Consider the following 57,671-nt stretch of genomic DNA (forward strand, 5'->3'; position numbering starts at 1 on the left):
AGCATAATTCGACGTTTCACTTCCATTCCAAAACCTTCAGAACGACTCATTACATAAAGCTCTTCTAATGTTTTTGCTTCTGGTGAACGGTATCCATAACGAACACCATCAAAACGTTGTAGATTTGATGAAGCCTCACTTGAAGCAATGATGTAATAAACCGCAATTCCATATTTAGAGTGTGGCAAGCTCACTTCTTCAACTGTTGCACCTAACGATTTATACGTGTCGATTGCTGCCAAAACAGCTTTCTTGATTTCTTCATCAATACCTTCTTGTAGATATTCTTTTGGAACACCAATTTTCATACCTTTAATATCACCAGTCAGACCTTCAGTAAAGTCAGGAACTGATGCACCTGAACTCATTGAATCATTCGCATCATACCCGCTGATTGCATTTAATACATACGCATTATCTTTAACCGTACGAGTAAATGGTCCGATTTGATCTAAACTTGAAGCAAAGGCAATTAAACCAAAACGTGATACACGACCATATGTTGGTTTCATTCCTACAACCCCAGTAAAGGCTGCTGGTTGACGAATACTTCCACCAGTATCACTACCCAAACTCATCAATACTTGTCCCGCTGCAACTGCTGCTGCTGAACCACCTGAAGAACCACCAGGAACTTTAGTTAAATCCCATGGGTTTTTCGTTTGTTTGAAGTAAGAAGTTTCTGTACTTCCACCCATTGCAAATTCATCCATGTTTAATTTTCCAACAGGGATCATATCTGCTTCATAGACTTTATTCATAACTGTTGCATCATAAATTGGTATAAAATCTTCTAACATTTTACTAGCTGCTGTTGTACGAATATCTTTAGTGACAATATTGTCTTTTATTCCGATTGGCAAACCAGCTAAAACATTCGATTCCGTAATGCCTTTAGTATCCATATTCTTCGCCATTTGTAAGGCTTCGTCTTCGCTTAATGTAATAAATGAGCCAACTTTATCTTCAGTTTCATGAATACGAGCAAACGTTTCACGCATAATATCTTCTGCAGTAATTTCTTTTGAAACTAACAAATTGTGTAATTCAACTAATTCCTTATCTAACAAACTCATGCTCCAGCCTCCCCATTATCCATAATTGCTGGTACTCTAATTAGACCATCTTTTTCAGTTTTAACATTTTTAAATAATTCTGTCCGATCAAATCCAGGAACGGCAACATCTTCACGCATTACATTAATTGTTTCTAAGGCGTGTGTTGTTACTGGAACGCCTGTTGTATCGATTTGCTCTAATTGTTCAACCATTCCAATAATTTTATCCATTTGCTCTGTAAAATGAGCAATTTCATTGTCTTTAAAAGCTAATTTAGATAGCTTTGCAACGTGGTTTACTTCTGTTTCATTAATTGCCATTATTTTTCGACCCTCTTTCTTTTCATTACTTTTTCAATTATGAAAACTTAATTTCTATTTTAGCATAAACTAAGTAGACTAACTATCTAAATCTTTAGATTTAGTATGGCTTTTTTGCTAAATAAATCAAACAAGATTCTACTGATTAATCTTGTTTCTTGTCAAAAATAAGAAAATGCCAGGAATAATTCCCAGCATTTCTCTTTATTTAATCAAAAATATGATACTTAAACTCAGTAGTATTGGCATCTCTACTTAGGAAAGCCTCAATTCCTTCCATTGAATTGACTGTAATTTCAATTGGAATTGTTGCTGGTAACAAGCTAGTTTTATCTGCAATAAATTGTGTGAAAGAAATAATCTCAGACTCTCCATAAAACTGAGTCGTAATTTTGATTGCCATTTTTGATAATTGATTGTTTTGATAGTACGCTTCTGCCGTCACACCACTTAGATTCGGGAAGAAGGATTGAATCGAATTTTTAAAGTTATCAAAGTTAGTTTTTTCTTCACTTGATTTTCCATCATTATTAGGGAAGATTATTTTTTGATCATTAATTGCTGACCATTCACCAACTGTCGTTGAACCATTTTCACTCATAGCGGAAGCAAAATACACACCACCTGCTAAAGTATCTTTAGCAGATTGTTCAAACAGCGCAACCATGATTGGCACATTGCCCATTCCATCCTTCTTACGTAAACGTGCAACAACTTCATTAGCAATTTCTTTCCCTTTAGCTTCGAAATCAGCTCGAGAAATCGGTGTTTGAAATTCTGCTCCATATAAAACTTTTTGATAGTAATCGACACTATTCAACGCTAAACCAATGCTGACACCTGATAATTTATAATTATCACCATCTTTTACCATATAATTCTGTTCAAGAATCTGAGCTAAATAACGTGGAGCTCTTGTATCTGGCTCTATTTGACCATTATCTGGCGGATTCAAGCCATTCGGTCCAGCACTTGAATTAGGATCTTCCACTTCTGCTTTACGACCAATCCAAGATTTTGCTGTAGCTGAATCAATCAATTGCCCTTCACGGAAATAATTGTTATCTGTTGGAAACGGAGTTTGTGAAAGACCAATTAATCCCGATTCAAATGCTTTCATGTTGTATCCTGAGTTCAGACTTAAACTAACTCCCCGAGATGGACTTGTTTGATATTCTTTATCATTTTTCATTACGACACGGTAATAATCTTTTGATAGTTGTGTTTTTGTGACTTTTTCAGTGCCTTTTGAGCTATCTGAATTCGTTTCAGTATTCGTATTGGTTACATTGCCACACGCACTTAAAAGAATCAGACAGGCACCTAATAATGCAATTATTTTTTTATTCATTTAGGCTATTCCTCTCCTTCCAAATGTTCTAATAGCTGATCTTCACTCCAAACGGTAATTTCTAACTTTTCGGCTTTTGCTAGTTTACTTCCTGCTTCTTCACCAGCAACGACTAAATCTGTTTTTTTGGAAACACTCCCAGTTACTTTACCGCCTAGATTTTCAATTCGTGCCTTTGCTTCTTCACGAGTAAAATGAGTGAGCTTACCTGTTAACACAATCGTTTTCTGGTTAAAGAAAGAATCACTTTCAGCAATCTCAGTCCGTTTCTTCCCAAGATAAGTTAAATTCACTTCTCTTTGGGCTAACTCTTCCATTAATTCTGTTACTTCTGGTAATTGGAAATACGCCACAACACTATCTGCAATAATCTCACCAATACCTTCAACTTCGATAATTTCTTCCTTTGTAGCAGCCTTTAAGCCAGCCATACTTTCAAATCGTTCCGCTAATAATTTAGCTGCTTTTGCTCCAACATGGCGGATACCTAGTCCAAATAATAAGCGTTCCATGGAATTAGCACGACTAGCATCAATCGCTGTTAAAATATTATTGGCTGCCTTATCTTTGATTTTTTCTAACGTTAATAATTCATCAAAGGTTAGCTTATACAAGTCAGCAACATCTTCTACTAACTCTTTTTCATACATTTGCACAATCACTCGATTGCCTAACCCATCAATATTCATGGCATTACGAGAAACAAAATGCGACAAGCCTTCTGTAATTTGTGCAGGACACTTAGGATTGATACATCTTAACGCAACCTCTTCTTCCAAATGCACTAACTCGCTCTCACAAGCAGGGCAATGAGTTGGAATTGGGTAAGGCTCACTAGTAGCTTCACGTTTATCCGTCAACACTCGCGTTACTTCAGGGATAATATCCCCAGCTTTGTGAATAATCACTGTATCTAATAAACGAATATCCTTCTCTTTAATTAAATCAACATTGTGCAAACTTGCTCGTTGTACTGTTGTGCCAGCTAAACGAACTGGATCCATAATAGCCGTTGGGGTCACAACACCAGTTCTACCAATCGTCCATTCAATTTCTCGAATGACAGTTGTCGCTTCTTCTGCTGGGAATTTATAAGCAATTGCCCAACGCGGTGCCTTAACGGTAAAACCAAGCTCTTCTTGTGCAGCAAAATTATTCACCTTAATCACAATACCGTCAATTTCATAAGGCAAATCAACTCTTTTTTCATGATAGGTTTGAATATATTCCCACACTTCATCAATTGACTTACATAGCTTACGCTCATGATTCGTACGAATGCCAAGTTCGTCTAATTGGTGTAAAGCTTCTTCTTGACCATTTGCCGTTATCTCACCAAAATCAGCAACTGTATAGAGGAAAGTACTTAAATTCCGCTTAGCAGCTAACTTGGGATCTAACTGACGCAATCCTCCAGCAGCAGCATTTCGCGGATTAGCAAACACATCTTCACCATTTTCCTCACGCTCTTTATTCAAGGCAAGAAAAGAAGACTTTGGCATATAACATTCTCCACGAACTTCAATTGAGTAAGGCTTCTGCAAACGCAATGGAACGGATTTAACTGTGCGAATATTTTGCGTAATATCTTCGCCAACTGTACCATCTCCACGTGTTGCAGCTTGAACCAAAAGGCCATCTACATACTTTAAAGATACCGCTAAGCCATCTATTTTCAACTCACAAATGTACTCAATTTCTTCATTTGGTAGAATCTTTTTGATTCGTTCATCGAAGTTCATTAAGTCTTCTTGATTAAATGCATTTCCTAAACTAAGCATTGGGATTTCATGAACAACTTTAGTAAATCCTGGTAAAATCGTTCCGCCTACCCGCTGTGTTGGAGAATCATTTGTAATTAAATCTGGATATTCCGTTTCGATTGCCACAAGTTCATGATAAAGTACATCATAATCGTGATCAGAAATTTTGGGATTATCCTTTACATAATAGTGATAACTGTATTTGTCTAATTCTGCTCGCAACTCGACAACCTTCGTTTTAGCTTCTTCAAAGGACATATGTTCAGTCATCTTCAGACCCCTTTTCTTTAGTTACTTCTATATCAATCGACGTTATTTTATACTTTTTCAATTGGAGCAAATGCGGCTAATAAACGTTTAATCCCTTGTTCTTTAAATGCCACATCCAACTCTAGATTATCAGCATCCCCAGCCACCTTCACAACTGTTCCAACACCCCATTTTTTATGCATCGCTTTATCGCCAACAGACCACGCTAATTTTTCAGCGCCACTTTCGACTTTATTCTGTGATACTGGAGATTTATAGGTTTGAGCCGTTGCTCGTTGAGTTTGGTTTCGTTGCAACAAGCTGCTGCCATTGCCGTTACCACCAAAACTGTTGCCTCCGCTAGTGCTACGTCCAAATGGTAAACTACCTGATAATTGATTGCCTGATTCTAATGCCTCTTCACTAATTTCTGTAACAAAACGGGAAGCTGGATTTGATTGAGTTCGTCCATAGAGCATTCGTGAATAAGCGTTCGTAATATATAATTTTTGTTCTGCACGAGTAATTCCAACATAGGCTAAACGGCGTTCTTCTTCTAACTGATCTTCCTCCATTAAAGCACGAGACATTGGGAAAATCCCTTCCTCAACACCAATTAAGAAGACGATTGGAAACTCTAAACCTTTTGCCGCATGCAAAGTCATTAAGGTAACTTCACTGGTTTGTTCTTCTTCCAGATTATCTAAGTCAGAAACTAATGCTAAATCAGTTAAGAAGGTTAGTAAGCTAGTGTCTTCACTGTTATCTTTCTCAAATTGTTGAGTAACCGAAAGAAATTCTTGGATATTCTCAATACGAGTTTCAGCTTCTAATGTTTTTTCATTTTTCAAGGCTTGTAAATACCCACTGCGTTTTAGAACTTCTTCTACTAATTCAGTCACAGGTAGATACTCTTGCATTTTGATAAAATCTTTAATCATAAAAGCAAAGCCTTCTAATTCTCCAGCAGCTTTTCCAGTAATTGGTGTGATAGTTACATTCAAAGCTGTTTCTAATAACGACCAACCATATTGATTCGCTGCATCTCTTAATTTTTCAACTGTTCCAGGACCAATCCCACGTTTAGGTACATTTACAACGCGTTCAAAGCTCATATTATCTTCTGGGTTTGCAATCAAACGTAAATACGCCAATATATCACGAATTTCTTTACGATCGTAGAACTTATGCCCACCAACCATTTTGTAAGGAATATTGGATTTTAGTAAATTTTCTTCTATTACCCGTGATTGGGCATTGGTTCGATAAAGTACAGCAAAATCACCGTAATTTAATTTGCGCTCACGCATCTCTTCTTGCATTTTTGAAACAATATAACGGGCTTCATCATGTTCGGATTGACCGCGATAATACGTTATTTTTTCACCATCATCATTGTCTGTCCATAATTTTTTATCACGACGGTTTGCGTTATTTCCGATCACATCATTCGCCGCTTTTAAAATCATTTTTGTCGAACGATAATTCTGCTCTAACAAAACAACTTTGGCATCTGTATAGTCTTTTTCAAAGGTTAAAATATTCTCCATATTCGCACCACGCCAGCCATAGATACTTTGATCGGCATCTCCAACAACACAGATGTTTTTAAAACGTTTTGCCAAACGGTTCACCAATGTATACTGCGCATGGTTGGTATCTTGGTACTCATCTACATGAATATAGTGAAATTTATTTTGATAATAATCTAAAGTTTCAGGGCTATCTTTGAATAATCGAGCCGTCAACATAATTAAATCATCAAAATCCACTGATTGGTTACGGCGTAGTTCTTTTTGATAATCATCGTAACAATCTGCAACTGTTTTTTCAAACATACTTGATGCATACTCCCGATACTCTTCAGCAGTTTGTAGTTCATTTTTAGCATTACTAATTTGACCTAAAATCGCTTTTGGTTCAAACTTCTTAGGATCAATATTGCGTTCTTTTAAAATACGTTTCATCAATGTTTGTTGTTCACTAGGATCACTGATAGTAAAGGCTTTGTTGTAACCAATCTTATCAATATCACGACGTAAAATACGAACACACATTGAGTGAAAAGTAGAAACCCAGACATCATTTCCACCACGAACATTTAAACGATTTACCCGTTCTTTCATTTCCTTAGCTGCTTTATTCGTAAAGGTAATCGCTAAGATATTCCAAGGATTCACTTGTTTTTCTTCAATTAAATAGGCAATTCGATGGGTTAAAACGCGTGTCTTTCCACTTCCTGCTCCTGCCATAATTAACAGTGGACCTTCTGTGGCAACCACAGCCTCTTTCTGCCTTGGATTCATTCCTTGTATTAAATCATCTCTTGATACCAACTTTTAACATCCTCTCAGCTTTCATTTATCACTGGATCTTAGTTGTTTATTCGCAACTAAAATCGTTATTCGTAAATAAAAATCGCTCATTTCTAACCATTACACCATTATAGCAAAAAAACCGAAAAACTTCTTTAAAAAAAGAATAAGAGTCACAAAAATATTTGCAAATAATTAAGAAAATTTCCCGACTAGTTAGCAGTTTATTATAACAAGAGTGGGTTGGCAAAAAAAGAGAACATTTCGTTAATTTTAGAAAATGATTGCATTAAATTTATGTTAGATAGATGAAAAAGAACAGATAGAAAATAAATTTCCCTATCTGCTCAATTAATTCTATTTGCTACGATTCTTAAGTAAAAACTATCTAACTTCTCTTTTAATTTGTTTTTATAGTCCGGGCTAATTGAATAATTACTCCCTTATCTTCCGGTTGTTTTATAGAAGTTAAAGTCAAATTATCAGTAAGCACATATTCATTCCGCCCCTTACTACTGTACTTAATAATCATATTTAATGGCTTATCTGTAATGCCCGCATCTATTAGAAAATTACTCAAAAGATTAAAACCAAATTCTTCATGAGTGAGTCCCTCATCCATTTTATCTGATTTATTAGAAATCTCAACACTGTATCCAAAGGGATAGTTTCCATTTAATTCCGCTGTCATATCCTCTACTACTTGTTTTTTTCCGTATTCAATTCTGATGTTTTCACAACATTAACAGCTTCATTTTTTTAATGGAGTTATATAAGCATCTATATCAAATTTATACACTTTTGAGAAATCTAACCGCTCATCCTCTATATTAGCATCCACTTCTTTTCTACTCTCATTCTCGCTATTTTCTCGTTCAACAACTTTATTTGCCTCGTTTATCTCTTTTTTGATTCCATAGCTAATTAATATAATAAAATTAAAATTTTTAGAATGAAAAATAACTATCTATAAATAAAGGTTGCTTTTAATAAATAGTTATTTCCCCTACCATACAAGAGTTCTAAACGTATTAATATACGACCTATATTGGCTTTAATAACGTTTTTATTTTCAAAAAAAGTAAGTAAAGAAATAAATTTCTTTACTTACTAAATAATACTACCAAATTAAGTTTCAACTAATAGTTAATCCTTATTCACAGCACTTAACATCAACTGATTCACCAGAATCCGAATTTGTTTGCGGGCTAATCCATAATCTTCCACTTTGATAAAATCTAAAATTTTTGAATAATGTTGCAGTTTTTTAGGCATGTTTCGTCGAATAAGCTCCGTTAATTCTTGATTTTTTTGGAGATGTAAGTGACGCAAGGTTTCGCTAACTAAAGTTAGCTTAAATTGATTGTGATTCAACGCTAAGAAGTCTCTTAAAAATTGGCGTTCTTTTTCTTGATAAATTTCACTATCTCCTTGTTGAACGAACTGAATCAATTCATTTAAACACGTATCTAGTTGAGTAATATCTACTCTAATTTCCTTTAATTCTAAATAATGAACATATTGCACAAAAATCAATTCTAAAACTTCTAAACGCTCTATATAGCCTTTTAAATCAATTTTAGACTCGACTATTTTAGCACCTTTATTAGCTTCAATTATAATCAATCCTTCTGCTTCTAAACGTAAAAAAGCACGTCTAACTGGAGTCCGACTAATTCCTAAAAGCTTGGCTATTTTCAGCTCAGTGACATGGACTTGCGGAGGCCATTCCTTAGATAGAATTCTCTCCTTAATACTTAAATAGGCGACTTGTTCTAAATTCGTTCCCCGTTGTCTATGGATTTTTCCCACCTACTTTATTTTTGATGTAAACCTTGATGCCCAATATCCATTCGATAAAAAGTTTGATCTGTATCTGCTTTTTGCAAATTATGATAGATTTTTTCTCTTGCCTCAGCCAATGAAGCCCCACTTGCGCCAACTAAATAAATCCGACCACCAGTAGACACCAATTCCTCTTCCTGCTTTTGAACTCCGGCAGTATAAACTGTAACGTCCTTAAATTTTGAAAAATCTGGCAGTGAAATTCCCGTTGCATACTCAGCTGGATAGCCTTCTGCTGCCACAACAACACCAATCTCAAAACCTTCTGTTTCCCATTCAATTGATGGCTCTTGATCCGTTAATAGCGCCGTAATAATCTCTGCCAAATCTGTTTTTAATCGCTTTAGTACGACTTGGGTTTCTGGATCACCGAAGCGAGCATTGAATTCGATTACTTTTGGTCCTGCATTTGTTGCAATTAGCCCAGCATATAAAATCCCTGTAAAGGATCGTCCTTCTTGAATCATTCCAAGTGCTGCTGGTCTCAAGACTTTTTCAATTGCTTCTTGCACCATTGTTTCTGGAATTTGTGGAACTGGAGTATAAGCCCCCATGCCACCAGTATTAGGTCCCTTATCTCCTTCATAGGCTCTTTTATGATCTTGAGAAATCACCATTGGATATACCTTATCATTTTTTACAAAAGCTAACAATGAAAATTCCTCGCCAGCTAAAAATTCTTCAACCACTACTTTACTGGAACTTGCCCCGAATTTCTCATCTAATAGCATATCTTTTAATGCTAATGTAGCATCATTCATATCTTCTGCAACCACAACCCCTTTACCCGCTGCTAAACCATCTGCTTTAATAACAATCGGAACACCTTTTTCAGTCACATAGGCTAATGCCTCATCATAATCAGTAAACGTTTTGTGGGCTGCTGTTGGAATTTGATATTTTGTCATTAATTCTTTAGCAAAATCTTTTGAACCTTCGATTAAAGCAGCCTTTTTATGAGGTCCAAAAGCTTTTAAGCCAGCTGCTTCAAAATCATCAACAATTCCATTTAATAGTGGTACTTCAGGTCCAATAAAACTCCAATCAACCTGATTTTTTTTTGCAAAGGCAATTAGTTCTGGATGATTATCTTCAGAAATGTCTACTAATTGAATACCATCAACTGTCATTCCTGCATTTCCTTTTGCACAAAAAACGGTTTCTACTAAGGGACTTTCTAATAATTTTTTACAAATTGCGTGTTCACGTCCGCCACTACCGATTACTAAAAGTTTCATTTCTTCTCGCTCCTTTGTTTGTTATCAACCCAAAGTTGAAAAAAGCGATGGCAACTTTCTACCATCGCCTTGATTTTTAATGTCTAAAATGTCTAACTTTAGTGAAAATCATCGCCACACCATATTGATTGGCCATATCAATTGAATCTTGATCTTTCATACTTCCACCTGGTTGAATAATGGCTTTAATTCCATGTTTGGCTGCATATTCCACACTATCATTCATTGGAAAAAAAGCATCGCTGGCTAAAACAGCTCCATCTAATTTACCAGCTGCTTGCTCTAACGCAATCTTAACTGAACCAACACGATTCATTTGCCCTGCACCAACGCCTAAAGTATGTTCTGCATTTGCCACAACAATGGCATTGCTTTTCACATGTTTCATAACTTTCCAAGAAAATTCCATCGCTTTTAATTCTTCCGCTGTTGGTTGACGTTCTGTAACAACTTCCCATTCTGGTGTTTCTTCTGGGCTTAGCAAGTCTTGATCTTGAATCAATAATCCACCTAAAACACTGGTTGCTTCTATTCCTTTAACTAAAGCATGTTCAAAATCTAGCGTCATTAAACGTAAATTTTTCTTTTTCGTCAATACTTCTAAAGCAGATTTTCCAAAGCTTGGTGCAATAATAATTTCTAAGAAAATACCATGTAGTTTTTCAGCAGTTGCCAAATCAACTTCACGATTTAAGACAATAATCCCACCAAATATCGAAACCGGATCTGCATTGTAAGCACGCTCAAAAGCTTCATAAACAGTTTCGCCAATCCCTACACCACAAGGGTTCATATGTTTGACAGCCACCGCTACTGGTTCAGAGAATTCACGAGCAATCCGAATAGCTGCATCAGCATCTTTAATATTATTATATGAAAGTTCCTTACCATGAATTTGTGTAGCATTCACAATTGAATAATCAACCGCTAAAGGTTCTGCATAAAAACTTGCTTCTTGATGACTATTTTCACCATAACGCAAGCTTTGTTTACGATCAAAGGTCATTGTAATTGTTTCTGGTTCTGTTTCTCCGACTAGATCCGTTAAGAAACTAGCAATCAATGCATCGTAACTTGCTGTATGACGAAAAACTTTTGCAGCTAATTTTTCCCTAGTCGCTAAAGTTGTTTTCCCCTCATTTGCCACTAACTCATCAATTACTACTTGATAATCGCTTGGATCAACGACGACCGTTACTGAAGCATAATTTTTCGCTCCACTGCGTAACATACTGGGTCCACCAATATCAATATTTTCAATCGCCTCAGCAGTGGTTACATCTGGCTTCATAATCGTTTCTTTAAATGGATACAAATTCACACAAACGAAATCAATAGGTTGAATGTGATGCTCAGCCATTGCTGATAAATGCGACTCCAAATCACGACGACCAAGTAAACCGCCATGGATTAGGGGATGCAACGTTTTAACACGACCATCCATCATTTCTGGAAAATCGGTTACCTCTTCAATACCAATCGTCACTACTCCAGCATCTTCTAGTGCTTTCTTCGTTCCACCTGTAGAAATAATCTCAACACCATGCTCAATTAAAGCTTTGGTAAATTCGACAATCCCCGTTTTATCTGAAACACTAATCAATGCTCTTGTCATCCTTCAACACTCCATTTCCATTCGTTTGTTTTACTTAATTTTTCAATCGTTTCTTGAATAACCTTTGGATAAACTTGATGTTCTACTTGATGAATACGTTCTTCTAACATTTCTAGCGTATCCTTTTCATCAATAAAAACCGACTCCTGTGCAACGATGGGTCCTGTATCAACACCATCATCTACGAAATGGACTGTGACACCTGTTTCAATAACTCCAGCCTCAAAAGCATCACGAATTCCATGTAAACCAGGAAAATCAGGTAACAAAGCTGGATGAATATTTAGAATGCGATTGCTATATACTTTTAATAAGGTTGGACCAATCAATCGCATATAGCCAGCTAACACAACTAGATCAACTTGGTTTACTTTTAATATTTGTAAAAGTTCTTGTTCATAAGCAGCCTTATTTACAAAATCTTTTGGCTCAAAACAAATAGTCGAAATTCCTAATTCTTGACTACGCTGAATTACATAGGCTTGCCTTTTGTCACAAAATAACAATACTAACTCGGCGTTGATGGTGCCCTCTTTGACGGCCTCGGCAATCGCTGCAAAGTTACTTCCATTTCCCGAAGCAAAGATCGCTAACTTCATCCTCACACCTCTTTTTTAAGAATTAACTCTTGTTTTACTTTAGGAACAACTGTTCCAATGACTGATGCCACTTCTCCAGCTTCTTCCAATTGTTTAAGGATTTCAGCTACTTGATTTGTAGGAACCGCTAAAACCATTCCAATTCCCATATTAAAAATTTCATACATTTCTTGATTTGGAATATCTCCGTATTTTTCTAATGCTTTAAAAATAGGCAAGACTTCCCAACTGCCTAATTGAATCTCAGCGGCTAATCCTTCTGGCAACATCCGTGGAATATTCTCCACAAACCCACCTCCAGTAATATGGGCAATCCCATGAATAATTTTCTTTTTAATCAAAGGCAACAATGCTTGGACATAAATTTTTGTTGGCGTTAATAGTTCAGAACCTAGGCTACGACCTGGCAGCTCTGGCAATTCAGAGTCATAATTAAATTGATTTTGTTCAAAGAAAACTTTCCGAACTAATGAATAACCATTAGAATGGATGCCACTTGATGCAATTCCAATCAGTGTATCCCCAGCCTTAATATCTCCTGCTTGAATTAAATTTTGTTTCTCTGCAACACCAACTGTAAACCCTGCTAAATCATACTCATCAGCAGTATACATCCCAGGCATTTCAGCCGTTTCTCCACCAATTAATGCAGCTCCCGCTTGAACACAACCTTCTGCTACACCTGCAACAATTTGTTCTAAACGAGCAGGGATATTTTTTCCTGTTGCAATATAATCTAAGAAATATAATGGCTCTGCTCCTTGGGCAATCACATCATTGACACACATAGCGACACAATCAATTCCAATCGTTTCATGCTGGTCCATTGCAATAGCAATCATTAATTTCGTTCCAACGCCATCTGTTCCAGAAACTAAAACCGGCTCTTTCACCCCAGTAGTCGTTAAATCGAAGCATCCACCAAAGCCACCTAATGCTCCCATCACACCTAAGCGTTCAGTTCGTTTGACGTGTTTTTTGATTCGCTCTACTGTTTCATAACCTGCTTCAACATCTACTCCAGCCTTTGAATAGGCATTTGCCATTTTATTTGTCCTCCATCTCGTAAAATTCCCCAGAGATTTACGTCTTGAAACGCAAAACTCTGTAAATTTGTCTACTTCTGTTCTTGAGTTTCTTCTAAAGATTTCAAATAATCTGCTTCATAATCATACAAATCCGTTGGAAAATCGCCGTTAAAATAAGCCATACATAAACCGCTATACGGTGCATCATAATTCAGACCAATTGATTCAATTAAACCATCTTCACTTAGATACGCTAAGCTGTCAGCACCAATCAGACTTTCAATTTCTTTGACTGAATGATTCGCTGCAATTAATTCTTCTCGTGTTTGAATGTCAATTCCATAAAAACATGGATAACGTAGAGGAGGTGAACCGATGCGGACATGAACCTCACTAGCTCCAGCCTCTCTTAACAAATCAACAATTCTGCGACTCGTTGTGCCACGAACAATTGAATCATCTACCATAACCACTTTTTTCCCTTCCACTACACCACGAACTGCTGAAAGTTTCATACGAACGCCTTGCTCTCTTAGTTCTTGTGTTGGTTGAATAAAGGTTCGAGCGACATATTGATTTTTCACTAGACCCATTTCATACGGAATCCCACTCATTTCAGCATAACCACTAGCAGCTGATAAAGAAGAATTTGGCACTCCAATAACAATATCTGCATCAACAGGAGCTTCTACTGCCAAACGACGTCCCATATTTTTGCGAGCCGTATGGACATTGACACCTGCAATATCTGAATCCGGTCTAGCAAAGTAAATATATTCCATTGAACAAATAGACATCGTTGTCTCGTTTGTATATTTTTCAATACGGTAACCTGCATCGTCAATAATCACAATTTCTCCTGGCATTACTTGGCGCACAAATTTAGCACCAACAACATCTAATGCACAAGTTTCACTAGCTAAAATATAGGCTCCATTTTGCATTTGACCAATTGAAAGGGGACGAAAACCATTGGGATCTAATGCGCCAATCATGGCATCTTCCGTTAAAAGTAAATAAGCAAATCCACCTTTAACAATATTCAAGCTCTCTTTTAACTTTTCTAAAAAGGTTTCTTCTTTACTACGACGAATCAGATGCATTAAAACTTCCGTATCAGAATTTGAGTGAAAAATCGCACCTTCACGTTCCAATTCAAAACGTAAGCTTTTAGCATTAATTAAATTTCCATTATGAGCCAAAGCTACTTCGCTATCATAGAACTTAAATAAGAACGGTTGGATGTTATTAATTCCACCACTACCAGATGTTCCGTAACGCACATGACCAATTGCTGCATTGCCTTTTAAACGCTCTAGCTCAGCTTCATCTTTAAAAACTTCAGCAATCAAACCAACATTCCGATGACCTTTTAATTTCCCTTTGTTATTTGCAACAATTCCAGCACCTTCTTGACCACGATGTTGCAAACTATGCAAACCAAAATAGCTTAATCGAGCTGCATCATGATGTCCCCAGACACCAAAAACACCACATTCTTCATTTAAACTTTTTACTTCAGTAGGCATGGAATCGCATCCTCCCATAGTTGTTTCAACTCAGAAACCGTTGCTTCAATTTTGTCATTTTCAGCTTGAATCGTTAATTTCCCATCAGCTGTTACGGTCCCAACTTGACTAGCATCTTCACCAAATAACTCACTAAATGCAGCAACATTCTCTGGTTTCACAGAAATAACATAACGTGATTGTGTTTCACTAAATAACCAATTAACTGGTAAATCAACTGAAATAGTCAATCCTAGATTCGTAGCTGTCCCACCAAATGCTGATTCAGCTAAAGCTACTGCCAATCCACCTTCTGATGTATCATGGGCACTAGCGACTAACCCACCTTGAATCGCTGCCAAAACTTTGTCTTGTCGAGCTTTCTCAACGGCTAAATCAAAGTCCATTAGCTGACCTTCAATTTTACCTATTTCTAATTTTTGTAATTCTGAACCATTAAAATCTGCTGCTGTCGTTCCAACAATAAAAATAACATCTCCATCATTTTTAAAGTCTTGCGTAGTTACATCCTTTAAATTCTGAATTAAACCAACCATCCCAATCATTGGTGTTGGATAAATCGCTTGACTATTAAATTCATTGTACATCGAAACATTTCCAGAAATAACTGGAGTATCAAGTGTTGTACAAGCTGCTGCAATTCCATCTGCTGAAGTCCATAATTCCCAGAATATTTCTGGTTTATCAGGATTTCCATAATTTAAACAATCGGTAATTGCCAATGGTTTTCCACCACTACAAACAATGTTACGTGCCGCTTCTGCGACTGCAATTTGCCCACCAATTTCTGGGTTTAAATACAAGTAACGTGCATTACAATCCGTTGTTAAAGCCAAGGCTTTCTCCGTTCCACGAATACGAACAACCGCTGCATCACTTCCTGGTCCAACAACTGTACTTGTTCGTACCATTGAATCATATTTTTCAAAGATTGAACGTTTTGAAGCAATTGTAGGTTGTTGTACTAATTTTTCTAGTGTTTCAGTTGGATTGGTAGCAGTTGGAATATAATCGGCCATCTCTGCAAATTCTTTCACTCGAGCTGGTTCTTTGTAAGGTTTATAATAAGTTGGAGCATCCTCTGCTAGTGCATCTACAGGTAAATCTGCAACTAACTTTCCTTCGTGATATAAACGGTACATACCATCATCTGTCACATGTCCAATTGTAACGGCCTCTAATTCATAGCGGTCAAACAATTCTTTGACACGTTCCTCAGAGCCTTTCTCTACACAAATCAACATCCGCTCTTGCGATTCAGAAAGCATCATTTCATAGGGAGTCATTTCCGTTTCTCGCTGTGGCACATCATCTAAATTCAAGATTAAGCCACTGCCTGCTTTAGAAGCCATTTCTGAACTTGAAGAAACCAAACCAGCTGCTCCCATATCTTGAATTCCAATTAGAATATCTTGATAATCATAAATCAATTCTAAACAAGCTTCTAATAATAATTTTTCCATGAAAGGATCTCCAACTTGAACTGCAGAACGTTGTGTTTCCTCTTCATCGCTAAATTCTTCTGATGCAAATGTTGCTCCATGAATTCCGTCGCGTCCAGTTTTCGCACCCACATACATAATTGAATTACCGACACCTTTTGCTTGTCCTTTTTGAATATCTTTATGGTCAATTAATCCAACACACATCGCATTCACTAACGGATTTCCAGCATAGCAAGGATCAAAAGCAATCTCACCACCAACCGTTGGAATCCCAATACAGTTTCCATATCCAGCAATCCCTGCAACTACTTCTTCCAGCAAATATTTTGTTCGTTGATTATCTAATTCACCAAAACGCAATGAATCTAAGATTGCAATCGGTCTAGCACCCATACTAAAGATATCACGAATAATACCCCCAACTCCTGTAGCTGCCCCTTCATAAGGCTCCACAGCTGATGGATGATTATGGCTTTCAGCTTTAAAAACAACTGCTTGATTGTCGCCAATATCAACAATCCCCGCACCTTCACCAGGTCCTTGTAAAACCTGTGGTCCACTTGTTGGAAATTTTTTCAAGACAGGTTTCGAATTTTTATACGAACAATGTTCACTCCACATCACTGAAAAAAGCCCAGTTTCCGTATAATTAGGTAAACGTTTCAAAATACAATCGGTAATCATATAATATTCTTCATCCGTTAACCCCCATTGTTGATAAATTTTACGCTCTTTAATTTCTTCTGGAGTTGGTTCATGTACTAGTTTCGTCATTAGTTTGTCACCTTTCCATAATTCTCTACAATTGATTTAAAGAAACGTAGTCCATCACTAGAACCTAGAATATTTTCTACTGCACGTTCTGGATGTGGCATCATACCAAAAACATTTCCTTCCTTATTCACAATTCCCGCAATATCAGCTAGACTCCCATTTGGGTTCTCATTTGCATAAGTAAAAACAATTTGATTGTTCGTCTTTAGCTCTTCAAGAGTAGTTTCATCACAGTAATAATTTCCTTCTCCATGAGCAATCGGAATTTGGATAACTTCGTCTTTTTCATACTCTGAAGTAAATTTAGTCTGGTTATTTACTACTTTTAGTCCTACTGTCTTACAAATAAAATGTAAGGATTCATTTCGACGTAAAGCCCCTGGCAATAAGCCTGCTTCTAATAAAATTTGAAAACCATTACACGTTCCGAATACTGGTTTTCCTTCTTTAGCAAAACGGATAACCTCAGGCATAATTGCCGAAAATCGAGCAATCGCACCACAACGCAAATAATCACCATAAGAGAAACCACCTGGTAATAACACTCCGTCAAAACCAGCTAAACTCGTTTCTTGATGGCGCACATATTCTGCTTCTTCACCTAAAATATCCGTTATAGCAGAAAGCATATCCATATCACAATTTGATCCTGGAAAAACGATCACAGCAAATCTCATCTAGACTTCCTCCTGAATTTCATAACGGTAACTTTCCATTACTACGTTGGCTAATAATTTGTCACAAACAGCTTCAATCGTTTCTTCAATTGGACGATCTACTTTTGCAACTTTAATCTCAAAATATTTTCCGATGCGAATATCTTGAATTTCTTCATATCCTAAACGATGAACAGCTCCTTTAACAGCCTCACCTTGTGGATCTAAAACCGATTCCTTATACATAACATAAACTTTTACAAGATACATTTTTAGTTGCCCCTTTATTCTTAATTTAATTTTTTTAAACGTGTTAAAACTTCCTCATATACTGGAACTAAATCGCCTAAATCTAAACGATAAATATCTTTATCTAAATGCTCATTTGTTGCTAAATCCCATAAACGACATGTATCTGGTGAAATCTCATCTGCTAAAATAATTGTGCCGTCTTGGCGTTTGCCGAATTCAAGTTTGAAGTCCACTAAACGAATTCCAATGTCTTTAAATAACTGAATCAATGCTAAATTAATCCTGTGAGCCAGTTCTTTAATTTGCTGAACTTCTGATTTTGTTGCAATTTTTAAATAAGCAATATGGTCTTCATTAATCATAGGATCATCTAATTTATCTTCTTTAAAATAAAATTCTAAGATTGGAAAATCTAGTGCTGTACCTTCTGAAATTCCTAATCGTTTAGAAAAGCTTCCTGCTGCCACATTACGAATAACAACTTCTAATGGAAACATCTTAACAGCTTCAATCAATTGATCAGTTTCAGAAATTTGTTGAATAAAATGACTGTTGATTCCAGCTTGCTTTAAATAACTAAAAATCAAACTAGTAATCTGATTATTTAATTGCCCCTTACCAGCAATAGTATCTTTTTTGACACCATTTAATGCTGTTGCTTGATTCAGATAAGTTACCCATAACTTTTCTTCCTCATTTGTTTTAAATAATTTTTTTGCCTTTCCTTCATACAAAAGCTCTTTTTTCTCCACTTAATCAAGACCTCCTAATTTTATTCCCAAATACATGAACATTAAAATATAATAAAAGGAAATCATTCATGTTTTATACTTTTATTTTAACAAGACTAAAATGCTCTGTCAACTAAATTTACGAATATTTTAACGAACTTAAATATTTAATGTTCGTGTTTTTAAAAATACAAATTATTGTTGAAGTTATTTATTTTTGATATCTAGTGCATAGTTTAGTACAATTAATGTGTAACCTATTTATAAAGGAGCTTAAATCATGACAAACAAAATGTTACACACTTGTATTCGTGTTCAAAATCTAGATAAATCAATGGCTTTTTATACAAAAGCATTAAATTTAAAAGAAACTAGGCGCAAAGATTTTCCTGAGCACCAATTTACACTTGTTTACTTAGCCTTTGAAGACGGTGGCTATGAGCTTGAATTAACTTACAATTACGATAAAGCCGAACCCTATGAGATTGGTGATGGCTATGGGCATATCGCCATTGGAGTGGATGATTTAAAAGCTAGCCATGCCGCGCACGAAGCTGAGGGGTATAATGTGACTAAATTAATGGGGTTACCGGGAACAGATCCAACTTACTACTTCATTAAAGATCCTGATGGTTACAAGACTGAAGTTATCCAAAATTAAAGATAGATAAAAAAACTAGCTCTAGTTGATTGCAATTACACAATTCAACTAGAGCTAGTTTAATTTATTATTTTTCGATTTCAGTGACTACTCCAGCACCAACTGTTCTTCCACCTTCACGGATGGAGAATTTAGTCCCTACTTCAACAGCGATTGGAGCAATTAACTCAACATCAATAGTAACATTATCCCCTGGCATAACCATATCAATTCCTACTGGCAACTCAATTACACCAGTTACATCCGTAGTTCGGATATAGAATTGTGGGCGATAATTAGTGAAGAATGGAGTATGACGTCCACCTTCTTCTTTAGATAGAATATACACTTCACCTTTAAATTTTGTATGAGGCGTAATGCTACCTGGTTTAGCTAAAACTTGACCACGTTCAATTTCATCACGTCCGATTCCACGTAATAGAATCCCAACGTTATCTCCTGCTTCACCTAAATCTAGAATTTTTTTAAACATTTCAATCCCTGTAACAGTTGTCTTTTTCACTTCTGGGAACAAGCCAATTAATTCAACTTCTTCACCAACTTTAACTGTCCCACGATCAATTCTACCACTTGCTACTGTTCCACGACCTGTGATGGTAAAGACATCTTCAATCGGCATCAAAAATGGTTTATCCATATCTCTTTCTGGGGTAGGAATATAGCTATCCACCGTATCCATTAATTCCATAATTTTTGCTTCTGCATCGGCATCACCTTCTAAAGCTTTAAGTGCTGAACCACGAATCACAGGAATATCATCACCTGGATAATTGTATTCAGAAAGCAATTCACGAATTTCCATTTCCACTAAATCAAGTAATTCTTCATCATCAACTAGATCAACTTTATTCATAAAGACAATTAAATTAGCTACTCCAACTTGGTTTGCTAATAAAATATGCTCACGAGTTTGTGGCATTGGTCCATCTGTTGCAGATACTACTAAGATTGCTCCATCCATTTGTGCAGCACCAGTAATCATATTTTTTACATAATCCGCATGTCCTGGTGCATCGATATGTGCATAGTGACGTTTTTCAGTTTCATATTCAACATGGGCAGTGTTAATTGTAATTCCTCTTTCGCGCTCTTCAGGGGCAGCATCGATGCTTGCGTAATCTTGAGGATTTGCAAGACCTTTCTTAGCTAAGACCGAAGTAATTGCCGCTGTCAGTGTAGTCTTTCCGTGGTCAACGTGACCAATTGTTCCGATGTTAACGTGTTCTTTTGTTCTTTCATAATGTTGTTTTGCCATAACTTACAAACCTCCTTGAGTGATTCGTTTAGCCTTAAACTAAACCCCTTTTATGAGTTTGACCTTTATTGACCAACCTCATAACATAGTTATACACCCATTTAAGATAAATAGCAAGAACTTTTACTTATTTTTTGTAAGTTATAATTTGAAAACAATTTTAGTTAGAGAGAATCTTGGGCAAAACTAAAAAATAGCTTTACCTCAAACTTTTTATTTTCATAAATAATGGTTAAATAAACATTTTTTTACTAGCCTCTTTAATTAAATTTGAACTAGACTATTTGATTATTTTTCGTTCTTTTGTAAATTTCAATTGAGCAACAATCATGATACTGATAATAATCAACAAATACCAACTTGTAATTTTTCCTAAATGAACCAACCGCCATTTAGCCAGTTGATCGGGATAGGACCAAGCACCAAAAAAACTGGCAATATTTTCAGCTATCCAGATAAAAAAAGCGATACAGAAAAAAGACACACTCATAGGCATTTTAAAAGTTTTTTCACCTACTTTGAAATAAACCCAAGTTCGGTAAAATAAAACAAAAACTAAGAACATCAATAACCAACGGAAATCCCAAACATAATGATGGGTATAAAAATTAAAATAAATAGCACTACTAAGTAAAACTACCAATTTCTGGTTAGGCCAACGACTCATTTGTAAATCAAAAACTTTCCACGCTTTGCAAATATAACTTCCAATACTTGAATACATAAAACCACTATATAATGGAACTCCCCCTAGTTTCCAAAATCCGTCACCTGGATAACTCCATGACCCGATATTCACTTTATATATTTCCAAAGCCAAGCCAATAATATGAAATAGCATAATTACTTTTAGTTCATCTATTGTTTCCAATTTAAAAAACAACAATCCTACTTGAATTAAGATACAAATTGCTAAAAGTAAATCATAGCGTGCAATACCCGGTACCATTAAGTATTTTGTCAGTGCTAGTGAAAGAAAAATTAGACCTGGAAATAAACAACATAAAACTTGCTGATACGTAAATTGGCTCAACACTTTAATAACTCGCATTTACTAAACACTCCTTCTACTAATAAAGTATCTACTTATTTACTAAAGAAATTCTTAATAAGATGCAAAGAAATTCATAAAAGTCATATTTTTTTCACATTTTTAAATTAATTTAGTCATAAATTCTTCATATTTTACTTGTATACTATATTTATACTAAAAATAACAAAACAAAACTTTTTCATTTTCTTTACTCCTCCAAAGTAAAGAACCAACTCCTTTTAGCCACTCATCCTCCAAATGAGTGGCTTTTTTTACTAAAATTAATTTCTTGAACTACGCTAATCAGCAATCCCATAGTGATAAATTATTTATTTTCTCACTTTCTATTTAGATTTCTCCTTCTAATGAAGGCCTAGCAAATATTTTTTTCTCGAGGTAAATTTATCCAATCGTAGTTTTTTATTGTTTTTATACTATTTAAAGGATAATGAAACATACATGTTTTATTTTAAAGAAAAAAACTATTGCCAAGCTTCCTAATAAAGAAATGCTTAACAATAGTTTCTCTTTTTATTTGCCTAAACCGACACGATCAAAAATAACATCAACATTTTTCAAATGATAGTGATAGTCAAAAGCATCATCTAATTCTGCTGGACTTAAGACTGTCGTAATTTGTGGATCAGCATCTAATAAAGGACGGAAAGCCACTTGCTCATCCCATGAAATAGCTGTTTTAGGTTGAACTAAATCATAAGCAGCTTCACGGCTCATTCCGTTATCAATTAATTTCAATAATACACGTTGGCTGTAGATCAAACCAAAAGTCGCATCCATATTACGTAACATGTTTTCTGGGAAAACCGTCAGATTTTTAACAATATTGCTAAAACGATTCAACATATAGTCCAATAAAATCGTTGCATCTGGCAAAATAATTCGCTCCGCTGACGAATGTGAAATATCTCGTTCATGCCATAAACTAACATTCTCATAGGCCGTTACCATATGTCCACGAATGACACGAGCTAAGCCTGACATATTTTCAGAACCAATAGGATTGCGTTTATGAGGCATTGCTGATGATCCTTTTTGTCCTTTAGCAAAGAACTCTTCCACTTCGCGAGTTTCTGATTTTTGTAAACCACGAATTTCCGTAGCAAATTTTTCAATACTTGTCGCAATTAACGCAATTGAGCTCATATATTCTGCATGCAAATCACGAGGCAGAACTTGAGTTGAAATCTCTTGAGGACGAATTCCAAGTTTGTTACAAACAAATTCTTCAACAAAGGGAGGCGTATTTGCAAAAGTTCCAACAGCTCCACTAATCTTACCAGCTTCAACACCTTTAGCTGCATGATCAAAACGTTCAATATTTCGTTTCATTTCTGAGTACCAAAGAGCTAATTTTAAGCCAAATGTAGTCGGTTCTGCATGAACACCATGGGTTCTCCCCATCATAACTGTCATTTTATGTTCTTTTGCTTTTGCTCCAACAATTTCTAAAAAGTTTTGCAAATCTTGACGTAAAAGATCATTGACTTGTTTTAATTGATAACCATAAGCCGTATCCACAATATCCGTACTTGTTAAACCGTAGTGAACCCATTTGCGTTCATATCCTAAAGATTCTGAAACGGCACGAGTAAAAGCGACTACATCATGACGGGTTTCTGCTTCAATCTCTAAAATACGGGCTACATCAAAAGAAGCTCTTTCACGAATCTTTGCCACATCTTCTTTAGGAATTTCTCCAAGTTCTGCCCAAGCTTCCGAAGCTAAAATTTCTACCTCAAGCCAAGTTTGATAACGGTTTTTATCTGTCCAAATAGCACCCATCTCAGGTCGTGTATAACGTTCAATCATTCGTTTTTCGCTCCTATTCCCAAATTCCTGTATTTTCAATTGTTTCTAATGTTCGTTCAATATTTTCTGTCAAAATAGTAATATGCCCCATTTTGCGTCCTAACTTAGGCATATCTTTGCCATAATAATGAAAATGCCAATCTGGTTTCAGTAAAATTTGAAAAACTGATTCTTCAATTTGTTCGCCTAATATATTTACCATAACTGCTTTTGACAGTAGCTTCACTTCTGGTAGTGGCCAACCACAAATCCCACGAATATGAAGATCAAATTGTGAAAATGAACAAGCTTCAATACTATAATGTCCTGAATTATGAGGACGTGGTGCCAATTCATTTACATAAAGAGAACCTGACGATGTTAAAAACATTTCAATTCCTAAAACACCAACTAAGTTCAATTTTTCCGCAATTCTTGTTGCTACAAGCTGAACTTCTTCCGTAATCTCTTCGTCTATTCGAGCAGGTACAATGGTTTCATGTAAAATATTGTTACGATGTAAATTCTCGGCTACAGGCATGACACTAATCTCGCCAGCTTCATTCCGAGCAACCATGACAGAACATTCACGTTCAAAAGGAATCCAGGCTTCTAACACACATATACCTGTTTTTAATAAAAGCTCACACTTAGAAATATCTTCTTCACCATATAAAACAATTTGACCTTTACCATCATACCCACCACGAATTGTTTTTAACACACAGGGAAATCCAATACTATCAATTGAATCTGCGATATCTTGTAATTCAATAATCGTCGCATAGGGGGCAATATTGATATTGTTCTCTTCTAGATAAGCTTTTTCCAATAGACGATCTTGAGTGATTGAAAGCAATTCACTACCTTGTGGCAAATGAACCAGATGCTCAATCTTAGTAATCGCATCCACATCTACATTTTCAAATTCATACGTCACAACATCGCTACGAAGCGCCAGCTCTCTCAATGCTTCTACATCATTGTATTTTGCCGTAATGTGCCAATCAGCTACTTGAGCAGTCGGGCAATTTCTTTCTGGATCTAAAACGCCAACAACATAGCCCATTTTTTTTGCGGCCAAAGTCATCATGCGACCTAACTGCCCACCACCAATAATACCAATTGTTTTACCAGGGATAATCAAATTAGACAAGTTCATCACTACTTTCCATTACTTTTTCTTTTAATTTTGCTCTTCTCTTATCTAGTTTATCAGCAATTCCCTCGTCTGTCATTGACAACATTTCTAAAGCAAGTAATCCAGCATTGGTTGCGCCAGCTTTACCGATTGCTACAGTTGCAACAGGAACTCCACCAGGCATCTGCACAATCGATAATAAGGAGTCTATTCCTTTTAATATCTTCGTTTCAATTGGAACACCGATTACTGGTAATGTTGTTTTTGCCGCTACCATTCCTGGTAAATGAGCTGCACCACCGGCTCCTGCAATAATAACCTGAATCCCATTTTTACGAGCATTTTCAGCAAATTCAAACATATAATCTGGTGTTCGATGAGCCGAAATAACTTTTTTTTGATACTCAACATCAAACTCATCTAAAATCTCACAAGCTAACTTCATTGTTTCCCAATCTGATGTGCTTCCCATAATAATTGCAATTTTCTGACTCAAGTCTAGTCCCCCATTTTCTCGTATCTTCCCTTTTATTCTAACAAGCTACTAAATACATGTCAAAATATTTTCGAATATTATTATTATTTTCTAACAAAATGTTCGTATTTAAAACTAATAAGACAGATTTTTCAGCTATTCCCTTGGTTATTTTGTCTTCTTTTTACTTTTTTCGTCCAAAATCCACCACTTATATATTTAGGCTCATAGGAAATCAAAAAGGCTTTTGGTTCTAAATTATGAACTTCTTTATAAAGAGCACGCTCATTTTTACGAGGACTTAAAATTTCTAAAATCATTCGCTCACCTTCACGTCCATAAGCATAATTCATCGTCACACCATACCCTAAATCACGTAATTCTTCTGGTAATTTACTTTCCGTATCTTGAATAATTACCGTCACCATAATATAGCCAAGTGCTAAAAACTCCTCGATTCGGATACCAATGCCAATACCAACCCCATAACCAATAGCATAAGCTGCCAAATTCCAAGGGTTATCTAAACGATTTAAGACTAGACTCAGCCCTAAAACATAAATTGTAATTTCAAAAACACTAACAATAGGGGCAATAAAACGATACCCTTTCATCGTCAACATAAAGCGAAGTGTATTTAGTGTAATATAGGCCAAACTAATTCCAAAAATCATCACCAACATCTTAATATCAATTCCCATTTTTTATTCCACCCTTCTAAAACCAAAAATTCCACTGTTCAAAACAATTAAAGCGACTACCCCAAATAGAATATCTAATAACTCAAATTTCCCATTACTAAAATACATATAATAGGCTTCAGATACTACCTGTAAAATAAATGTACCTGCTAATAAAGAATAAATAACTCTCCTAGATAAAGATTTTTTAGCTACTAAATTTCCAACTATGATTAGAAAACTAGGCAACATCCATGCAGTTCCAAAATTCGGCATCGCCCCTAAGAAAAAATTAGCTACCGAATTAGTCACCTCAAAATTATGTCGAATGACTAATGTTCCAATCCACAAAATTGTTCCAAAAATAAAAAAATAACTAGCAAAATAAATTTGCTTTTGATTCTGCTTCAATTTATATCCTTCTTTCTAAAACATATCTTACTCCTTACATTAGCAATCCTAGCGAAAATTGCAAGAAAAAACAACGAAAGAAAAATTAAGTTTTTCTTTCGTTGTCGCTATTTTATTTAATGAAACGTTAAATGAATTAATGACTATTTCCTGTATCAGCAAATTCACTACCTAGTTCTTTTGCCGAATCACCTTGTTGTTGACGCTCTTTACGATTAAATACTATATTTAAAATAATTGAAGTTAAACTAGCCACAACAATACCATTTCCAGTAAATAATTGAAGTGTTGTTGAGAAATTTTTGAATATATCAGGAACAACTGTTACGCCTAAACCTAATCCTATCGACATTGCAACAATCAGTAAATTACTTTCATTGTTGAAATTAACATGAGCTAGCATACGAATTCCTTGCGTTGCAACCATTCCAAACATTACAAGCATCGCTCCACCAAGAACAGGTTCAGGAATAATCGTAGCCACTGCACCAATTTTTGGTAATAACCCTAGAATAATTAAGAAACCAGCTGAAAAATAAATTGGTTTACGATCTTTGATTCCAGATAATTGTACCAGTCCAACATTTTGAGAAAAACCAGTATAAGGGAACGTATTAAAAATACCACCTAATAACACCGCTAATCCCTCTGCACGATACCCTCGTTTCAAATCATCTTCATTCACTTTCTTATCAGTAATTTCTCCCAAAGCAAAGTAAACACCTGTTGATTCAACCATGCTCACTAAAGAAATTAAAATCATCGTTAAAATAGAAGACCATTCAAACGTTGGTGTTCCAAAATAAAAAGGTTGAGGCATATGGAACCAAGTCGCTTCAGCTACCGGAGCCAAGTCTACCATTCCCATCAAAGCAGCTAATCCTGTTCCAACTAATAAACCAATCAAAACAGCAATTGAGCGCATAAAGCCAATTCCATATACTTGAACAATTAAAATGATTGCAACTGTTACAAAAGCTAACAATAAAAACTTACTATCGCCAAAATCTGACATCGTTTTACTGCCACCACCCATTTTCTCAAGGGCTACAGGAATCAACGTCAATCCAATAACCGTAATAACTGTTCCTGTTACAACAGGCGGGAAAAAGCGTTTCACCTTAGAGAAGACTCCTGAAATCAATACAATGAAAATACCTGCAACAATAATTGATCCATACATTGCACCAATTCCTTGGTTAGAACCAATTAGGATTAATGGTGAAACAGCTTGAATCGCACAACCTAACACAACTGGTAAACCAATTCCAAAAAATTTATTGACAGTTAATTGTAACAACGTAGCAACGCCACACATAAATATATCAATTGAGACTAAGTAAGTCATTTGTTCAGGACTAAAATTCAATGCTCCACCAATTAATAAAGGAACAATAACTGCTCCTGCATACATTGCTAATACATGTTGTAACCCTAATGCTGCTGATTTTCCATTTGATAACATTGACTTATTTTTCCTCCTCAGGTACAAATTTAACGACACCATTTTCAAATGCTTGAATTCGAGCTAATGAGGCAATCTCAATACCACTTTCTTCGATAATTTGACGACCTTTTTGGAATGATTTTTCAATCACAATTCCCATTCCACTTACTTGTGCTCCTGCTTGTTGACAGATTTCAAGTAAACCAATTGCCGCTTGACCATTTGCTAAAAAGTCATCAATTAATAAAACATTGTCACTCTCTGCTAAGTAATTCTTAGAAACAGCAATTTCATTTGTTACATCTTTTGTAAAAGAATAAACACTTGCACTATATAGATTATCAGTTAATGTCAAACTTTTATGTTTTCGAGCAAATACAACTGGTACTCCCATTGCTAAACCTGCAAAAACAGCTGGTGCAATGCCTGATGACTCAATCGTAATAATTTTATTGATTCCACGATCTTTAAAAATACGTGCAAACTCATCTCCAATAGCTTGCATTAAAACGGGGTCAATCTGATGATTTAAAAAATTATCTACCTTTAAAACATTGTCTCCTAAGACAACTCCATCTTTTAAAATACGTTCTTCTAATAATTTCATAATACTTCAAGCTCCTTTTCCACTATTTTTTTGCATTAGATAAAATAAAAAAACTGTAGCTTTTTCCCTTACTTTAAAAGAAAAGTAAAGAAAAAGGGCTACAGTTTAAACTTGTGTCCTTTATTCCTCACTTATAGTCCAGTCAATTACGGTGCTGGGTAGAAACTCGTCGACCATCTCTCGACTATTATACAAGTGGTATTATTTTATCTAATATAGCGCCAAAACACAGGATTGTCAACATATTATTAAAATTTATTCATTATAAAATGGATTTTATTTTTCATTAAATCCCATCAAATCTTTGACTTTCAACATATTTTCTCGTGAAGTTAGCTTTTCTAAAGTTAAAAAGGCTACCTCAAATGCTGTTCCAGGATTATAGGAAGTAATCATATTTCCATCAACTACAATTGGATCTGGTTGCAAAACAGCTCCAAAATCAGCTAGCTGACCCAGGCGAATGCTTGTTGGATGGCTATACGTCGTTGCCTTTCTACCTTTCAATACCCCAGCGTTCCCTAAACTCAAAGCCGCTACACAAATCGTTCCAATTAACTTCTGATTTATAGCAAAATAGCGAATGATTTCTGAAAACTCCTGACTATAAGCATCTTTAAAAAAGCCAGCTGATTCAAATCCACCAGGAATAACTAATGCATCAAATTCAGTCAAGTCAATCTCCGACACTAATTTTTCTGGTATTACTGAAAAATTCCAAGTACATTGAAGTGGACTACGTAAGCCAACCGTTACAACTTCAGTTGTTCCATCTCCCTCTAACTGATTCCAACCTAAAACATCCGTAAATACACTAGCCTCAACTGCTTCAAATCCATCTGCCAGTAGCAACATAATTTTTTTCATTTGAATACCCCCTTTTTCTATTTTTAGTATATAATAGTTTTAACTTTAAACAAATAAACTAAACAAAGCGTTTACGTTATTTACTTTATCTAATAAAGCTTTTCATTGGAATAAACTTATAAAAAAAGGAAGGGTACTATGCTCGATCAAACCGATAAAAAGATCCTCACAATCTTAGAAAAAAATGCTCGTATTTCTATGAAAGAACTAGCAAATAAAGTTACCTTAACACCTCCTGCTGTTAAAGAACGCGTCTTAAAACTAGAAGAAGCCGGAGTCATCCAAGGATACCAAACACTTCTTTCTTTAGAAGCTCTAAATCGTCCGGTAACAGCCTTTATCCTTTTTGAAACACATAATTGTCAAGCCTTATATGATTTAGCCATTCAACATCCTGATGTAGTAGAATGTCATCGTCTAGCTGGTCAATTTAGTTATCTTATTAAAATAAGTACTCAGTCTATGATTACTTTAGAAGAATTTATTGATCAAGCTATCCAATATGGTAAATCTTCGACTCATATGATTTTTTCTTCCACTATGAAACCAATTTTCCCTATAAAAGAATAAAATTTTAGCAAGTTATTTCCCAGGAAATAACTTGCTTGTTTGATTAAATTATACACTTTTAATATTTACAACTAACACATCACCTTTATCATAACGATGACGGCTTTGTGAGTATTCAAAAGGAACACCATTTGTCAAATAAACAACTTGGTCAATTTCCAACACTGGATCCGCTATCTCACACTCTAGATACATTCGATCCAATTCATTTGGTTTATCTGCTCGGATATGTCGATTAGCTCCACCAAATTTTAACCCTAGTTCACCTTTGATATATTCATAAATTGACTTTGTTAGAATTTCCTCACTAATTCCAGGAATCACATGAACTGGCATGACTGTATGTTCAATTAAAAAAGGTTCATCATCTACAAAACGCAAGCGAACTATATCATACACAGGTTGTGTTTTATCAATTAGTAGTTTTTCACATTCCAATTCATTAGGAAATCGCACATCAAACTTTAAAATCTGACTAGCGATAGAACTTCGATCTGCTAATTGATGAGCAACTCCAACATATTCATCTAATTGATTATCTAATTTTGACATCTGTAAAGCATTTTTTCGGACATACGTTCCTGAACCTTGTTTACTATAAACTAATCCCTCAACAGCCAGTAATTCCAGCGATTTCTTCACAGTAACACGGCTTGTTTGGAACTCTTTTGCTAAATTGATTTGATCTGGTAGTGCTTTATCAACTGGATAAACACCTGTAACAATCCGCTCTCTGATTTCCTCTGCAATTTTGATATATTTTGCCATAGCTTTATCTATCTCCAATTTAGTTAATTTGGCCTCACCTATCCTACTACTCTTATTTATTATATTTTACTTTTTTAAGAAAAGCTATCCCTATAAATATTTTGAAGCTTCCCGAATAGCCAAAGCACTTAATTCAGGATACTTTTTGAGAAAATTACACACCCAAGTAGGATTAGTTTTACTATAATCTCGTAACGCCCAACCAATTGATTTCTGAATAAAAAACTCGTTCGTATCAATATCTCGTAAAATAGCTTGTTCTAGAAGTTCATGATTGGTTTTTTCCTTGAAACCTAACTGCAAATTCAAGGCTACTCTTCGATCCCAAAAACTTTCACTGGTCGTAAAATAATTAAATAGATCCTCAAACTTATCTGGATGGATTAAACACCATTTTGAAAATGAGCTTCGCAAAATATCCACTGAATCCCACCAAGATTTTTCGTTAATTAAATAAAACAAACTTTGTAATTCAACATAGCTCAAACGTTTAAAAGTTCTTGCCAATAAGTCTGCAGCAACATATTGATATTCACGCTCGTTAAGCTGATAGTAACGCTTAATTTCTCCTATAACCGTTGCAACTGACCAATCTTTACTATCCTGTAACATAGCTTTTTCAGCTAATCGTCTTTCTGGCGCACGCACGCCCATAAAAGAGAAATGATTTTTCATATAGTTTTCCATAGGGATTTTATTGATTTTATTTTCAATTAATACAACTCGCTTCACACTCATTCATCCTTTCCACTTACATACCTACAAAAAAGGAGTGGAACATACGTCTTAAAATAGTAGAAATCCCAAGAAATCCATTTTTTCAAATGTTGATTTCTTGGGATTTCTCATTTTTTAATTGACTGATTTCCATGCTCAATTACAGTTTTTGTCCCACTCACACTTTATTTTTGGTGTTTATTCAGCACCATAGATTGTTTGAAGAACAGGTTTCATTTTTTCAATCACAACATGGCTACTTTGACCTTCAATCATTGCAACCATTAAATAGCTATTTTTATCTGCATCCAGTGCCAATAGGAAACCATTTTCTTTTCCTTTTGTATCTTGCTCTTCTTTCAACTCAGCAGTCCCTGTCTTCGCCGCAATCTTCCGTCCTGGAATCGCTAAACTACGAGCTGTTCCATTTGGGTCTTCTACAACTTGAATCATAGCCTCTTTCACAAGTGCTGCTGATTCAGCCTTAATTGCTTGCTTAGATTTTGCTGTTTTTTGATCCTCTGTTAACTTAGGATAAACTAACATCCCACTATTTGCAAAAGGACTATAAGAAACTGCTTGTTGGATTGGATTCATTAACAACTGTCCTTGCCCATAGGCTGTATCTGCTAATAAAATATCTGTATTTAAGCCTGATTTATTAGCAACTTGAGCAGGATCCATGGCAATAGGTACATCAAGTTTTTCACCAAAGACAAATTTACTTAACCCCGCTTCAAAAGTCTTCTGTCCCATTTCTAGCCCTTCTTGAGCAAAGTATATATTATCTGAATAAATTAAAGCTTGATTCATATTGACTGGTGAAACATCCGATACACGAGTAACAAAATAATTGCCCCAAGATTTATTCTCTTGCCATTTTAACCCAGAAATATCTCTAGTTTTATCAGCTTTTGTGATTCCTGCATCTAACCCAATTCCAGCAGTAATCGTTTTAAATGTTGAACCAGGCGCATAGCCACTAGCATATCTAGCTAAAAATGGAAGATTTTCATTATTAGCATACGCCTCATACTCTTTACTAGAAATTCCGGCAGTCATTAGATTCGGATCATAAGAAGGTGTACTGACTAATGCTAGTAAGCTACCATCTTGTGGATTCATAATAACTGCTGACCCATTCGTATCACTCAATTGATCAAAAGTTTGCTTTTGTAACTTGCTATCAATTGTTAACTTAATTGTTTCCCCGTCTTTTTTTTCAGCTTCTTGTAAGACTTTTTTCAAATTGCCATCTTGATCGTTAATGACGATTCTTCCACCATCTTTACCACGTAATCGTTTTTCAAAAGTAGCTTCTAATCCTGATTTACCAATCACATCACCAACTTTCAATGATGGATTCTTATCAATATCCTCAGCAGAAACTTCACCAACATAACCGATTAAATGTGCAGCGGCTTGATTAATAGGATAAGAGCGCATTTCTTTTGACGCATATTGAACGCCTTTCATGACTGGCGTGTCTCCTTTAGCCCAGACTTTAATTGGGACATATAATTCAGGAGTTACCCATTCAGCAGTCAATTTACTTTCCAAGTTCTCAACTGAAATAGCAAATTTTTCACTAATGGCTTGCAAGCTTGCTTCTCGTTCCGTACCTTCCCCCAGTTCTTTAGGAATAATTCCCACTTCAGGATATTCAGCTAGTAAAGCTAAAGGTAAGCTATTTCGATCGATAATTGATCCACGAAGCCCTCTGGTTGTAGTTATATTAATCTTATCTGTTGGTTCCATTTCTGGGAAAATCAAGTGTGCATTCCAGTCAACTAGAAAACCATCTCCAGCAGATTCTAATGTCGCCTCATATTTCTCTTCTTTCAGTTTACCTAAATCCGTTTCCATATTCAGTGTATACGTCATAGTAAATCCATCTTGCTTTTCAATAGGAGTTACCTTTACATTTGTAATTTTAATATTCTTAGCACCTATTCCATCAAATATAACTAAATATTTATCTGCCAAAGAGGTCTTTGTATATCCTGCTTTCTTTAAAGAATCTGATGTAGTTAGCTCACTGATTGTTCCAAAATCTCGCTGACTCAGCGCATTAGTGAAATCCTCAGCAACTGCAGTTGCGGCACGTTCCCCTTTTTGACTTATATTCCAAAAATAAAAAATCGTTCCCCCGATCATTGTTGCTACCAATACGATTGAACAAACAATCATTAAAACTAATTTATTTTTATTTTTTGTCTTATGCAAATTCTCCATCCTCCACTAATTAGTGTCTTTTATTATTGATAGTTTGATTCTTCTTGATGACGATACTTTTCCATTTTTTGGCTAAATAGCGCACCATTTGTTGGTGGTGTATAAGTAATTGTATTCGCCCCTGCTTCAATTGTTTCTAAAATAGATTCTTCTGTTGGACCACCTGTTGCCATAATAGCTATTTCGGGAAATTCTTGTCGGATTTTGCGAACAATCTTAGCTGTATCTGCCCCACCGCTAACATTTAAAATACTAACTCCGGCATCTAGTCGTTCTTTAATATCTGTATACTCTGAAACTATAGTTCCAACAATCGGAATATCAATATTCGCATAAATTTCTCTAATTGTTTCAAGCGGTGTTGGTGCATTTACAACAACACCAATTGATCCCTGCGCTTCTGCAAATAAACTAATATTTGCGGAACGTTTCCCTTGTGTTAGTCCACCACCAACTCCTGAGAAGACAGGAATATTCGCAACCATTGTAATACTCTGAATAATTGCTGGATGAGGTGTAAATGGATAAACAGCTATTACTGCATCTGCATCATTGTTCGCAATGATCGAAATATCCGTAGTAAAAATAATTGACTTAATCCGCTTGCCAAATACACGCATTCCACTAGCTTCAGCAATCACTTTAGGAACTTCAATAAGATCTTTTCGTAAATCTGTTGTAATCGTTGGTATTAATTTCTTTTCAGACATTCGTTCTCCTCCTAATAACTTTTACTGAGCATCAAACTGATTTAGCTGATATTGTTGAATTAATTCAATTAATTTTTCTGGATAAGTTGGATCAGTCGCGTAACTACTGGCTTGCAAAGCATAGGCAGCCTCTTGGTAATTTTTTGACGCTAAAACCGTCGCATATTGTTGTGGGTTCCATGTCGTTCCCTCTGTAAATAATCGAGCATGAGCCTCCATTGATTCCTGCCAAGTTTCATAAATTCTAAAGCGACCACTGATTTCAATCCACTCTTCATTAACATATTCTTTTGTATTTAACTCAACTGTATTGGACTCTTCGCTACCCTTAATACCATAAAAATTATTGTATTTTTTCGATAGTTCACTTTCACCCCAGTTAGACTCTAAAATCGCTTGAGCAATACTGATACTTGGCAACACACCATATTTTTCCTGTAGGATTTTGGCATAGCCACCAATTTTATCAATAAAAACCTGTTCCTTGTTAATTTCGCTACTCGCCATTTGGCTCACTTCAGTTGGTTTATTCGACAAAACTGAAAGTGTACCAAAAAAAAGCAAACAGCTAATAAAGATAGCAGCAATGATATAGCTAGGTACTAGCTTGAATGACTTTAGCTGTTTTTGCCATTTAGTTTTATTCGCCACTTAATCCCTCCCTTCCATACTCAATTTACTTTAATTAAGCCTTATTTTCCTGCTTCTTTTAATTTCGCAATATATTCTTCTAAACTTAAGTTATTCTCAATAATATAAGCAGCATTTTCTTTTCCAACATAACGGAAATGCCACGATTCATAACTAATCTTTGTTGATGCTTCTTTTGACTTTGGAAAACGTAAAATAAATCCATAATCTTTCATTGTTTGCATTAACCATTTTTGTGATGCTGTTTGGTCATATTCTGGAATAAGACCTTTTCCTGTTGCTAACCAATCACTATCTACCATATCTACTGCCAAAGCAGAATGGTGTTCACTTGCTCCTGGGTAAGCCACATAAGCATTGGTTTCTTTTAAAGCTGTCTCATAATCTTTTCCTTGATTCAAGTAATCTTGAATCGATTGGTCATAGACCGTTTTTTGTAAATCGATAGAACGATAGGCTGAAATTAACACCATGCTTAAACCAGCATTTTTAGCAGCATCCATCCAAGCCGTATAGTCTGGTTCCATTCGTTGATCAATCTGTAACCCATTACTTAGGACCGTTAACGGTATTTCTCTAGATGAATCCATAGGGTTATCCGAATTTACTAATAATAAATTCCAATCTGCTGTTGATACATTTGGTAAAACTGGTTCTTTTTTCTCTGGTTCCACTGATGATGTAGTTTCAGTACTTGTAGATACTACATTTTTCCCACTTGAATCAGCTGTTCCATCTCCATTTAATGCTTGACACCCTGTTAATAAAACTACCGCGGCGAGGGAGACTAAAATCTTTTTATTCATGATAGCTGACCAACTTTCTAAATTAATTAAGTTTCTAAGCAAACTCTTCTGTTTCAAATTCAATAATAACATAAACCAGCAACTTTTTATTTTCTTTTTTATGTTATTTGTGTAACATTTATCAATTACAAAATGAACTGAACAACTACAAAACAGCATACCATTTAAACTTTAACTTTTTGATAAATCTCTTCTATATTTTTTCCAAAATAAAAAAAACACTAACTAATTTTATTTAGCTAGTGTAAGAATACTGATAACTTAGTATGCAGTTGGGAATTTCTCATCAATATTTTCATTGAACCATTCTAATAAATCTTGTTTTTCTCGTTCAATTTGCTGCTGGATTACACCTGGTAAACGCAATTCAATCATGTCCCGGTAACTCCAAAAATCATAATTCACTGAGATTTTTAATGTTGTTACAGCAGGTTTACGCATCGCCTCTTCATCATCGCTAGAATCATCTCGTTTAAATTCCAGCTCTGCAATGCCACTATTCGCCCATTTCTTTGCAACATGGAATTTCATATGTTGAAATTCGGAAACAGGATTGGCGGCTACTTCTGGCAGAAATAGCGCATTTCGACAAACTTTTTGAACCATCATCCATTCATAATCTGTAAAAAGTAAGGATATTTTTTGCATATTTTCAGTCTTTAAACCTTGTTCACCTTTTTTCCAACGATCCCAGCTTTGAGGAGTAATCCCTAATTGATCGTGGTAAAAAGCTTTCTCGCTAACAAACTGTTCCTTAATTGCCATTAAAACAATTTGGACTAATGCTTGATTCATTAAAATTCCTCCTTCATAAAAATGAAAAAATTGATAAATTAAAATAAGTTCTTTCTCTCTATTTTACACTTAATAAGTGAACTTTCAACGAATAACCCTTCGTTTCTTCTAATAAAAAAACAGTCTACCCAATTTTCTTGAGAGACCATTTTTAGTATCAACTATCTGAACTTATTTTTTTCTTTTTCATTCCATTTTGAATGGCTTTTACATCAAGTAAATCTAGTAAAAATACAAAGATTGGAATTCCCACAATCAAACCCCAGATTCCTAAAAAGCGTTCTGAAAATAGTAAGATGACAAAAGTATAAAAAATCGGCAATTCTGTTTTACTAGACATTAATTTCGGATTTAAAACATACGATTCCAGCGCATGAACCACTGCAATCATACCTAAAATATAGATTACATCTGTAAAACCACCAATACTATATCCAATTAAAGCTAATGGAATACAGGAAATAATCGCTCCTGCAACTGGAATTAAACTTAAGATAAAGACCATAATAGATAAACTAACTAGCTGTGGCAATCCCATAAAGTAAAGTCCTATTGTTGTAATAACGGTATTCACTAAAGCAATTAGAAATTGTGCTTCTAAAACAACACCAAAGGTTTTAATAAACTTACTACCGAGATAAGCGACATCTTCAGAAAACCAACCAATTTTACTAGTAAAAAATAGTTTGCTAAAATCTCTCACATGTCCTTCTTCAATTGAAAAGAAAAAACTTAAAATAAAAGATAAAAATAAAGTTGCTCCCATTGAACCAATACTTGTTAAGTACGTAAACGCTAACCCTAAACCACTTTTTAGTTGATCTTTAATCTCAGATGCATCTAAATTCTGTCCCACCCAGTTTAAAACTACATTGTCTTTTGCCGGTGATTCATAAAAATGATACACAGATTCAATCATTTGACCTGTTTGATAGATTATTTTTGGGATGTAATGAGTCAATGCAAAATAAAAAAGTGAAACAATTAATGCATAGGTTACAACAACTATCAACGTCTGAGGAATTTTAATGTACTGCTGGACAAGCTTCACTAAACGTAAAATTAAAAAAGTGAAAATGAATGTTAATAAAATCATACTTAGTGTTTCACGAATTAAATATAAAACCAAACAAATCACTAAAAAGACCGTAAATCGTCTCAAAGACTCATTTGTTTTAAACTTTTTCCAAATCTCCATAAATCAAATTCATCTCCTTCTTCAATCATTCTATTTTACCCCACTTATCGTTAGAATAGAACCACTTTTCATTTAATTTAAGTGAACTCGTTATTTTCTATTGTTCTCCTATCGATTTTTCTTAAATTTTGTTACAATGAAAACGAACACAATTCAAAAAAGGATTGTGAATCTAGGAGGTAATCTGATGACAACCGTAAATTGGGCTATTTTAGGCTTAGGATCAATCGCAAAAAGTTTTGCTAGTCGTTTTAATGTAGAAAACGGGCATTTATATGCAGCTGGGTCACGTTCTTTAGAAAAGGCAACCACGTTTAGTGAAAAATACAACATTGAAAAAGCCTATGGTAATTATGATGAAATGCTCCAAGACGAAAAAATTGATGTTGTTTATATTGCAACACCTCACAGTCACCATTTTGATTTAATTATTAGTAGTCTTCAGCACGGCAAACATGTTCTTTGTGAAAAAGCCATCACCATGAATGGCGTTCAATTACAAACAGCCATAGATTTAGCTAAAGAAAAAGGGCTAATTTTAGCTGAAGCGATGACCATTTATCATATGCCACTTTATCAAAAGTTAAAAGAGATTTTAGATTCTGGAACACTAGGGAAATTAAAAATGTTACAAGTTTCTTTTGGTAGTCTAAAAGAAACAGATCCAACGAATCGCTTTTACAACAAAGAATTAGCTGGTGGTGCTATGCTAGATATTGGTACGTATGCCTTATCTTTCGCTCGCTTTTTCCTAAACAGCCAACCTCACGAGATAGTAACAACCATGAATCTTTTTGAAACAGGTGTAGATGAACAATCAGGGATTATCTTAAAAAATGACCGTAATGAAATGGCGGTTGTGTCACTGACGTTTAGAGCCAAAATGCCAAAACGCGGCATCATTGCTTGTGAAGATGGCTATATTACAGTTGATGACTATCCACGTGGCACAAGCGCAACGATTATTCGTCCAGATGGTTCTTCAGAAGTACTTGAAGCTGGTGAGAAATCGCAAGCATTAAATTATGAAGCTCAAGAAATGACCAATCGTATCTTAACAAAACAGGGAAATGACTATATTCAACTTTCTCGTGACGTGATGGAAATTATGGATACAGCTCGTGCTAAATGGGGCTTGCACTACGATTTTGAATAGACTAGATTAACAGAACGACCTCGAAAAAAACTAAAAAATAGTTTTTTTCGAGGTCTTTTTCTGTATAGAAACTGGTAAAAAACAGTTCCTTTAATTTTATTTTTCTTTCAATAATTGAATTATAATACCATATGGATCTTCAATAAATGTCGTTTTCCAGTCTTTGCTGTTTGAATTACTAAAAGAAAATCCAAAGAATCCTACTTTACTTTATTGCAATAATTAACAGCACTTTTTCAAAAAGCAAATAAAAATAATTTTCTTTTGATGCTATTGGGATATCTTTCGTTTTCCCAGAGATTTCTTTTCTACCTACTTTTAATCAAAAAAACACCTCATAAAGCTTAACCAAGCTTTATGAGGTGTTTTTTATGAGCCATTATTGGCCTTCTTTTAAAATACAAGAACTAACAATATATCCATTCTCCGTTAGTTTTTGTTTGATTATTTCAAGTTCTAAACTGGCAACTTGAATGACAACTTGAGTTAATCCTTCTTGACGATAAACAGCAATTTGATCGATACTCATATTTTCTTCAGTAAATAAATGTGTCAGTTTTTCTAAAATCCCCGTATGATCTTCCGTGATATCAACCACCACACGGGTTCCTTGATTATAGTAGCCTAGTAGATCAAGAAATGCAGCAAAGATATCTTTTTCAGTGATAATCCCAATAATTTGATTATCCGCTGTAACAACTGGTAAAACACTAATTTGATTTTTACGCATTGTATCTGCCGCTTCTTCTAGTAAAGCATCCGATGTGATTGTCACAACTTTCTTCAACATAATATCGCCAACGACTGTCTTAGTTAATAAATAGTTCATTTCATGAATACTTAAACTTGTTGCGCTTGAAGGAGAGTTTGCTTGAATAACTCCTTCTGATACTAAACCTATTAATTTTCCTGACTCAACAACTGGCAAACGATGAATGTTATGCTCTTTCATCAAATCTAAGGCTTCTAAAACTCGTGTTGTTTTAGAAATAGTTACGACATTTGTTGTCATATAATTTTTTACATACATGCTTTATCCTCCTAGGTATGCTTTTTGAACTTCATCACTTGCTAATAATTCTGCACCTGTACCACTTAACACAACTTTTCCAGTCTCTAACACATAACCTCGATCAGAAATGGATAAAGCTACTTTAGCATTTTGTTCAATTAATAAAACGGTTGTACCTTGTTCGTTAATCGCTTGAATAATATTAAATATTTCCTTAATAAAAATAGGTGCCAAACCCATTGAAGGCTCATCCAATAATAACAACTTAGGGCGCGACATCATTGCGCGTCCCATAGCTACCATTTGTTGCTCACCACCAGATAAAGTAGCTGTGTCTTGTTTTTTACGTTCTGCAAGTACTGGGAAACGTTCATAAATATTTTCTAAATCTTGTTTAATCCCATCTTTATCCTTACGTAGGTAAGCTCCCAGCTCTAGATTTTCTAAAACAGTCATTCCACTAAAAACATGGCGACCCTCTGGAACTAGAGAAATACCAGATTCAACGATTTTCTTTGTAGACGCCTGTTGAATTGGCGTATCTTTAAATAAAATTTCCCCATTACTTGGACGATACAACCCAGAAATAGCTTTCAAAATCGTCGATTTTCCAGCTCCATTGGCTCCAATTAAAGAAACAATTTCACCTTCATTGACTTCAAAGTTAATCTTATTGATGGCTTGAATAACACCATAATGAACGGATAAATCTTTTACTTTCAACATTGCTAGTCACCACCCAAGTAAGCTTTAATTACGGCTTCGTTATTTTTAATTTCATTTGGCGTACCATGAGCAATCATACGACCATATTCTAATACATAAATTCGTTCACAAATATTCATGACTAAGGACATATCATGCTCAATTAGTAAGATTGTAATTTTAAACTCTTTTTGAATTTTACGAATTAAATCAGTTAATTCAGCAGTTTCTTGTGGATTCATTCCTGCAGCTGGTTCATCTAAAAAGAGAATTTTCGGCTTAGTTGCTAAAGCACGTACGATTTCTAAACGACGTTGCTCACCATAGGGTAAATTTTTAGACAAGTGATCAATTTTATTTTCTAATTGAAAAATAGCTAGTAATTCAAGTGCTTCTTTCCGCATCTCAGCTTCTGAACGATAAAAACTTGGTGTACGTAAAACACTTGCCAATCCACCTGTTTTATTTTTAGCATGCATAGCAATCAAGACATTGTCTAAGACGGTCAATTCTTTAAATAAACGAATATTTTGAAACGTACGAGCTAATCCCAGATCCGTAATTTTATAAGGTTTCTGATTATTTAAAGTCTTCTTTTTGCCCTCAATCGTTAAATCAATTGTTCCTTCGCTAGGAACATAAACCCCAGTTAATAGGTTAAACAAAGTTGTTTTACCTGCTCCGTTAGGACCGATTAGCCCAACTAATTCATTGTCACCAAGTTCTAGGTTTACCATTGAAACCGCAGCAAGACCACCAAAATTTTTGGTTAATTTCTTTACTTCTAATAAACTCATATTATTTTTCCTCCTTATTCTTAGGAGTTTTTTTGCTCAGTTTCGCTAGTAACCCACTGATTGTAAATTCTTTTGTACCTAATAAACCTGAAGGCTTAAAGACCATAATAGCAATTAAGGCTACGGCATAAATAATCATCCGAATCGATCCAAAATCTTGAAGCAGTACATTAATAATACCTAAAACGATGGCTGCAATAAAAGTACCTGTAATGCTACCTAAGCCACCAAATACAACAATAATCAAAACATCCACAGATTTCATAAAACCGAAGTCAGATGGAGTAATTACACTGAAATAGCTAGCATAGATTGCTCCTGCAACACTAGCCGTCGCTGCACCGATAATAAAGGCGATTGTTTTGTATTTTGTTGTATTAATCCCCATTGATTCCGCAGCAATCTCGTCCTCACGAATTGCAACCGTTGCTCTACCAGGACTGCTACGAATATAATTGACAATAATGATCGTTGTTAACACAATAAAAATAAATAAAAGTGGCCATGTCGTAAGTGCTGGAATTCCACTTAGTCCAGCTGCTCCATTCGTCAAATCACCCATATTTAAAACAGCGATTCGGATAATTTCACTAACTCCTAATGTTGCAATCGCTAAATAGTCACCTTTCAAACGCAATGTTGGAATTCCAACAATCAGTGCTACAACACTTGCAACGACAATTCCTAATAAAATACCACTAAAAAAGCCAATCCAGTTAGGCATTTTGATTGTCATAATTCCACAACAATAGGCTCCAATTGACATAAACCCTGCGTGACCTAATGAGAACTGACCAGAAAAGCCAATAATTAAATTTAAACCTAATGCTAAAATAATATTAATTCCGATTGTAATCAACGTAATTTCATAAAAGGCATCAATGAGCCCTGTATAAATTCCAACTCCAATTATCGCGTAGATACCTGCAATAAAAATGAGCCAGCCAAGATTTGTTTTATTGAATTGTTTCATTTTCATCACCTACACTTTTTCTTTTGTATTTTTGCCTAATAGACCAGATGGTTTCACAATTAAAATAATAATTAAAATGATATATACAACAGCATCTTTAATCATTGAATTGCCATATCCACTAATCAATGTTTCAATAATTCCAATGGTAAATCCACCAAACATGGCACCAGGAATTAGTCCTATTCCACCTAATACTGCGGCAATAAATGCTTTTAGACCAGGGGCTGTTCCCATCATTGGTGAGATTGAATTATAATAAATCCCAACTAGAACACCTGCTGCACCTGCTAATGAAGAACCTAATGCAAAGGTAAAAGAAATCGTATTGTTAACATTGATTCCCATTAATTTTGCTGCATCTGCATCTACACTAACTGCACGCATTGCTTTGCCCATTTTGGTTTTCTTTACAATAAATTGCAAAGCTAACATGAGTACAATTGTAACAATAAAGATTGTAATTTGTTGCTGATCTATTGTGATACCACCTAAAGAATAACTTTTATTCGCTATTGTTTCAGGGAATGCTCGAACTTCTGGTCCCATAATTAGCAACATAACATATTGTAACAAGAAAGAAACACCAATTGCGGTAATCAAAGCTGCTACACGAGTTGCTTTTCGTAACGGCTTATAGGCAATTCTTTCAATTACAACTCCTAATAACGCACAAAAGACCATTGAAAAAATCAAGGCAGGAATTAATCCCATATTAAAATTACGAATAACTGTATAGCCTACATAAGAACCTACCATGTACACTTCACCATGAGCAAAGTTGATTAATTTTATAATGCCATAAACCATCGTATACCCTAATGCAATTAAGGCATAGATACTTCCCAAAGACAAACCATTAATTAATTGTTGAATAAAATTTTCCATATATGCACCTCTTTTTACTACCTATTTTTACTCTTATTTTTCATTTTATAAAAAAGGTGCTAAGAGAAATCTCTTTCTCAGAGCACCTGATTTTAAGTCTTCGCTAAATTATGGTTTAACTACAGTGTTGCTAACTTCTTCACCATTTTCCAATTTAATTACCAATGTTGATTTAATCGGGTTATGATTTTTATCCATTGTAATATTCCCTGTGATACCATCAAAATCTTTAATTTTAGCTAATTCATCTTTAACTTTTTCAGGAGTTGCTTCACCTGCATTTTCAATTGCTTTAGCAATCATGTAAACAGCATCATATGCAAGAGCTGAGAAGGCATCTGGCGCTTTATTATATTTTGCTTTAAAAGCTGCTACAAAATCAACAACCTTTTTCTCTTCACTCTTATTAGAATAGTGAGCTGTATAGTATACATTGTTTAAGTTTTTCCCTTGAGCTAAATCAACTAATTTATCATTACCAAAACCGTCTGCTCCTAGAATTGGTTGAGTAATTCCTAGTTCACGGGCTTGTTTAATAATCAAACCAGCCTCTTCATAGTATGAAGGCATATATAAGACATCAAAATCTTTGTCTTTAATTTTTGTTAAAACGGCTTTAAAGTCTTTATCCCCTGTAGTGAAGTTAACTTCATCAACAATCTTTCCTTTAAAGCTATCTTTGAAACTCTTTGTTAAGCCTTTTGCGTAATCACTTGAGCTATCTCCAATAATTACAGCTTTTTTAGCTCCTAAGTTATCTTGTGCAAAGTTAGCCAATGTAACTCCTTGGAAAGAATCTTGGAAGGATACACGATACACATAATCCCAAACTTTTCCATTTTCAACAGTTACAGTGTCATCTGTTCCTGATGGTGTAACCATTGGGACTTTCGCTTTAGTAACACTTGGTGTAGCTGCTTTTGAAGTTCCTGATGTTGCTGGTCCAACAATGGCTACTACTTTTTCTTTTGTTGCTAATTTAGTCGCAACACTGGCTGCTTCTGCTTTATCTGATTTATTATCTAAGTCTACTAGGCTTAATTGCTTTCCTAATACACCACCATTTTTATTAATTTCATCAATTGCTAAATTAATTCCATCAAGCTCTGCCGTTCCATAAGCTGAAACCGGTCCAGATAATTCCAAATTTGCACCAATTTTAATGGTTTTTGAATCCTTTTCCGATGAACCTCCGCTTGCACAACCTGTTGCTATTACTGCTACTGCTGCTAAACTTGCCAAACCTATGATTACTTTCTTCATATCTTTTCCCCCTACTGGTTGTTAAGCGTGTTTCGATTTTATTGGTAGGTTTCTCTTTTTTACTAGCAAACCTACTCTTATTAAACAGCTAATTCCAATTTTTTAGTTTATTAAAATTTTCTAAATGTTTTCTAATATATTCTATAGTATAGAATATTCTGACAATTTAATCAACCATAATTTACTTAAATTAAAAAAAGTTGTGTCTAAGATATTCAAACTGTCTAGACACCACTTTTTAAGTGTAGATAAATCCCTATTTAAAGATGTTTTTAATTTTATTTTACTTATATCTTAAAAATTTAATTGAATCTGATTTTACAATTCGACATGCAGATATAGTTCCAGTAAGAAATGGAATTCCCACAACCACTAAAATAATGATTCCTGAAAATACAAGTAAAAACCGAATTAATGTGAATCCGATTAGGAAAATCAGGAAAGAATCCTACCGGAGGTTATTAGCATAACTGTAAGGAACATTACGAATCATTGTAAATTTACCTTTCATGCTATCCCATGTCATTTTCATTTACTTTGATGATTTCTTACTCTATTAGAAGAAATGGTATTTTTGATTGTTTTATTTGAAACATTTTTTAAATAACCTTTTCTTTTTTAGGTGAAAATTCCTGATAAAAAACTTGTTTAATCTCGATAAAATGCATAAAATCATTTAACATTTTAAATAACATTGCTCGATTTTCAAATTCAGCACGAGTTTTAGGTAATTCACTATTACGAAAATGATCAAATAAATTTTGAATTTCTTGCATCAATTCATTCGCCGGATTGTCTTCATGTAACTTTTCTGCAGTTTGAATAAGCATTCCTGCCAATTTCTCATTCTCTAATGTAGGTAGTTGACATTGTCCCAGATCTTCTTTAATCTGTCTTAAAACATGGGCTTGCATTTGACGCATATCAAAATACTTTATATAGTAGTAACTTTGTCCAAACAATTGGTTATTGTATTGATTTCGTGCCAATAAAACTGCTTCATCTAATTCTTGAGTGAGTTTTTCTAGATACGAATTTTGAAGTTGAGACAGTCCTCCATTGCGCAAGGTACCGGATAAATCTAACAAAACTAGCTTCATTGTACTTTCAATATTGGTTTGTAGTTCATGCACTTTTTTTTCACTGGAAGGCATATATAAATTGGCAAGAATCGCAATTGTTAAACCAATTAACATTAAACCAAAACTATTAAAAATCCACTGTAAACTTGTACTTTTTTCAATTAGTAGGTGCGTCACTAATACAGAACTCACTACAATCCCATCTGTAATCGAAAATTCAACAGCCAACGGAATAAAAATCAATAAATAGAGACCAAAGGCAATTGGGTTAAATCCCAATATATTAAATAAAATTGTCGCAATCCCTAAAGCTAAAGCCGTTGATAAAATTCGTTGCCCTGCTAAAGTAATTGATTTTTTTTTGGTATTTTGAACACTTAAGATTGTAATAATTCCAGCTGATACGGCATAACTTAAATGAAATTGTTCAGCAATTAAAATAGCAATAGCGGCTCCTGCTGCAGTCTTAATCGTTCGTAAACCAATTTTCATCCCATCACCTTTTCTTTTTTCTTACTATCATAGCATGTTTTTTAGTAAAAATGGAAGTTCCTCAATTAAGAAAAAAATTATTTTCTCTGAAAAAATTTGTACGTCACAACTTGCAATTATTCAATTTTCCTTTATCATAGTCTAAGTAAAGAAAATTAAAAGGAGCCTGCCATTATGAAGTACAAAAAAGTAAGCCTAACCCTAATTCTCACTCTACTAATTATTTTAGTTGCAGCTTGTGGGAATACCGAGGAACGCGCAGGTGCAAAAGCCATCGCTAAACAAAACGCCACCTTTATTGCAAAAATAACTACTAATTTAGAATCCTACGAAAATTTAGAAGAAGAGATGATGGCTGCACTAAGTACCGATTTAAAAGCAGATAATGCTGTTGCCATACTTACAAAAGAAAATGGTGACGTTGGTAAAAATTTTAAAGCCCGTCAAAAAGAAATTACTACAGTTGAAAAAAATATGAAACAAGTCAAAGAAAATCTTAAAACTTTAACTGAATACCAAGAAAAAAAAGCTGTAGATGTACCTGAAACCGAATTGAACCAAAGCATTCAAACTTTAAAACAGCTAGAAATTACTTATGATTTATTCTACAACTACTATCAATCAGCTGAGACAGCAGAAAAAGATTTCTATCAAAATTATACATCTGATATTAGTAAAGAAGATTTAACTACTGCACTTAGTACCATCAATCAAACCCATGGTGCTGCCTATCAACAATTGGAAGTTTTATATGCTGATTTAAGTTCTGCATTAGTGGCTATGACTAACTTAAATGACGCAATCGATAACTAATCTTTTAGTGAATAACTACATTTAGTTATTCACTAATACATAGCAAGTAGACTCAACTATAAAAAGTAAGGTGAAGTGATTAATGGAACTTGGACATTTTAGATTAGGAATGCGAACCGTCAAGACTGGAATCGCTGTTGGAATTTGTATTTTTATTTTTCATTTTTTAAATCGTGGTACGCCAATGATTGCTTCTTTAGCTGCTGTTTTTGCCTTAAGACAAGACGTAGAAACAACGGTAAAATTTGGTAAATCACGAATTTTAGGAAACTCAATTGGGGCATTAGTAGCTGCTTTATTTATTTTTGCTCATCGTGAACTTGGAAGTTCTTTTATTGTCGAAGTCATCGGTATCCCTCTTTGTATCATGTTTATTATTATTCTATGTGATGGAATTGATTATAATAGTGGAATTATCGGTGCGATTGCAACGTTGCTAATTATTTACTTTACCATTCCCACAACAGATACGTTTATTTATGCTTTGGATCGTGTTGTAGATACCTTTATTGGAACCTTTATTGCTCTTGCAGTCAACCACCTAATCAAAACACCCATCCCTGAAAAAGTTTCTGAAATTAATGAAGAAATTCAACAGCTAGATACAGAAAAAGCAGAATTAACCCAATTAGAAGAAGAAAAATCAGAATCGAATAAATAAAACAGTGTCCGTCCTCTTTATCAAGGATTGACACTGTTTTATTATTTTACTCTTTATCTTGGTGGATATCTTGATGAATTGTTTGTGGTGCTTTAGTAACAAATTTTTCAATTAAATCTTTTACATCTAAACCTGTTGTTTCTTTTAAGGTTTCTTGAGTTGTTGCTAATAAATTCGTTGCATAACTAGCAACACGGTTTGCACCACTACTAGCACCTTCACCTTGACCATTATCAATAACAGTAATTTTCTCAATGTTCCCCATTGGTTGTGCTGCTTCTTTCACCATACTTGGCAATACATCAACAACCATTGCCAGAATCGCTGCCTCACCGTATTGTTTAAAGGCTTCGGCAATTTTAGCTTTTGATTCAGCCTCTGCTTGTCCTTTAGCTAAAATAGCATCAGCTAACGCTTGTCCTTCAAGACGAACTTGATTGGCATTGGCTGTTGCCATTGCTTCCACACGGAACTGATCAGCTTCAGCTTCGGCTACTTCACGAGCTTTATTCCCTAAGGCTTCTTGTTCTTTGGCATAACGATCTGCATCAGCTTTTTTCTTCACTTCTGAATCGTATTGTTTCTCACGACGAGTAATTTCTTTTTCTTCTAATTCAATTTGTTTTTGACGCTCGATGATTTTAACAGTCATTTCTTCTTCGGTTACTTGTTGTTGGGCTTTTGCACTTTCCAATCCATAGGCTTGATCGGCTTGGGCTTTTGCAATATCTTGTTCTTGTTTGTAAGCAGCTAATTTTAATTCTTTTTCTTTTAATGCTTCAGCTACTTCAGTTTCACGTTCTAACTCAGATTTTTTCGAGTTCTTTTCAGCCTCGGCACGCTTAATACGAGTTTCTTTATCTGCTTCAGCAATGGCGATATCGGCGTCACGTTTTACTTGAGCAATTCTTGGTTTCCCAAGTGAATCTAAATAGCCATTTTTATCTTTTACTTCTTTAATCGTGAAGGAAACAATAATTAAACCCATTTTTGCCAAATCAACACTGGCTACTTCTTGCACACTTTGGCTAAATTTATCACGATTTTGGTAAATTTCTTCTACTGTCATTGAACCTAAGATTGAACGCAAATGTCCTTCAAGAACTTCGCGAGCCTCATTCTCTAATTCATCTCTAGTTTTACTTAAAAATTGCTCTGCTGCTGTAGCAATCTCTTCAACAGATGAACCTATTTTAATAATAGAGGTACCATCTGCCATAACCGGCACACCTTGTTCTGTGTATACTTCTGGTGTTGAAACATCTAATTTACTAGATAATAAACTTAAACGGTTTGAACGCTGGAAAACAGGTAGCACAAAAGCTCCTCCACCACGAACAATTTTAATCTTATTACCTGAATCATCCTTAAATACATTCTTAGTTCCTAAATAGCTCCCACTGATAATTAAAGCCTCATCAGGATTAGCAGTTTGATATTTTGAAATAAATATCACTAAACACATTAAGACAACAAAAACACATAAACCAATTACAAAATACGACATTCTTATTTTCCTCCTTTATTTTTGTTCATTAAAATACTTCTTGATAAGGTACCACGTAAGCTACCCGCTCTCTAATCTCAATCACGAGAACCTTCTCACCAGTTTTTATCGAATGGTCTTCTGGTTTATAAAGCGATGCTGGTCTTGTACTTGAACCCGTCACACTCTTCAAACTAATTTCACCCATTCCTTTTACTGGGATTGGTGTAGTCACAATTCCAACTCGACCTTCCATATCTTTTTCAGATGTAGACAATGTCGTCTCAGCATCACGCATCGGCACAATTAGATAAAAGTTTAACAAGAAGATAAGTATCGAAGCTAGTATTAAGCTACCAATTAAAATCCAACCACTTCCTAAACCAATCAGTGTCTCACCTAGATAACCAAACAATGAAGTAAAGGCAAAAAACGGAATAATTAACACCGGATCTATCGGACCATCAAAATCAATGATATCTCCAATAAAAAAGGTAACTACAGCTAAAATAGCGGTAACAATTAGAACATAAAAATAAAGCGTTTCATACGTTATTCCCCAAATCAACTTTCTCACCTCTTTCCCCCTCTATAGTTCATATTGTAGCAATATTCTGTTACAAATGATATCTTTTTCTCTAACTAATGGTTGGCTAGTCCTATAAAAAAAAGGTTCTTAATAGGAAGATTTTTTTTAAATTTTAATTCATTTTTTTATATTCTTAATAAATTCTTTAACTTCACGAGGTGATTTAAGACAAATTAATTTTTCCTCACTGGTTAATTTTGACAGTTTATTTATAAGTTCAGGGCGGCGCTTCTTAAATGTCCAAACAAACTGAATAAATTCAAAATCCATTTTCTCTTCACAACCAGCTGCCATATCAGGTCGAACTTTTTTAAAATATTGAAAATAACGCTTAAATATTCTTGGAAAATAAATGTAGCGTGGTAGATCTAAAAAAACAATAGTGTCTGCATAGCTGAAACGCAAATCGAAGCTATCTGTATAATTTCCATCAACAATCCATTGTGGCTGACTTTCAAAAATCTGTTTTTGCTTTTCAAACAGTTCTTCTTGAGAACCCGGTTGCCAGTTCTCTGTCCAAAATAATTGATCTAAGTGATAAACCGGGACTTCTAATTTTTCTGAAAGTTGTCTTGCTAATGTTGATTTTCCACTACCGCTTGACCCAACTATAACGATTTTTTCCATTTAGAATCTCCTCCTCTAATAAAAGCGTTATTCTATTGTACTAGATAACCAAAAAAAACACCACCATCTTTAAGAAATACTTCTCTTAAAAATGGTCATGTTTTCATTTACTTTAATCAACTGATTTTAAGGCTTCAATCATATCGATTTTCTTTAATTTTATATGCATAGCAAACATAACCATTCCTGAGAAAAGCAAGGTTAGTAAACCTGAATAAACATAACTCATTAATTTAATTGTTGGACTAAACATCATAATATCGACCTCAGCTGTTTCTAGCACAAAACCATGTAACAGCACTCCTAGAAATAGGCCTACACCAATCCCCATAAAGGTTAAAATAATATTTTCACGGTAAATATAAAGACTGACTTCACTATCATAAAATCCTAATACCTTGATAGTTGAAAGCTCTCGAATCCGCTCAGAAACATTGATATTGGTCAGATTATATAACACGACAAAAGCTAATAATGCTGCTGAAACAATCAGAACGAGAGTCACAATATCTAGACTAGACATGGTATCTTCAAAACTACCTCCTACTTGACTAACAAAGGTTGCTACAGCGACCCTTGGATTAGACGTTAGCTTTTCACCAAAATTACTTTCCCATTTGCGACTTTCTTGATACGTTAACAATTGTGTATTGTAGTTTGGCTTTTCCTTAACTATTTCTTGATAATAACTTGGACTCATATAAATATTATGACCTGCATAATTTTCCGTAATCCCTTTAACGGTTACTTTAAACGCTTGGTTATCTGAATTTTCCACTTCAAAGGTAGCTCCTACTTTTAAATCAAAGAGCTTCGCTAACTTTTCAGTAACGATAACACCATTTTTAGGAATTTTGTATTTTTCCCCCGTTTGACGATTTCGCAGACTGACAAATTGATCAAAATTCTCAATTGTTTCTGGAACAAAAATACTAGCTTCTTGAGTATTTACGTCCTTTTTCGTTACAGTATAATTTTCTTGACTTACATTTAAATTCTTTGTAATCTCTTTTGTATTTTTGATTAACTGATTGTAACTATTGACATCCTCTTGTGTTGCATCAGGGTTAAACGCCACAATCGCTTGATAGCGCATAATTTTTCCGTACTGTAAATCCGCAATATCGGCAATTGAATTCTTCAAACCAAAACCAGTTAAGATCAAGGCTGTACAACCAGCAATACCTAGAATTGTCATTAACATTCGCTGTTTATAGCGAAATAAATTTCTAGCTGTGACTTTTTGATTAAAACCAAAACGATTCCAAATAAATGGAATGCGTTCTAATAAAATTCGTTTGCCACTTTTTGGAGCTTTAGGACGCATTAAGGTTGCTGCATTGCTTTTTAGTTCAACCCATGTAACCACTAAAGCTGAAACCACGGTACACAATAACGAAACCACTAATGAAATCAAGGCATAGCTGATATAATAGGTGATTCGGATTGATGGCAAATTGTAAAGAGCACCATATGCATTAAAAATCAAAGCTGGAAATAATTGATAACCAATGGCTAAACCTACAATACTAGCACTAACGCTGGCTAATAATGCATAAAGAATAAACTTCATTGCGATATCTCGCTCTTGATAGCCTAACGCTTTTAATGTTCCAATTTGTAAACGCTGTTCTTCCACCATTCGGGTCATTGTTGTTAAACTAACTAGGGCGGCAATTAGGAAGAAAAAGACTGGAAAGACTTGAGCTATTGCTGAAATACGATCTGCATTGTCACGAAACTCACCGTATCCTGGATTCGTTGTCCGATCTAACACATAGTAATCTGGTTGAGAGATTTTCTTTAACTGATCTTGTGCATCAGCTAATTCTTTTTCACCGTTGGCAATTTCAGCTTCCCCACTAGCTTTCTTAGTTGTAAATTCAGCCAAAGCTGTTTGATAGCTAGTTTGACCTGCATCTAATTCAACCCTTGAGCTAGCTAATTGAGATTCACCATTTGTTTTTTCCTCAATCAATTGAGCCCTTCCAGCTGTAAGTGCTGCTTGACCATCCTGTAGTTGAGCATATGCACTTGCTAATTGAGCTTTGCCATTCGTTAACTCTTGCTGTTTTTGATTTAATTGAGCTTCAGCACTAGCCAACTCATTCGTTGAAGCTGTTAATTTTTGATTGCTATTATCCAATGCAGCTGTTACTTGCTCCTTTGGTACTACTCCTGAAAAATAACCGGTTAATAGCTGTCCAAAATTTGGATCAAGCTGACTTGCTCCAAGAGCCAATCCTTGACTCATCTCAACTGGGACTTCTTGAATTGGAAGAGCAATTGCCTGACGAATTTGTTCACTAACACTTCTACCTTGCTGTATTTGTGCCTCTGCCGCAGACTTTTTAGTTTGAAATTCGCTTCTTGCTGTAGCTAATTGTGTCTCTCCATTTGTTAAAGCAGCTTGTTTATTGGTTAATTCAGCATTGCCTGTATCTACTTCATTTTGTTTATCTACTAAGGTTGCTTCAGCATTTGCTAGTTCCGTTTGTAGTTGATTGACACCATCAGCGTAGGCTACTTCACCTGCATCTAATTTAATTTTTGCAGCATCTAGTTGCTGTTGTCCACTTTCGATTTGAGCCTTAGCATCCGCTATTTTTTGCTGCCCATCCGTTAGCTTGTTCTCTGCTTCTGCCTTAATTTCAGCTAAACGAAGTTTCGGTCGCTGTTTAACAGCTTCTTTGACAGCTTTTTGATTTTTTTCAATCTGTTCTTCATATTTAGTTGAATAGGCTTGTAATTTTTGCGTATTTTTAAATGTTAAATAGGCTTCCGTATAATAGTCTAACTTAAAATTAGTCTCTGAAATCACTCCAAATCCATCTATGGTTCCTTTACCAATCGAGCTTGTTCCACGAGTATAGGTTTCAATGTACATGGGACTATTGACGAATCCAACTATTTTATAGGTTAATTGTTGAAAATTATTTTTTAAATCAGCGTCTTTGCCTTCTCCACCTGTAAAGGTAACTTCATCACCAATTTTATATTTTTTTGTTATTTTTTTTACATTATCTAATGCGATCTCACCATTTTTTTCTGGCAAACGGCCTTCAATTACTCGGTAACCATTCACTGGATTTTTTTGATTCGATAAAGACATTACTTTGGCAACTAAGCCTGTATTTCCAAGGAAAACTTCCTGCGTATAACTGGGAATCACGTCAGCACCATTAACTTTTCCTAAAGCTGCTAAGTCATCTTGATTTAAGCCATAAGTAGAAACAACTTTAAGATCCATTAAGTCTTTTTGCTTAAAATAATGATCGGCAGTATCTATCATATTAGGACCTGTTGCTTTAATTCCTGAGAAAAAACCTACACCTAACGTAATAATCGCAAAAATCGAAAGAAAACGAGCTTTTGTTTGCCAGATTTCTCTAAATATATCTTTGTAAAGAGCTGATTTTTTCATTTATTTCTGCCCCCTTACCATTCAATATCATTTACTGACATTGGATTTTCATTAATCGTAACCTTCCGAACTTGTGCATTGTTGATCTCAATCACTCGGTCAGCCATCGGGGCAATTGCTGAGTTGTGAGTAATGACAATTACAGTTGTACCTGTATTCACACACGTATCTTGTAAAAGTTTCAACACCTGTTTTCCTGTCTCATAGTCTAATGCCCCCGTTGGTTCATCACACAATAACAATTTTGGTTGTTTCGCCAAAGCTCGAGCGATTGCTACACGTTGTTGTTCACCGCCAGATAATTGTGCTGGGAAATTGCCTAAACGCTCACCTAATCCAACTTGTCTTAAGACCGTTTCGGCATCTAACGCATGGGGGGAAATCTGCGAAGCCAACTCTACATTTTCTTTTGTTGTTAAGTTAGGTACTAGATTATAAAATTGAAAAACAAAACCAACATCATTACGACGATATCCTGTCAATTGACGTTTCGTAAATTTAGCAATATCAATATTATCAACTAAAACTTGTCCTTCATCGGCGATATCCATTCCACCAAGAATATTCAACACAGTTGATTTCCCAGCTCCACTAGGACCAACAATAATTGCAAATTCTCCTTTTTCAATTTCAAAGCTAATTCCATCGTTAGCTGTAATCGTTGTATCTCCCATTTTGTAACGTTTGTATTCATTTTTTATACTGACAAATGCCATGATTTCCACCTAACTTTCTCTTGTTCACGCTTTCTTTAGTTTAACATAAAAAATAGCAAACATAGAAAAATTACTTCTCTAAATTTGCTATTTTTTATATTATTAGTTATTTTCCTAACTCGCTGTGCTTGTATCCGTATAAGAAATAAATCAACAAACCCGCTACTACCCAAATACCAAAAGCAATCCATGTTGCCATCCCTAGTTGAGTCATTAAATAGAAACAAACTAGCATTGAAATAATTGGAAAAATCGGAACAAGAGGAACTTTAAATTCATTGATCTTAGGTTCGCCAAAGTCTTTTCGTAATTTGATGATTCCTGCAGCCATAATAGCAAAGGCCATCAACGTCACGATACTTGTTAATTCAGCTAATTTTTCTAAAGGTATAATACCTGATAAGATAGCTGAAACAATCCCAATTGCAATCGTTGCATTTTTTGGTGTTTTGGTTTTCTCATCAACAACACTTAATGTTTTTGGCAATAGACCATCACGACCGATTACATAAACCATCCGTGTCAAACCATACATCATAGAAATCATAACTGTTAATAAAGTCAAAATAGCACCAACTGAAATAATTCCTGCAACAAAATCATGTCCTACAAAGCGCATAGCAAAAGCTACTGGATCCTTAACATTCAGATTCGTGTAAGGTACCATTCCAGTTAACACTAGAGTAACTGCAATATAAAGAGCTGTTGCAATCACTAATGAACCAATAATCCCACGAGGAATATCGCGTTGTGGATTCTTCACTTCTTCGGCAGCTGTACTCACTGCATCAAAACCAAGAAAAGCAAAGAAAACAATCGCTGCCCCTGTCGTAATTCCTTTTACGCCAAACGGTGCAAATGGTGTCCAGTTATCTGGAGCCACATAGAAAATACCTACAAGTAAGAAAATAACAATTAAACTGAATTTTACAATAACCATAATGTTATTTAAACGTAAGGCTTTTTTAGCTCCTTGCATCACCACATAGGTGACAACTAATGTAATCAAAATAGCAATAATATCCACATATGTGCCATTTGCAACATTATACGATGCTTTTAATGCTAAAGGAAAATGAATGCCCATTCCTTCTAGAAATCCATGGACATAACCGGACCAACCGGATCCTACCGAAGCAATTGCCAATAAATACTCACAGATGACAAGCCATGCTGTCATCCAGCCAATAATCTCCCCAAAGATTGAATACGCATACGAATACGCCCCACCCGAAGTTGGGATTCGAGAAGCAAACTCCGCATAGCATAAAGCAGACAATGCACATGAAAAAGCTGCAATGACAAAGGAAATAATTAATGATGGACCAGCATTATTTGCTGCAGTTGTTCCTGTAATCACAAAAATTCCCGTTCCCACCATTGCCCCTAAACCAAGTAAAATTAAATCAACGGTCTTTAACTCTTTTCGTAATTTTGATGATTGATGATGTGAAGGATCAATTGTTTTTTTTCGCATGTAATTCTTCATTTTTAGTCCTACCTTACTCGTTAATAGTTAAACGTTTTTTACTTATGATTTTTTTATTTATAAATCGTTTATTAGTTTAACATAGATTAAAAAGAATGATGGAATTCTCTTAAAAGTCTCATTAAGATTTAAGATAACCAAGTAACATTCCACCAGCAATAACTAGCAAACAACCTGCTACTACATAACGAAATTCGCGCTTTGTTTTCTTTTCGCCCAACAACCAAATACTTCCTAATGTTGAGATGATAATTCCCGTTTGTGATAATGAAAAACTAACAGCTAGTCCGACATTCTTCATTGAAATTAACATAAATATATTTCCAATAGCCCATAAAAAGCCAGTAATTAAATTTCTAAGAGTGTATTTATTAAAGACATCTTGATGAATCGAAAATAAAATACTACCGATTAACATTCCAACTGATTGTGGTAAAATAACGGCCATTGCATCAACTCCAGCAGCATTAATGATAATTGTATATAAACCATAACCAACTGTGGAAATTGCAATTGCTCGATATCCCTTGCCTTTTTCGCCTTTGTTTGTATGTTCACTCTCTTCACTAACTGCTGTAAATCGTGCCCCAACAATTAAAATGAGTAGTGCTATCACACCTAGGGTAACATCACGACCAGATTTCCATTCATGAAAAAGTAAAGCTCCTGCTAATGTATTTACAATTAATTGGCTACCTGTAGAAATCGGTAAGGCTCCTGAAACACCCAGAGTCTTCATACTTTGAAATTGTTGTTGTTGCCCTAATACCCAAAATAAACCTGATAACAAACCAACAATGATTACTTTAACATCCATTGCGGGTTGATATATTCCATAAATTCCAATTGAGAAGATAAATGCACCAATTGTCATTCCTAAAGTTTGATTGTAGGCAGTTCCTCCAATCTTATTACTTACTAGACCGATACTTCCCCAAGCAATTGCCGGAATAATCGCGATTAAAATTTCCATTAGTATACCTCTCTCTTTTGAAATAAAATTCCTTCGTTCCTTATCCTACCAAAGAAAACGTTCGCAGTTCAAGGTGAAACGACTCTATCTATCAATATTCTCATAAACTAACTCTCTCATTGATTGCTTTTCGAGTAATTTATGATACATTTATTAATGAAGATTGAATAGAAATGGGGAAATTCAAATGAAGAAGTACTCAGTCATTGTAATTGGTGGCGGTACAAGTGGTATGATGGCAGCTATTGCAGCTGCAGAAAATGGCGCGGATGTACTTGTAATTGAAAAAAATAAAAAATTAGGTCGCAAGCTATTAGTTACTGGTGGCGGACGTTGTAATGTTACTAATAATCGTGATGCAGATGAAATCATTGCTCATATTCCTGGAAATGGACGTTTTTTATATAGCGCCTTTCATCAATTTGATAACTACGATATTATTAACTTTTTTGAATCTAATGGGGTTCGTTTGAAGGAAGAAGATCATGGACGGATGTTTCCTGTCACTGACAAATCTAAAACTATTTTAGAAGCGCTAATGGCAAAAATGGAACAATTAGGGGTAACGATTTTAACCGAGAATCCAGTTGTTACCGTCGTATATGAAGATCATGCTGTTAAAGGAGTACTTTTAGAAGATGGGACAGAAATTTTAGCTTCAGCAATTATTTTATCAACTGGTGGTCGAGCAATGCCTCGTACTGGTTCAACTGGAGATGGCTATAAATGGGCAAAGAAAGCTGGACATACGTTGAAGCCACTTTACCCAACAGAAGCACCGATTCTTTCTGATGAACCTTTTATTATTCATAAAACATTACAAGGTTTGTCTTTAAGAGACGTCGCCTTAAGTGTTTTAAATAAAAAAGAAAAACGTGTGATTACGCACCAAATGGATATGATTTTTACTCATTTTGGTGT

At 35.0% G+C, this 57,671-nt stretch carries 54 protein-coding genes and 1 riboswitch (2 of these 55 running past the window's edge); of the genes, 6 read left to right on the top strand and 48 right to left on the bottom strand.

What is annotated here, in order from left to right; all coding sequences use genetic code 11:
- The 16 genes from gatA to purC all read right to left on the bottom strand — a co-directional run.
- Positions 1-1,076 carry the 5' portion of an Asp-tRNA(Asn)/Glu-tRNA(Gln) amidotransferase subunit GatA gene (gene gatA, locus BR43_RS05740; protein ID WP_034560167.1) on the bottom strand. It extends 379 nt beyond the left edge of the window, so the window shows 1,076 of its 1,455 coding nt (coding positions 1-1,076); the start codon lies at positions 1,074-1,076; its stop codon lies off the left edge, out of view.
- Positions 1,073-1,378, bottom strand: a complete 306-nt coding sequence (gene gatC, locus BR43_RS05745) for an Asp-tRNA(Asn)/Glu-tRNA(Gln) amidotransferase subunit GatC (RefSeq protein ID WP_034560168.1) — start codon at positions 1,376-1,378, stop codon at positions 1,073-1,075. The genes gatA and gatC overlap by 4 nt, the downstream gene beginning before the upstream one ends.
- Before the next feature lie 208 nt (positions 1,379-1,586).
- Entirely contained in the window at positions 1,587-2,729 is a 1,143-nt protein-coding gene (locus BR43_RS05750) for a CamS family sex pheromone protein (protein ID WP_034560169.1), read from the bottom strand.
- 5 nt (positions 2,730-2,734) lie between these two features.
- Positions 2,735-4,762 (bottom strand): NAD-dependent DNA ligase LigA, encoded by a 2,028-nt coding sequence (ligA, locus tag BR43_RS05755; RefSeq protein WP_034560170.1) that lies wholly within the window; start codon positions 4,760-4,762, stop codon positions 2,735-2,737.
- A gap of 47 nt (positions 4,763-4,809) precedes the next feature.
- Entirely contained in the window at positions 4,810-7,077 is a 2,268-nt protein-coding gene (gene pcrA / locus BR43_RS05760) for a DNA helicase PcrA (RefSeq protein ID WP_034560171.1), read from the bottom strand.
- Between the two features lie 379 nt (positions 7,078-7,456).
- Entirely contained in the window at positions 7,457-7,747 is a 291-nt protein-coding gene (locus tag BR43_RS05765; RefSeq protein ID WP_034560173.1) for a hypothetical protein, read from the bottom strand.
- A 455-nt stretch (positions 7,748-8,202) separates the two neighbouring features.
- A complete protein-coding gene (locus tag BR43_RS05770) occupies positions 8,203-8,868 on the bottom strand; it encodes a GntR family transcriptional regulator (RefSeq protein WP_245617827.1) in 666 nt (221 codons plus the stop codon).
- A 5-nt stretch (positions 8,869-8,873) separates the two neighbouring features.
- The gene (purD, locus tag BR43_RS05775) at positions 8,874-10,139 is read right to left on the bottom strand and encodes a phosphoribosylamine--glycine ligase (RefSeq protein WP_034560175.1); all 1,266 of its coding nucleotides are present in this window, start codon (positions 10,137-10,139) and stop codon (positions 8,874-8,876) included.
- A 76-nt stretch (positions 10,140-10,215) separates the two neighbouring features.
- Entirely contained in the window at positions 10,216-11,754 is a 1,539-nt protein-coding gene (gene purH, locus BR43_RS05780; protein ID WP_034560177.1) for a bifunctional phosphoribosylaminoimidazolecarboxamide formyltransferase/IMP cyclohydrolase, read from the bottom strand.
- Positions 11,751-12,353: a phosphoribosylglycinamide formyltransferase gene (gene purN, locus BR43_RS05785; RefSeq protein ID WP_034560179.1), complete on the bottom strand. Its 603-nt coding sequence runs from the start codon at positions 12,351-12,353 to the stop codon at positions 11,751-11,753. The genes purH and purN overlap by 4 nt, the downstream gene beginning before the upstream one ends.
- A 2-nt stretch (positions 12,354-12,355) precedes the next feature.
- Positions 12,356-13,399 carry a phosphoribosylformylglycinamidine cyclo-ligase gene (gene purM, locus BR43_RS05790; RefSeq protein WP_034560181.1) on the bottom strand — a complete coding sequence of 348 codons (1,044 nt, stop codon included), beginning with the start codon at positions 13,397-13,399 and terminating at the stop codon, positions 12,356-12,358.
- Positions 13,400-13,470: 71 nt separating this feature from the next.
- Positions 13,471-14,910 carry an amidophosphoribosyltransferase gene (gene purF / locus BR43_RS05795; RefSeq protein WP_034560182.1) on the bottom strand — a complete coding sequence of 480 codons (1,440 nt, stop codon included), beginning with the start codon at positions 14,908-14,910 and terminating at the stop codon, positions 13,471-13,473.
- Positions 14,895-17,129, bottom strand: a complete 2,235-nt coding sequence (purL, locus tag BR43_RS05800; RefSeq protein ID WP_034560184.1) for a phosphoribosylformylglycinamidine synthase subunit PurL — start codon at positions 17,127-17,129, stop codon at positions 14,895-14,897. The genes purF and purL overlap by 16 nt, the downstream gene beginning before the upstream one ends.
- Entirely contained in the window at positions 17,129-17,806 is a 678-nt protein-coding gene (gene purQ, locus BR43_RS05805; protein WP_034560185.1) for a phosphoribosylformylglycinamidine synthase subunit PurQ, read from the bottom strand. Before purQ ends, purL begins: the two co-directional genes overlap by 1 nt.
- Complete coding sequence (gene purS, locus BR43_RS05810) at positions 17,807-18,055, bottom strand: phosphoribosylformylglycinamidine synthase subunit PurS (RefSeq protein WP_034560187.1); 249 nt, start codon at positions 18,053-18,055, stop codon at positions 17,807-17,809.
- A 20-nt stretch (positions 18,056-18,075) separates the two neighbouring features.
- Entirely contained in the window at positions 18,076-18,789 is a 714-nt protein-coding gene (gene purC, locus BR43_RS05815) for a phosphoribosylaminoimidazolesuccinocarboxamide synthase (RefSeq protein WP_034560193.1), read from the bottom strand.
- A gap of 259 nt (positions 18,790-19,048) precedes the next feature.
- Between purC and gloA the strand changes: the two genes are divergently transcribed.
- The gene (gloA, locus tag BR43_RS05820) at positions 19,049-19,429 is read left to right on the top strand and encodes a lactoylglutathione lyase (protein WP_034560195.1); all 381 of its coding nucleotides are present in this window, start codon (positions 19,049-19,051) and stop codon (positions 19,427-19,429) included.
- Positions 19,430-19,496: 67 nt separating this feature from the next.
- Here the strand turns inward: gloA and tuf are convergent, their stop codons facing one another.
- The 10 genes from tuf to BR43_RS05870 form a co-directional block, all read right to left on the bottom strand.
- Positions 19,497-20,684, bottom strand: coding sequence for an elongation factor Tu (gene tuf, locus BR43_RS05825; protein ID WP_034560197.1), 1,188 nt, complete (start codon positions 20,682-20,684; stop codon positions 19,497-19,499).
- 280 nt (positions 20,685-20,964) lie between these two features.
- Positions 20,965-21,735: a DUF817 domain-containing protein gene (locus tag BR43_RS05830; RefSeq protein WP_034560199.1), complete on the bottom strand. Its 771-nt coding sequence runs from the start codon at positions 21,733-21,735 to the stop codon at positions 20,965-20,967.
- Positions 21,736-22,248: 513 nt separating this feature from the next.
- Positions 22,249-23,547 (bottom strand): adenylosuccinate lyase, encoded by a 1,299-nt coding sequence (purB, locus tag BR43_RS05835; protein WP_034560201.1) that lies wholly within the window; start codon positions 23,545-23,547, stop codon positions 22,249-22,251.
- Between the two features lie 13 nt (positions 23,548-23,560).
- Positions 23,561-24,691, bottom strand: coding sequence for a 5-(carboxyamino)imidazole ribonucleotide synthase (gene purK, locus BR43_RS05840; protein ID WP_034560203.1), 1,131 nt, complete (start codon positions 24,689-24,691; stop codon positions 23,561-23,563).
- Positions 24,675-25,163, bottom strand: coding sequence for a 5-(carboxyamino)imidazole ribonucleotide mutase (purE, locus tag BR43_RS05845; RefSeq protein WP_034560205.1), 489 nt, complete (start codon positions 25,161-25,163; stop codon positions 24,675-24,677). The genes purK and purE overlap by 17 nt, the downstream gene beginning before the upstream one ends.
- A gap of 131 nt (positions 25,164-25,294) precedes the next feature.
- Positions 25,295-25,843, bottom strand: a complete 549-nt coding sequence (locus BR43_RS05850) for a DUF2179 domain-containing protein (protein WP_034560207.1) — start codon at positions 25,841-25,843, stop codon at positions 25,295-25,297.
- A 3-nt stretch (positions 25,844-25,846) separates the two neighbouring features.
- Complete coding sequence (locus tag BR43_RS05855; protein ID WP_034560209.1) at positions 25,847-26,233, bottom strand: hypothetical protein; 387 nt, start codon at positions 26,231-26,233, stop codon at positions 25,847-25,849.
- Positions 26,234-26,369: 136 nt separating this feature from the next.
- Positions 26,370-27,698 carry a nucleobase:cation symporter-2 family protein gene (locus BR43_RS05860; RefSeq protein WP_034560211.1) on the bottom strand — a complete coding sequence of 443 codons (1,329 nt, stop codon included), beginning with the start codon at positions 27,696-27,698 and terminating at the stop codon, positions 26,370-26,372.
- A gap of 4 nt (positions 27,699-27,702) precedes the next feature.
- Entirely contained in the window at positions 27,703-28,287 is a 585-nt protein-coding gene (locus BR43_RS05865) for a xanthine phosphoribosyltransferase (protein ID WP_034560216.1), read from the bottom strand.
- Positions 28,288-28,401: 114 nt separating this feature from the next.
- A riboswitch (purine riboswitch) is annotated at positions 28,402-28,502 on the bottom strand.
- A gap of 61 nt (positions 28,503-28,563) precedes the next feature.
- Positions 28,564-29,154, bottom strand: a complete 591-nt coding sequence (locus tag BR43_RS05870; RefSeq protein ID WP_034560218.1) for a DJ-1/PfpI family protein — start codon at positions 29,152-29,154, stop codon at positions 28,564-28,566.
- 138 nt (positions 29,155-29,292) lie between these two features.
- Between BR43_RS05870 and BR43_RS05875 the strand changes: the two genes are divergently transcribed.
- Entirely contained in the window at positions 29,293-29,724 is a 432-nt protein-coding gene (locus BR43_RS05875) for an Lrp/AsnC family transcriptional regulator (RefSeq protein ID WP_034560219.1), read from the top strand.
- Positions 29,725-29,772: 48 nt separating this feature from the next.
- On the opposite strand, the gene BR43_RS05880 is transcribed toward BR43_RS05875, so the two are convergent.
- The 8 genes from BR43_RS05880 to BR43_RS05915 all read right to left on the bottom strand — a co-directional run bounded on the left by BR43_RS05880 (position 29,773) and on the right by BR43_RS05915 (position 37,604).
- On the bottom strand, positions 29,773-30,492 hold the full coding sequence (locus tag BR43_RS05880) for a GntR family transcriptional regulator (protein WP_034560221.1): 720 nt from the start codon (positions 30,490-30,492) through the stop codon (positions 29,773-29,775).
- A gap of 90 nt (positions 30,493-30,582) precedes the next feature.
- Positions 30,583-31,230, bottom strand: a complete 648-nt coding sequence (locus BR43_RS05885) for a DNA alkylation repair protein (protein WP_051933831.1) — start codon at positions 31,228-31,230, stop codon at positions 30,583-30,585.
- 177 nt (positions 31,231-31,407) lie between these two features.
- Positions 31,408-33,444: a penicillin-binding protein PBP4(5) gene (gene pbp4, locus BR43_RS05890; RefSeq protein WP_034560224.1), complete on the bottom strand. Its 2,037-nt coding sequence runs from the start codon at positions 33,442-33,444 to the stop codon at positions 31,408-31,410.
- Positions 33,445-33,467: 23 nt separating this feature from the next.
- A complete protein-coding gene (locus BR43_RS05895) occupies positions 33,468-34,154 on the bottom strand; it encodes a beta/alpha barrel domain-containing protein (RefSeq protein ID WP_034560226.1) in 687 nt (228 codons plus the stop codon).
- A 21-nt stretch (positions 34,155-34,175) separates the two neighbouring features.
- Positions 34,176-34,805 (bottom strand): glycoside hydrolase family 73 protein, encoded by a 630-nt coding sequence (locus tag BR43_RS05900; protein WP_034560227.1) that lies wholly within the window; start codon positions 34,803-34,805, stop codon positions 34,176-34,178.
- 41 nt (positions 34,806-34,846) lie between these two features.
- The gene (locus tag BR43_RS05905; RefSeq protein WP_034564858.1) at positions 34,847-35,611 is read right to left on the bottom strand and encodes a M15 family metallopeptidase; all 765 of its coding nucleotides are present in this window, start codon (positions 35,609-35,611) and stop codon (positions 34,847-34,849) included.
- 261 nt (positions 35,612-35,872) lie between these two features.
- Positions 35,873-36,406: a hypothetical protein gene (locus tag BR43_RS05910; protein WP_034560228.1), complete on the bottom strand. Its 534-nt coding sequence runs from the start codon at positions 36,404-36,406 to the stop codon at positions 35,873-35,875.
- Positions 36,407-36,563: 157 nt separating this feature from the next.
- Entirely contained in the window at positions 36,564-37,604 is a 1,041-nt protein-coding gene (locus BR43_RS05915; protein WP_034560230.1) for an AI-2E family transporter, read from the bottom strand.
- A 187-nt stretch (positions 37,605-37,791) separates the two neighbouring features.
- On the opposite strand from BR43_RS05915, the gene BR43_RS05920 reads away from it, so the two are divergent.
- A complete protein-coding gene (locus BR43_RS05920) occupies positions 37,792-38,760 on the top strand; it encodes a Gfo/Idh/MocA family protein (RefSeq protein WP_034560232.1) in 969 nt (322 codons plus the stop codon).
- Between the two features lie 379 nt (positions 38,761-39,139).
- Here the strand turns inward: BR43_RS05920 and BR43_RS05925 are convergent, their stop codons facing one another.
- The 7 genes from BR43_RS05925 to BR43_RS05955 all read right to left on the bottom strand — a co-directional run bounded on the left by BR43_RS05925 (position 39,140) and on the right by BR43_RS05955 (position 45,972).
- Positions 39,140-39,790, bottom strand: coding sequence for a CBS domain-containing protein (locus tag BR43_RS05925; protein WP_034560237.1), 651 nt, complete (start codon positions 39,788-39,790; stop codon positions 39,140-39,142).
- 3 nt (positions 39,791-39,793) lie between these two features.
- Positions 39,794-40,498 carry an ABC transporter ATP-binding protein gene (locus BR43_RS05930; protein ID WP_034560239.1) on the bottom strand — a complete coding sequence of 235 codons (705 nt, stop codon included), beginning with the start codon at positions 40,496-40,498 and terminating at the stop codon, positions 39,794-39,796.
- 2 nt (positions 40,499-40,500) lie between these two features.
- On the bottom strand, positions 40,501-41,274 hold the full coding sequence (locus tag BR43_RS05935) for an ABC transporter ATP-binding protein (protein WP_034560241.1): 774 nt from the start codon (positions 41,272-41,274) through the stop codon (positions 40,501-40,503).
- 1 nt (position 41,275) lies between these two features.
- Positions 41,276-42,247, bottom strand: coding sequence for a branched-chain amino acid ABC transporter permease (locus BR43_RS05940; protein WP_034560242.1), 972 nt, complete (start codon positions 42,245-42,247; stop codon positions 41,276-41,278).
- Between the two features lie 9 nt (positions 42,248-42,256).
- A complete protein-coding gene (locus BR43_RS05945) occupies positions 42,257-43,135 on the bottom strand; it encodes a branched-chain amino acid ABC transporter permease (RefSeq protein ID WP_034560244.1) in 879 nt (292 codons plus the stop codon).
- A gap of 108 nt (positions 43,136-43,243) precedes the next feature.
- Positions 43,244-44,398, bottom strand: a complete 1,155-nt coding sequence (locus BR43_RS05950) for an ABC transporter substrate-binding protein (RefSeq protein WP_034560246.1) — start codon at positions 44,396-44,398, stop codon at positions 43,244-43,246.
- Positions 44,399-44,997: 599 nt separating this feature from the next.
- A complete protein-coding gene (locus BR43_RS05955) occupies positions 44,998-45,972 on the bottom strand; it encodes an aromatic acid exporter family protein (protein ID WP_034560248.1) in 975 nt (324 codons plus the stop codon).
- Between the two features lie 174 nt (positions 45,973-46,146).
- Here BR43_RS05955 and BR43_RS05960 point away from each other — a divergent pair, with 174 nt between their 5' ends.
- A complete protein-coding gene (locus BR43_RS05960; protein ID WP_034560250.1) occupies positions 46,147-46,785 on the top strand; it encodes a YkyA family protein in 639 nt (212 codons plus the stop codon).
- An 82-nt stretch (positions 46,786-46,867) separates the two neighbouring features.
- Complete coding sequence (locus tag BR43_RS05965; protein ID WP_034560255.1) at positions 46,868-47,446, top strand: FUSC family protein; 579 nt, start codon at positions 46,868-46,870, stop codon at positions 47,444-47,446.
- A 46-nt stretch (positions 47,447-47,492) separates the two neighbouring features.
- On the opposite strand, the gene BR43_RS05970 is transcribed toward BR43_RS05965, so the two are convergent.
- The 7 genes from BR43_RS05970 to BR43_RS06000 all read right to left on the bottom strand — a co-directional run bounded on the left by BR43_RS05970 (position 47,493) and on the right by BR43_RS06000 (position 56,750).
- Positions 47,493-48,953: a flotillin lipid rafts scaffold protein FloT gene (locus BR43_RS05970; protein ID WP_034560256.1), complete on the bottom strand. Its 1,461-nt coding sequence runs from the start codon at positions 48,951-48,953 to the stop codon at positions 47,493-47,495.
- Between the two features lie 28 nt (positions 48,954-48,981).
- A complete protein-coding gene (locus BR43_RS05975) occupies positions 48,982-49,500 on the bottom strand; it encodes an NfeD family membrane protein (protein ID WP_034564859.1) in 519 nt (172 codons plus the stop codon).
- A 138-nt stretch (positions 49,501-49,638) separates the two neighbouring features.
- Positions 49,639-50,148, bottom strand: coding sequence for a DNA topology modulation protein (locus BR43_RS05980; protein ID WP_034560259.1), 510 nt, complete (start codon positions 50,146-50,148; stop codon positions 49,639-49,641).
- 112 nt (positions 50,149-50,260) lie between these two features.
- Positions 50,261-53,572: an ABC transporter permease gene (locus tag BR43_RS05985; RefSeq protein ID WP_034560261.1), complete on the bottom strand. Its 3,312-nt coding sequence runs from the start codon at positions 53,570-53,572 to the stop codon at positions 50,261-50,263.
- Between the two features lie 14 nt (positions 53,573-53,586).
- Positions 53,587-54,288 carry an ABC transporter ATP-binding protein gene (locus BR43_RS05990; RefSeq protein WP_034560262.1) on the bottom strand — a complete coding sequence of 234 codons (702 nt, stop codon included), beginning with the start codon at positions 54,286-54,288 and terminating at the stop codon, positions 53,587-53,589.
- Between the two features lie 106 nt (positions 54,289-54,394).
- Positions 54,395-55,777, bottom strand: coding sequence for an amino acid permease (locus BR43_RS05995; protein ID WP_034560267.1), 1,383 nt, complete (start codon positions 55,775-55,777; stop codon positions 54,395-54,397).
- Between the two features lie 121 nt (positions 55,778-55,898).
- The gene (locus tag BR43_RS06000; protein WP_034560268.1) at positions 55,899-56,750 is read right to left on the bottom strand and encodes a GRP family sugar transporter; all 852 of its coding nucleotides are present in this window, start codon (positions 56,748-56,750) and stop codon (positions 55,899-55,901) included.
- A gap of 187 nt (positions 56,751-56,937) precedes the next feature.
- On the opposite strand from BR43_RS06000, the gene BR43_RS06005 reads away from it, so the two are divergent.
- Positions 56,938-57,671, top strand: partial view of a BaiN/RdsA family NAD(P)/FAD-dependent oxidoreductase gene (locus BR43_RS06005; protein ID WP_034560270.1) — the 5' portion only. Its footprint extends 532 nt past the window's final position; only the first 734 of its 1,266 coding nucleotides appear in the window; the start codon lies at positions 56,938-56,940; the stop codon falls past the right edge of the window.

It is taken from the genome of Carnobacterium gallinarum DSM 4847 (assembly GCF_000744375.1).
GTDB classification, from domain to species: domain Bacteria; phylum Bacillota; class Bacilli; order Lactobacillales; family Carnobacteriaceae; genus Carnobacterium; species Carnobacterium gallinarum.

What these genes read in the sequence shown, in the direction of transcription:
- gatC (WP_034560168.1), bottom strand. Translation starts at nt 1,378, where the DNA reads ATGGCAATTAATGAAACAGAAGTAAACCACGTTGCAAAGCTATCTAAA.
- BR43_RS05750 (WP_034560169.1), bottom strand. Translation starts at nt 2,729, where the DNA reads ATGAATAAAAAAATAATTGCATTATTAGGTGCCTGTCTGATTCTTTTA.
- ligA (WP_034560170.1), bottom strand. Translation starts at nt 4,762, where the DNA reads ATGACTGAACATATGTCCTTTGAAGAAGCTAAAACGAAGGTTGTCGAG.
- BR43_RS05765 (WP_034560173.1), bottom strand. Translation starts at nt 7,747, where the DNA reads ATGACAGCGGAATTAAATGGAAACTATCCCTTTGGATACAGTGTTGAG.
- purD (WP_034560175.1), bottom strand. Translation starts at nt 10,139, where the DNA reads ATGAAACTTTTAGTAATCGGTAGTGGCGGACGTGAACACGCAATTTGT.
- purH (WP_034560177.1), bottom strand. Translation starts at nt 11,754, where the DNA reads ATGACAAGAGCATTGATTAGTGTTTCAGATAAAACGGGGATTGTCGAA.
- purN (WP_034560179.1), bottom strand. Translation starts at nt 12,353, where the DNA reads ATGAAGTTAGCGATCTTTGCTTCGGGAAATGGAAGTAACTTTGCAGCG.
- purM (WP_034560181.1), bottom strand. Translation starts at nt 13,399, where the DNA reads ATGGCAAATGCCTATTCAAAGGCTGGAGTAGATGTTGAAGCAGGTTAT.
- purF (WP_034560182.1), bottom strand. Translation starts at nt 14,910, where the DNA reads ATGCCTACTGAAGTAAAAAGTTTAAATGAAGAATGTGGTGTTTTTGGT.
- purL (WP_034560184.1), bottom strand. Translation starts at nt 17,129, where the DNA reads ATGACGAAACTAGTACATGAACCAACTCCAGAAGAAATTAAAGAGCGT.
- purQ (WP_034560185.1), bottom strand. Translation starts at nt 17,806, where the DNA reads ATGAGATTTGCTGTGATCGTTTTTCCAGGATCAAATTGTGATATGGAT.
- purS (WP_034560187.1), bottom strand. Translation starts at nt 18,055, where the DNA reads ATGTATCTTGTAAAAGTTTATGTTATGTATAAGGAATCGGTTTTAGAT.
- gloA (WP_034560195.1), top strand. Translation starts at nt 19,049, where the DNA reads ATGACAAACAAAATGTTACACACTTGTATTCGTGTTCAAAATCTAGAT.
- tuf (WP_034560197.1), bottom strand. Translation starts at nt 20,684, where the DNA reads ATGGCAAAACAACATTATGAAAGAACAAAAGAACACGTTAACATCGGA.
- BR43_RS05830 (WP_034560199.1), bottom strand. Translation starts at nt 21,735, where the DNA reads ATGCGAGTTATTAAAGTGTTGAGCCAATTTACGTATCAGCAAGTTTTA.
- purB (WP_034560201.1), bottom strand. Translation starts at nt 23,547, where the DNA reads ATGATTGAACGTTATACACGACCTGAGATGGGTGCTATTTGGACAGAT.
- BR43_RS05850 (WP_034560207.1), bottom strand. Translation starts at nt 25,843, where the DNA reads ATGGGAATTGATATTAAGATGTTGGTGATGATTTTTGGAATTAGTTTG.
- BR43_RS05860 (WP_034560211.1), bottom strand. Translation starts at nt 27,698, where the DNA reads ATGTTATCAAATGGAAAATCAGCAGCATTAGGGTTACAACATGTATTA.
- BR43_RS05865 (WP_034560216.1), bottom strand. Translation starts at nt 28,287, where the DNA reads ATGAAATTATTAGAAGAACGTATTTTAAAAGATGGAGTTGTCTTAGGA.
- BR43_RS05870 (WP_034560218.1), bottom strand. Translation starts at nt 29,154, where the DNA reads ATGAAAAAAATTATGTTGCTACTGGCAGATGGATTTGAAGCAGTTGAG.
- BR43_RS05875 (WP_034560219.1), top strand. Translation starts at nt 29,293, where the DNA reads ATGCTCGATCAAACCGATAAAAAGATCCTCACAATCTTAGAAAAAAAT.
- BR43_RS05880 (WP_034560221.1), bottom strand. Translation starts at nt 30,492, where the DNA reads ATGGCAAAATATATCAAAATTGCAGAGGAAATCAGAGAGCGGATTGTT.
- BR43_RS05885 (WP_051933831.1), bottom strand. Translation starts at nt 31,230, where the DNA reads ATGAGTGTGAAGCGAGTTGTATTAATTGAAAATAAAATCAATAAAATC.
- pbp4 (WP_034560224.1), bottom strand. Translation starts at nt 33,444, where the DNA reads ATGGAGAATTTGCATAAGACAAAAAATAAAAATAAATTAGTTTTAATG.
- BR43_RS05895 (WP_034560226.1), bottom strand. Translation starts at nt 34,154, where the DNA reads ATGTCTGAAAAGAAATTAATACCAACGATTACAACAGATTTACGAAAA.
- BR43_RS05905 (WP_034564858.1), bottom strand. Translation starts at nt 35,611, where the DNA reads ATGAATAAAAAGATTTTAGTCTCCCTCGCCGCGGTAGTTTTATTAACA.
- BR43_RS05910 (WP_034560228.1), bottom strand. Translation starts at nt 36,406, where the DNA reads ATGAATCAAGCATTAGTCCAAATTGTTTTAATGGCAATTAAGGAACAG.
- BR43_RS05915 (WP_034560230.1), bottom strand. Translation starts at nt 37,604, where the DNA reads ATGGAGATTTGGAAAAAGTTTAAAACAAATGAGTCTTTGAGACGATTT.
- BR43_RS05920 (WP_034560232.1), top strand. Translation starts at nt 37,792, where the DNA reads ATGACAACCGTAAATTGGGCTATTTTAGGCTTAGGATCAATCGCAAAA.
- BR43_RS05925 (WP_034560237.1), bottom strand. Translation starts at nt 39,790, where the DNA reads ATGTATGTAAAAAATTATATGACAACAAATGTCGTAACTATTTCTAAA.
- BR43_RS05930 (WP_034560239.1), bottom strand. Translation starts at nt 40,498, where the DNA reads ATGTTGAAAGTAAAAGATTTATCCGTTCATTATGGTGTTATTCAAGCC.
- BR43_RS05935 (WP_034560241.1), bottom strand. Translation starts at nt 41,274, where the DNA reads ATGAGTTTATTAGAAGTAAAGAAATTAACCAAAAATTTTGGTGGTCTT.
- BR43_RS05940 (WP_034560242.1), bottom strand. Translation starts at nt 42,247, where the DNA reads ATGAAACAATTCAATAAAACAAATCTTGGCTGGCTCATTTTTATTGCA.
- BR43_RS05945 (WP_034560244.1), bottom strand. Translation starts at nt 43,135, where the DNA reads ATGGAAAATTTTATTCAACAATTAATTAATGGTTTGTCTTTGGGAAGT.
- BR43_RS05950 (WP_034560246.1), bottom strand. Translation starts at nt 44,398, where the DNA reads ATGAAGAAAGTAATCATAGGTTTGGCAAGTTTAGCAGCAGTAGCAGTA.
- BR43_RS05955 (WP_034560248.1), bottom strand. Translation starts at nt 45,972, where the DNA reads ATGAAAATTGGTTTACGAACGATTAAGACTGCAGCAGGAGCCGCTATT.
- BR43_RS05960 (WP_034560250.1), top strand. Translation starts at nt 46,147, where the DNA reads ATGAAGTACAAAAAAGTAAGCCTAACCCTAATTCTCACTCTACTAATT.
- BR43_RS05965 (WP_034560255.1), top strand. Translation starts at nt 46,868, where the DNA reads ATGGAACTTGGACATTTTAGATTAGGAATGCGAACCGTCAAGACTGGA.
- BR43_RS05970 (WP_034560256.1), bottom strand. Translation starts at nt 48,953, where the DNA reads ATGTCGTATTTTGTAATTGGTTTATGTGTTTTTGTTGTCTTAATGTGT.
- BR43_RS05980 (WP_034560259.1), bottom strand. Translation starts at nt 50,148, where the DNA reads ATGGAAAAAATCGTTATAGTTGGGTCAAGCGGTAGTGGAAAATCAACA.
- BR43_RS05985 (WP_034560261.1), bottom strand. Translation starts at nt 53,572, where the DNA reads ATGAAAAAATCAGCTCTTTACAAAGATATATTTAGAGAAATCTGGCAA.
- BR43_RS05990 (WP_034560262.1), bottom strand. Translation starts at nt 54,288, where the DNA reads ATGGCATTTGTCAGTATAAAAAATGAATACAAACGTTACAAAATGGGA.
- BR43_RS05995 (WP_034560267.1), bottom strand. Translation starts at nt 55,777, where the DNA reads ATGAAGAATTACATGCGAAAAAAAACAATTGATCCTTCACATCATCAA.
- BR43_RS06000 (WP_034560268.1), bottom strand. Translation starts at nt 56,750, where the DNA reads ATGGAAATTTTAATCGCGATTATTCCGGCAATTGCTTGGGGAAGTATC.